The sequence below is a fragment of the Vibrio sp. A2-1 genome, from assembly GCF_021728355.1.
GTDB classification, from domain to species: domain Bacteria; phylum Pseudomonadota; class Gammaproteobacteria; order Enterobacterales; family Vibrionaceae; genus Vibrio; species Vibrio splendidus_K.
This window is the reverse complement of sequence record NZ_JAKKCO010000004.1, coordinates 178,399-236,069: the sequence shown is the minus strand read 5'-3', so window position 1 is coordinate 236,069 and position 57,671 is coordinate 178,399. Positions and strand designations below refer to the sequence as shown.

General features: G+C 45.5%; 37 protein-coding genes, 2 tRNA genes and 1 pseudogene (1 of these 40 running past the window's edge). 23 read left to right on the top strand and 17 right to left on the bottom strand.

The features are described from left to right. Both ugpC and hflX read left to right on the top strand, forming a co-directional pair. On the top strand, positions 1–1,071 hold the 3' portion of the coding sequence (gene ugpC / locus L3V33_RS15515; protein ID WP_237290774.1) for a sn-glycerol-3-phosphate ABC transporter ATP-binding protein UgpC. The gene continues 42 nt to the left of window position 1, outside the view; 1,071 of the gene's 1,113 nt are visible here — the last part of the coding sequence; its start codon lies beyond the left edge, outside the window; its stop codon occupies positions 1,069–1,071. 293 nt (positions 1,072–1,364) lie between these two features. Next, positions 1,365–2,732: a GTPase HflX gene (hflX, locus tag L3V33_RS15510; protein WP_017073597.1), complete on the top strand. Its 1,368-nt coding sequence runs from the start codon at positions 1,365–1,367 to the stop codon at positions 2,730–2,732. Positions 2,733–2,840: 108 nt separating this feature from the next. Here the strand turns inward: hflX and pfaD are convergent, their stop codons facing one another. The 4 genes from pfaD to L3V33_RS15490 are packed head-to-tail and all read right to left on the bottom strand — an operon-like array spanning position 2,841 to position 20,427. Continuing rightward, positions 2,841–4,478 carry an eicosapentaenoate synthase subunit PfaD gene (pfaD, locus tag L3V33_RS15505; protein WP_237290773.1) on the bottom strand — a complete coding sequence of 546 codons (1,638 nt, stop codon included), beginning with the start codon at positions 4,476–4,478 and terminating at the stop codon, positions 2,841–2,843. Positions 4,479–4,508: 30 nt separating this feature from the next. After that, the gene (locus L3V33_RS15500) at positions 4,509–10,508 is read right to left on the bottom strand and encodes a beta-ketoacyl synthase N-terminal-like domain-containing protein (RefSeq protein ID WP_237290772.1); all 6,000 of its coding nucleotides are present in this window, start codon (positions 10,506–10,508) and stop codon (positions 4,509–4,511) included. After that, positions 10,505–12,568, bottom strand: a complete 2,064-nt coding sequence (locus L3V33_RS15495; protein WP_237290771.1) for a PfaB family protein — start codon at positions 12,566–12,568, stop codon at positions 10,505–10,507. The genes L3V33_RS15500 and L3V33_RS15495 overlap by 4 nt, the downstream gene beginning before the upstream one ends. Further along, complete coding sequence (locus L3V33_RS15490; protein ID WP_237290770.1) at positions 12,568–20,427, bottom strand: type I polyketide synthase; 7,860 nt, start codon at positions 20,425–20,427, stop codon at positions 12,568–12,570. Before L3V33_RS15490 ends, L3V33_RS15495 begins: the two co-directional genes overlap by 1 nt. A gap of 720 nt (positions 20,428–21,147) precedes the next feature. On the opposite strand from L3V33_RS15490, the gene L3V33_RS15485 reads away from it, so the two are divergent. Next, complete coding sequence (locus L3V33_RS15485; RefSeq protein WP_237290825.1) at positions 21,148–21,981, top strand: 4'-phosphopantetheinyl transferase superfamily protein; 834 nt, start codon at positions 21,148–21,150, stop codon at positions 21,979–21,981. A 20-nt stretch (positions 21,982–22,001) separates the two neighbouring features. On the opposite strand, the gene L3V33_RS15480 is transcribed toward L3V33_RS15485, so the two are convergent. Continuing rightward, positions 22,002–22,409: a thioesterase family protein gene (locus L3V33_RS15480; RefSeq protein WP_009847292.1), complete on the bottom strand. Its 408-nt coding sequence runs from the start codon at positions 22,407–22,409 to the stop codon at positions 22,002–22,004. A gap of 356 nt (positions 22,410–22,765) precedes the next feature. Between L3V33_RS15480 and L3V33_RS15475 the strand changes: the two genes are divergently transcribed. From L3V33_RS15475 to L3V33_RS15465, 3 genes are all read left to right on the top strand, one after another. After that, positions 22,766–23,761, top strand: a complete 996-nt coding sequence (locus L3V33_RS15475; RefSeq protein ID WP_004736072.1) for a TRAP transporter substrate-binding protein — start codon at positions 22,766–22,768, stop codon at positions 23,759–23,761. A gap of 65 nt (positions 23,762–23,826) precedes the next feature. Next, on the top strand, positions 23,827–24,582 hold the full coding sequence (locus tag L3V33_RS15470; RefSeq protein WP_102487433.1) for a TRAP transporter small permease: 756 nt from the start codon (positions 23,827–23,829) through the stop codon (positions 24,580–24,582). Positions 24,583–24,584: 2 nt separating this feature from the next. Then, positions 24,585–25,946, top strand: coding sequence for a TRAP transporter large permease (locus L3V33_RS15465; RefSeq protein WP_004736074.1), 1,362 nt, complete (start codon positions 24,585–24,587; stop codon positions 25,944–25,946). A 31-nt stretch (positions 25,947–25,977) separates the two neighbouring features. Here L3V33_RS15465 and L3V33_RS15460 read toward each other — a convergent pair whose 3' ends face one another. The 3 genes from L3V33_RS15460 to L3V33_RS15450 all read right to left on the bottom strand — a co-directional run bounded on the left by L3V33_RS15460 (position 25,978) and on the right by L3V33_RS15450 (position 29,533). Then, positions 25,978–26,151 carry a hypothetical protein gene (locus L3V33_RS15460; RefSeq protein WP_181360444.1) on the bottom strand — a complete coding sequence of 58 codons (174 nt, stop codon included), beginning with the start codon at positions 26,149–26,151 and terminating at the stop codon, positions 25,978–25,980. A gap of 78 nt (positions 26,152–26,229) precedes the next feature. Beyond that, positions 26,230–27,579, bottom strand: coding sequence for a sigma-54 dependent transcriptional regulator (locus L3V33_RS15455; protein WP_135457990.1), 1,350 nt, complete (start codon positions 27,577–27,579; stop codon positions 26,230–26,232). A gap of 136 nt (positions 27,580–27,715) precedes the next feature. Beyond that, on the bottom strand, positions 27,716–29,533 hold the full coding sequence (locus L3V33_RS15450) for an ATP-binding protein (protein ID WP_135457992.1): 1,818 nt from the start codon (positions 29,531–29,533) through the stop codon (positions 27,716–27,718). A 163-nt stretch (positions 29,534–29,696) separates the two neighbouring features. On the opposite strand from L3V33_RS15450, the pseudogene L3V33_RS23260 reads away from it, so the two are divergent. The 8 genes and pseudogenes from L3V33_RS23260 to L3V33_RS15415 form a co-directional block, all read left to right on the top strand. Continuing rightward, a pseudogene (locus L3V33_RS23260) lies at positions 29,697–29,879 on the top strand (hypothetical protein); the annotation flags it as partial. Positions 29,880–30,214: 335 nt separating this feature from the next. After that, a complete protein-coding gene (gene tig, locus L3V33_RS15445) occupies positions 30,215–31,513 on the top strand; it encodes a trigger factor (RefSeq protein WP_004736079.1) in 1,299 nt (432 codons plus the stop codon). Positions 31,514–31,618: 105 nt separating this feature from the next. Continuing rightward, the gene (gene clpP, locus L3V33_RS15440; protein WP_004736080.1) at positions 31,619–32,245 is read left to right on the top strand and encodes an ATP-dependent Clp endopeptidase proteolytic subunit ClpP; all 627 of its coding nucleotides are present in this window, start codon (positions 31,619–31,621) and stop codon (positions 32,243–32,245) included. Positions 32,246–32,326: 81 nt separating this feature from the next. Then, positions 32,327–33,607, top strand: coding sequence for an ATP-dependent protease ATP-binding subunit ClpX (gene clpX / locus L3V33_RS15435; RefSeq protein WP_076678055.1), 1,281 nt, complete (start codon positions 32,327–32,329; stop codon positions 33,605–33,607). Between the two features lie 132 nt (positions 33,608–33,739). Continuing rightward, entirely contained in the window at positions 33,740–36,091 is a 2,352-nt protein-coding gene (gene lon, locus L3V33_RS15430) for an endopeptidase La (RefSeq protein WP_017076773.1), read from the top strand. Between the two features lie 170 nt (positions 36,092–36,261). After that, positions 36,262–36,555, top strand: a complete 294-nt coding sequence (locus L3V33_RS15425) for an HU family DNA-binding protein (RefSeq protein WP_012604504.1) — start codon at positions 36,262–36,264, stop codon at positions 36,553–36,555. Positions 36,556–36,775: 220 nt separating this feature from the next. Further along, complete coding sequence (ppiD, locus tag L3V33_RS15420; protein ID WP_054548191.1) at positions 36,776–38,641, top strand: peptidylprolyl isomerase; 1,866 nt, start codon at positions 36,776–36,778, stop codon at positions 38,639–38,641. 261 nt (positions 38,642–38,902) lie between these two features. After that, positions 38,903–39,202 carry a ComEA family DNA-binding protein gene (locus L3V33_RS15415; protein ID WP_054548192.1) on the top strand — a complete coding sequence of 100 codons (300 nt, stop codon included), beginning with the start codon at positions 38,903–38,905 and terminating at the stop codon, positions 39,200–39,202. On the opposite strand, the gene rrtA is transcribed toward L3V33_RS15415, so the two are convergent. Next, the gene (gene rrtA / locus L3V33_RS15410) at positions 39,193–39,741 is read right to left on the bottom strand and encodes a rhombosortase (protein WP_237290769.1); all 549 of its coding nucleotides are present in this window, start codon (positions 39,739–39,741) and stop codon (positions 39,193–39,195) included. The genes L3V33_RS15415 and rrtA overlap by 10 nt on opposite strands. Positions 39,742–39,750: 9 nt before the next feature. On the opposite strand from rrtA, the gene L3V33_RS15405 reads away from it, so the two are divergent. Continuing rightward, positions 39,751–40,350, top strand: coding sequence for a DTW domain-containing protein (locus tag L3V33_RS15405; protein WP_017103212.1), 600 nt, complete (start codon positions 39,751–39,753; stop codon positions 40,348–40,350). Between the two features lie 26 nt (positions 40,351–40,376). Here L3V33_RS15405 and L3V33_RS15400 read toward each other — a convergent pair whose 3' ends face one another. The 3 genes from L3V33_RS15400 to L3V33_RS15390 all read right to left on the bottom strand — a co-directional run bounded on the left by L3V33_RS15400 (position 40,377) and on the right by L3V33_RS15390 (position 43,924). Further along, on the bottom strand, positions 40,377–41,720 hold the full coding sequence (locus L3V33_RS15400; protein WP_146456832.1) for an anti-phage deoxyguanosine triphosphatase: 1,344 nt from the start codon (positions 41,718–41,720) through the stop codon (positions 40,377–40,379). Positions 41,721–41,774: 54 nt separating this feature from the next. Further along, positions 41,775–42,359: a 5'-deoxynucleotidase gene (gene yfbR / locus L3V33_RS15395; protein WP_065113353.1), complete on the bottom strand. Its 585-nt coding sequence runs from the start codon at positions 42,357–42,359 to the stop codon at positions 41,775–41,777. Between the two features lie 332 nt (positions 42,360–42,691). Continuing rightward, positions 42,692–43,924, bottom strand: coding sequence for a pyridoxal phosphate-dependent aminotransferase (locus L3V33_RS15390; protein ID WP_114633134.1), 1,233 nt, complete (start codon positions 43,922–43,924; stop codon positions 42,692–42,694). A 296-nt stretch (positions 43,925–44,220) separates the two neighbouring features. Here L3V33_RS15390 and L3V33_RS15385 point away from each other — a divergent pair, with 296 nt between their 5' ends. From L3V33_RS15385 to L3V33_RS15355, 7 genes are all read left to right on the top strand, one after another. Next, complete coding sequence (locus L3V33_RS15385; protein WP_004736095.1) at positions 44,221–45,528, top strand: isochorismate synthase MenF; 1,308 nt, start codon at positions 44,221–44,223, stop codon at positions 45,526–45,528. Next, complete coding sequence (gene menD / locus L3V33_RS15380) at positions 45,525–47,249, top strand: 2-succinyl-5-enolpyruvyl-6-hydroxy-3-cyclohexene-1-carboxylic-acid synthase (protein WP_237290824.1); 1,725 nt, start codon at positions 45,525–45,527, stop codon at positions 47,247–47,249. Before L3V33_RS15385 ends, menD begins: the two co-directional genes overlap by 4 nt. 9 nt (positions 47,250–47,258) lie before the next feature. Further along, positions 47,259–48,059 (top strand): 2-succinyl-6-hydroxy-2,4-cyclohexadiene-1-carboxylate synthase, encoded by an 801-nt coding sequence (gene menH / locus L3V33_RS15375; RefSeq protein WP_065206784.1) that lies wholly within the window; start codon positions 47,259–47,261, stop codon positions 48,057–48,059. A 102-nt stretch (positions 48,060–48,161) separates the two neighbouring features. After that, positions 48,162–49,028 carry a 1,4-dihydroxy-2-naphthoyl-CoA synthase gene (gene menB, locus L3V33_RS15370; protein ID WP_065206783.1) on the top strand — a complete coding sequence of 289 codons (867 nt, stop codon included), beginning with the start codon at positions 48,162–48,164 and terminating at the stop codon, positions 49,026–49,028. A 75-nt stretch (positions 49,029–49,103) separates the two neighbouring features. Then, a complete protein-coding gene (menC, locus tag L3V33_RS15365; protein ID WP_237290768.1) occupies positions 49,104–50,111 on the top strand; it encodes an o-succinylbenzoate synthase in 1,008 nt (335 codons plus the stop codon). 52 nt (positions 50,112–50,163) lie between these two features. Beyond that, positions 50,164–51,594 (top strand): o-succinylbenzoate--CoA ligase, encoded by a 1,431-nt coding sequence (menE, locus tag L3V33_RS15360; protein ID WP_171311984.1) that lies wholly within the window; start codon positions 50,164–50,166, stop codon positions 51,592–51,594. Between the two features lie 155 nt (positions 51,595–51,749). After that, positions 51,750–51,914 (top strand): hypothetical protein, encoded by a 165-nt coding sequence (locus tag L3V33_RS15355; RefSeq protein ID WP_171311987.1) that lies wholly within the window; start codon positions 51,750–51,752, stop codon positions 51,912–51,914. Between the two features lie 127 nt (positions 51,915–52,041). Here L3V33_RS15355 and L3V33_RS15350 read toward each other — a convergent pair whose 3' ends face one another. The 3 genes from L3V33_RS15350 to L3V33_RS15340 form a co-directional block, all read right to left on the bottom strand. Continuing rightward, complete coding sequence (locus tag L3V33_RS15350; protein ID WP_004736106.1) at positions 52,042–52,962, bottom strand: putative sulfate exporter family transporter; 921 nt, start codon at positions 52,960–52,962, stop codon at positions 52,042–52,044. Positions 52,963–53,108: 146 nt separating this feature from the next. Further along, positions 53,109–54,983: an MFS transporter gene (locus L3V33_RS15345; protein WP_237290767.1), complete on the bottom strand. Its 1,875-nt coding sequence runs from the start codon at positions 54,981–54,983 to the stop codon at positions 53,109–53,111. Between the two features lie 17 nt (positions 54,984–55,000). Next, positions 55,001–55,591, bottom strand: coding sequence for a TetR-like C-terminal domain-containing protein (locus L3V33_RS15340; protein ID WP_004736110.1), 591 nt, complete (start codon positions 55,589–55,591; stop codon positions 55,001–55,003). A 196-nt stretch (positions 55,592–55,787) separates the two neighbouring features. Here L3V33_RS15340 and L3V33_RS15335 point away from each other — a divergent pair, with 196 nt between their 5' ends. After that, positions 55,788–56,696, top strand: a complete 909-nt coding sequence (locus L3V33_RS15335; protein ID WP_054548202.1) for a TIM44-like domain-containing protein — start codon at positions 55,788–55,790, stop codon at positions 56,694–56,696. A gap of 667 nt (positions 56,697–57,363) precedes the next feature. On the opposite strand, the gene L3V33_RS15330 is transcribed toward L3V33_RS15335, so the two are convergent. Further along, a tRNA-Tyr gene (locus L3V33_RS15330) sits at positions 57,364–57,448 on the bottom strand. Positions 57,449–57,550: 102 nt separating this feature from the next. After that, positions 57,551–57,635 (bottom strand) — tRNA-Tyr (locus tag L3V33_RS15325). Positions 57,636–57,671 lie beyond the last annotated feature (36 nt).

Sequence of the window (57,671 nt, the reverse complement as noted above, 5' to 3'; positions counted from 1 at the left end):
AACGCGGACAACGAAACGTTAAAGGGCATCGACATCAGTATCGATTCGGGGGAATTTTTGATACTTGTCGGCCCTTCGGGGTGTGGAAAATCCACCCTAATGAACACCATCGCTGGGCTCGAAAATATTAGCTCGGGTGAAATCGTGATTGATGGTGTAGACGTGGCGCAGGTTGAACCTAAAGATCGCGATATTGCGATGGTATTCCAGTCGTACGCGCTTTACCCAAACATGACGGTACGCGGTAATATCGCTTTCGGTTTGAAGATTCGTAAGATGCCGCAACAAGAGATCGATGCTGAGGTTAATCGAGTGGCTGAAATGCTGCAAATCGAACAGTTGCTGGATCGTAAACCGTCGCAGCTTTCTGGTGGTCAGCGTCAACGTGTCGCGATGGGCCGCGCTCTGGCTCGTCGTCCTAAGCTGTATTTATTTGATGAGCCGCTTTCTAACTTGGATGCCAAGCTGCGTGTTGAGATGCGTCATCAGATTAAACGCCTGCATCAGAAGCTCAACACCACGATTGTTTATGTAACTCATGATCAGATCGAAGCAATGACTCTGGCGGATCGCATCGCAGTAATGAAAGACGGTGAACTGCAGCAGTTAGGTACACCTCAAGAGATCTACACCAAGCCAAACAATATGTTTGTGGCGGGCTTTATGGGTTCACCTTCTATGAATTTCATTAAGACCATGGTGGATCTTGATGATGAGCAAAACCCGATCATCAAAGTGGTGGGTACTGCCGAACAAGAACACCACATCCGATTGCCACAGAGTATGCGTGACCAAGATGGCAAAGAGTTGGTGATAGGGCTACGTCCTGAGCATATTACTGAGCAGCCAAGTGATGATGTTTCTGCTTCAACAAAACTAGACTTACAGCTAGAGGTATTGGAACCGACAGGGCCAGATACTATCGCGATGGTCAAAGTTAACGACCAAGAAGTGGCGTGTCGTTTGTCGCCAGAGTTTGAAGTGTCGGTTGGGCAAATGGCGCCCCTGCATTTTGACCTATCGAAAGCCGTGTTCTTTGATGCTCAGACTGAAGCGAGAATTGATTTCTAACTTCTAACTTCTAACTTTTAGTTGCTGAGTTAGTTTAACAATCAAAGTTCATGTCTAAATTAAAGGCAGTATCACCAGTTAGTAATAAATAACGTGATGCTGCCTTTTTCGTTGTCTATACTTGCTTTTTATTCCTTATAAAAACAGAGGGATAAACGATATATATGCTTCTACTGCAATAATATCGTGATTTAGTATCCCTTAGCTCTATAAAGCTGACGTAGAAACGCGTAGGATCACACTACTTTAGATCAAAAACTAGGTTGCACTTTGGTGCATAAACAGAAGAATACATGAAACTAACAGCAAAACCAGCGGCGAATAACGCTTTACTTATTTCTATTACGACACCGGATTTTAAAGGTGACGAAGCAAAAGAGTCTCTTGCCGAACTTGCTCGCTTAGTGTCAACCCTAGGGTTTAAAGTCGTTGGTACGCAATCGCAACATCATAATTCATCTCAACGACAGAATGTGTTGGGTGCAGGTAAGCTTGCCGAAATTGCACATCTAACTGGTTACCAAGGCTCTATTGAAGAAGCTGAAGATGAAGATTTTATTGATGAGTCGTTTGATTTTAGTTCTGAAATCGATGAGCTAGATTTTGATGATCTTCCAACGGGCAACTTCCAATACGGCGCCGCTGATGTTGTGGTATTTGACTGTGATTTAAGTCCATCTCAAATGCGTACTGTTGAGGCGAGTTTGGGTGTGGAAGTATTTGACCGTACTGGCATCATCATCGAAATCTTCAGCCGTCACGCTCGTACTCGTACTGCTCGTCTGCAAGTTGATATCGCTCGTCTAAACTATTTAGTTCCACGACTGCGTGAAACGGCTGAGGGTGATAAAGAGCGTCAAATGGGTCAGGGCGCAGGTGAAACTTCACTAGAGCTAGACCGTCGTAACGTACGTGACCAAATTGCTGCGCTTAAGCGTGAGCTAGTAAGCGTACAAGATGAAATGAAGACCAGACGCACAAGGCGCGCGGAGCTTTTCACTGTTGCTTTAGTTGGCTACACCAATGCCGGTAAGTCTTCGATGATGCGTGCAATGACCGCAACCGAAGTGGTGGGTGAAGATAAACTGTTCGCAACGCTAGATACTACGGTTCGTGCACTTCAGCCAATTACTCAGCCACGTATCTTGGTTTCAGACACGGTGGGTTTCATCAAGAAACTGCCACATGATCTGGTTGCTTCATTCCACTCAACGCTAGCAGAAGCGCATGATGCTTCACTGCTTTTGTATGTCGTTGATGCTTCTGACGTTTCGTTCCGAGCTCAGCTTGATGTCGTACACGACGTATTAGCACAAGTGGGCGTTGAAGGTAGCGAAAAATTATTAGTGCTGAATAAGTGCGATAGATTGACTGAAGAACAGCAATTAGAGCTGATCGAAGAATTCCCAGATGCGATGCTAACGTCGACTCGTGATCCGTTAGATATCACGAAACTGCACAAGTACATCGTTGGTGTTGCTGAAGAAGGCATGATCGAAGAAGAGATCACTATCCCTTATTCTGGACAAGGCATCATCGGTGAGATTCGCTCAAACATGAGTGTGGTTAAAGAAGAGTACGATTACGAACACATCAAATTAACGGTTCGTTCAAGCGCCATTGATTTAGCGCGACTGAAAAAGCGTATGCAAAACTCTTAATCGTCTATCAAATTTAGATAAGAACACCTAAAGAAAAAGCGACCTAAGTGGTCGCTTTTTTTATTCGTTGAGCCTAGCTAATTTAAGTTTAGCTAAGTCATGAGTCACTTAAGCCATTCTTTGAGTTGGCTTCCAGCGTGCGAGTTCAGGATCAAGCTTAATGCCCTGTGAGGTCAGCAAGTTAACGCGAGCCAAGTAGGCTGCGCCATGCATAAGGTGTTTTGCTAGATCAACGGCATTACGTTGCTGATAATCGTCTAGATAGCTGTCTTTTGCCCATGCGTTGAATGCGCCAAGTGCAGGGCCTGCCCATACTTGGTAATCCATTTCACGACCTTGTTCACCTGTGTTTGACCAACGGCTAGAAAGCCCTAAGTACCAACGGAAGATCAACGCCATTTTACGCTTCGGGTTGCCTTCAGCTCGTTCGATTTGTTTAGGGTCGCGCTCGTTAAAGTGCGCCACAGTTCCTGCCCAAATGTCATCCAGTGTTGAACGGAATACTTGCTTCTCTAACTTCAGGCGTTCTTCTGCTGGAATCGCTTCAATTGAATCGTAACGCGTGTATAGCTCGTATAGTTTGTTTGCACGCATTGGGAACAAGGTGCCGCGTTTAACCACTTGCAGTTTCACACCCATTTCGAACATGTCTGCCGCCGGGGCCATAGTCACGTCAGCCATTTCAGTTGTCGAAAGCAGCTTACGTGTGTGTTCGCTCGCGCCAGCCTCAACACACGCTTGGTTGATTGAACCAGTAACAATGTAAGCCGCGCCCATGTTAAACGTCGCTAGAGCAGCGTCAGGCGTACCTACGCCACCACCACAACCGACACGTAGTGGAGTTTTGAATTGGTACTGTGCTTGGATTTGCTCTTTCAGGGCAAGAATCGTTGGCAGTAGGGTAACCAGTGGACGGTTATCGGTGTGACCACCAGAATCGGCTTCTGCAGTAATGTCATCAGCCATAGGAACCAACTGTGCCAGTTCCATTTGTTCTGCTGTGATTCGACCTTCATCAACCAAAGCTTGCAGCATTTTCACAGGAGCAGGTTGCATGAACTTGCTCGCTACTTCAGTACGGCTTACCTTGGCAATAACCTTGTTGCCAATCTGAATCTCACCTTGTGCATCGCGACTAAGGCCTGCTGCACGATAGTGAACGATTTGCGGTGTTAAACCTAAGAAGGCTGAAGCCTCAACCGTTTTTACTTGGTGTTTCAAAAACAGCTCTACACTGCCGCGCTCTAGTGCAGGTTCACTTGGGCTGTGAATCAGGTTAAACGCGTAAGGGCCGTTTGGTAGTGCTGCTTGAATACGGTTGATCGCTTGTTCAACGCGAGACGGGATTAAGCCCGCTGCGCCAAATGAACAAAGAATGCCAGCCTGACCAAGCGCAATCACCAACTCTTCTGACGAGATACCGTTTGCCATTGCGCCTGCGTAGTAAGCGTATTTCACGCCGTGGCAGCGACGAAAATCTTCGTCGCCTAAACTTTGTGTGCCAAGAGCTGGAGCAAATGCGCTAACAGGCTGGCTGTTTGCAGCGCTTGCTGAATCGCCCGATGCAATCTCAGCTTTTTGGCTTACGCCTAAGCCTTTTTCTGGATGGTTCACGACGTAACAAGCAAGGCTTAAGTCTTTTAATATTGTCGATATTGCCGCGTTATCAAAGCGAGTTGTGCTCTCTTCGATCTGCCAAGGCCACGGAGATAGCTTTTCGTTATTGATTGTAGTTTGAGTTGTCATAATTATTTCTTTCCTAGTCCCGTGTCAGGCTTATGCTTCTTCGATACAAATTGCGATGTCTTTCACTTCGTAAATACGCAGACCATCTTTGCTCAGGTTTGCGTCGCCAACGATGATGCGCTTGCCGTCTTCGTCTTTAATCGCAGTGATGTGTACATCCAAAGACATCTGTTTGTTCAGAGGGTTAATCTGACCACGGTATTTCCATTTCACTTCAGATTGGATTTGACCAAACTTCGGATTGCGGAAGCCAGCGCCAAGGTCTTTGTTTAGTGCATAGGTTTGCATCAGTTCGATGATCGCTTCGACACCTAGAGAACCTGGCATTACCGGATCTTGATGGAAGTGGAACTGGAAGAACCAATCACTTGGGTCAATCGTACGCTCAGCGTATAGGTAACCCAGACCGTCTTTACCACCATCGCTAGTGATCTGCACTGTATCGATGAAGTTCAAACGACCGCCAGCCAGTTGGTAGTGCTCTTGCACTTCACCAGTAGCAGAAACAGGTGCATTAAAGTAACGACTCGTTTTGTCTAGCAAGTTGATGTTTACGTCTGGCGTGCGATTGTTATCAACGTGCCATGCGTGAGTCACTTTACCGTTGTCCAAACCTAATTGGTCTTTCAGTGCCGCGCCTTTGAAATAACCAAATACTGCCGTACCTTGGTAGAAAGGCACACCGTCAGTGCTTAGCTCAAAGCTGAAGCTCTGTACGATGTTGGTACCCATCATTACCGTTGAAAGCAGACGAGAATCGTTGGTGATGGTTTTGCCACGTAAATCGACATTGCGCAGCATTTTGCCGCTGCCGTCTAGGTTACGGAAAAACAGTTCTTCACCTGGGAAGCCAAGCGTGGTGCCCATGTAGCCAGAGATAAAGCCGTTTGGCTGCAGTGAAATCTCCATCAATACCGAGTAAGGCATTAGGGTCTGGTGGCTGTTTTCATCAAAGTACCACGCGTTTTCTGGTACTTCGTACTCTGCGATACATGATGAAGGCTTCTTGAAGTCGCCACGCTTACCGTCGATCTCAACCACACGAGTGGTTAGCTGCAAGTCGCCACACGGAGTACGTGGTGGAATCATTCCACGGTAGATAGAGAAATCAGGGCCGAAACATTTCTCGATATCACCCGTTGCGAACTCGAACATGTGATAAGGCGTGAACGGAACTGTGTCTGGCGTGCGGTTCGGGTAATCAGGCGTTACCGGAGCTTCAACGTGTTGAAGTGGAACGACACCTTTGTTTGGCGCTGTTGCTAGGTCTTCAATTTGAGCCATTAAGGGCGCATTAACTGAAGCCTGTTGGTTAACCGCTGGTGTTTGAGCGATGTGCTGAACTTCATTCTGCAACGCAGGTGTTGTGATAACCGTTTCATTTAGCGTTGGATTGACGGTTTCAGTTGTCTCTAAAGAAGGCAGGTAACGAGTACATTCGTCGTCTTCTTTGATCATCACACCCAAGTTTTGGAAATCAACAATCACTTTGCCGTTCAGCAAAATATCGATGTTAGCTTTCGCGTATGGGCGAGGGCTTAGACCAATCTCAGTTACTTCCATGCGGTAAGTCAGTTCTGCCGATTGTGGTAGAACTTGACCACGACAACGCACTTGTTGAGGGGCATTTTCAAGCGGTTGGAAACGACCATTTTGAACAAGCGTGTGCATGCCAAGATGCATCATGAAGAATTGAAGCAGTTGACCACAACCTTCTGCCATCAAAGAACCAGCCATTACTGAGTCATCTTTGAAGTGACAAGGGAAATACCAGTGCTCAGGCTCTAGCTGCTTATGACCTTCAATCAGACCAAGTCCCCATGTGCCGCCTTGCGGTTCAACACGGCTAACCTTTTCGATCATCATGAACTTCTCTGAGCTGAAGCATAGAGAAGGCTGGTGGCTATTGGATTGATGAGTCGGGCCAAAGCACTCTGCAATGTTGGCAGTCAGTAGATGACGTAATTCTTGGTGGTTAAACTGCGTTTTAGGGCAGTGCAACATAGGGTCGAAGCGTTGCTTAGTTGCAAGCTTACGAGCCTTGATTTCATCTTCAGTGTGAATCACACCTTTGCCATCTGCTAGCTCTTCATCAGTGAAGAAGCCCGCACAACCGTTATCCATTTTCAGGATCATCTTGTCGCCAACGAAACATTCGTACGAGAAGAAGAACAGCAGCGTGTCGCCATTGCGAGCAAAGTTGTTGATTGAGATATCGTAACGCAGCGTATCGCCACCACGAGGCAAGTCGCCAAGGAAAGTCAGCGTACAATCCAGCAGGCGGTAAACGCGCTCACCTTTGTTTTCAAAATCAATGCCTAAGTAGCTGATCAGCATTAAGTCACATTGACCAGACTCTACCGCCACTGCCCAAGGGATCTGACCATCAACAAGATACGGCGCATCAACTGGGATGTCGTACTCTGTGGTCATTGTGCTTGGCTTGTACTCGTTCACTGTCGCGTTGAGCTTAGTAACACGAGATACCAATAGGTAGTCGGTGGTTGGTAAGCGAACGCGGCGCGAGTAGCTATCGATGATCGCGTAATCAGGGCCAAATACGTTGGCGATGTCGCCTTCAGCGTATTCAACCAAATCATCGTAATCCCAGATACATGGTTTACGAACGGGCTTCACTGGTGCAGGCGTCGCAAGTACGTTGACTGGCATTGACTGAACCTGAGCCGGCTGAGCTTGAACAGGCTGAGCTAATGTTTGCTGACCAATCGTTTGTTGACCATTCGTTTGTTGAAAAAGGGCATTGCTATCTAAACCAGATGTCACTGCGTTTAGCTGTGCTTTTAATAGCGCATCAGCCATTTGCATGCCTTGGGCGCGAGTGTGCAGGAATGCTTTGTGTACTTGCTGCGCTGCTTGCTGGTTTTGAGCAAAAGCTTGGTTGTGTGGTGTTACAGACGGCTGTGATGCTGCATCCGTATTAGCGTCGATATTCGATACGCCATTTTTAGCGGATAGGACATGTGTCATATTGCTGTGGTTACCTGTTAGCTGACTGTGGCGAGTTGGCGCCAAAGTAGGGGATACTGATGTAGGAGTTTTGATTACTTGCTCTACCGCGTTCTGCGCTAATGCGTTCTTCTCTAACTCTTTTTGCGCAAGGGCTGCTTTGATGTTTGCTGTCGTTGGAACCGACGCCACTCTTGCTGCTTGTTTACCAGAAGCTTTCTGTTGAATCGTTGCTAAGTTAGTCACTGGGGTTTGGGCAATATGTTGATAGATATCGCGACCACCAAGAGTCACTTGCTTAACCAATTGACGTTTAGCATCACTCGCCAGTTCACTGCTTAAACGAACCGATAGTGATTGAGATTCAATACTCGATTGGCTTAGTAGCAGCTGTGAACATTGTCCTTCGCTGATGTTGGCAACAATCGCGCTCTTAGAGCTGATATTTGGATTTAGAGACTCAAGATTCAGGTTGAGCAGACCGTGTAGCAGGCTTGCCATGCCAGAAGCTGCGGAGCAGTGACCTACACGTTGGCTTGCTTGAGTCGTCTTGGTAACCCCTAAGTTGAGAGGTACAAGCTCGTGTGATGAAGACTCTGGTGCATGGTTAAGCTCAAGCAGAGAAACATCGTTCGAGCTCATACCGACTTGAGTCAGTAACTCATCAACAACGGCGTTGTTACGCTCGCTTGAGCCAAAGGCCAATGCGTTGATACTGCCATAAGCCGTGTCTTGGTCGCTCGCTACTCGGTTTTCTTCAACAAGAACAATTGCACCTGCGCCTTCACCCACATTCCAACTGCCGTCTTGCGGTTGTCCGAATTTTGGAGCAAGTGACACTGGGCTGGCGCTGTTCTTCAGAATCACATGTTCGGCACTGCCGCTTAAGTCAACGGCTGCAATCACGACTGCGTCCATGGATTCTTGCGACATTAGGTTTTGCGCGACATCGATACAACGAGCAACCGACTGTTCAGCTGCTGAAATCGTAAACGCTGGGCCGTTAAAGTCCCACAATGAAGAGATACGCGAAGCCATGATATTGCCGATGAAACTGGTGTATTGGTTCAGCTTGGCTGCGTCCATCACACTGTCCATCGCGATGGTTTCTAGCGCTTGGTATTCGTCTTGAGTTAGTTCGATACCCATGTTGGTAAAGCTGTCAGCCAATTGGCTATGCAGGTTTACGCGTCCACGGAATTGGTGCATCTCAAGCTCAGTTTCCATCGCGACTAAAACCGCAACCTTTTGGCCTGCAACAAGCTTGGCATCTTTGATGGCTTCGTCCGCAACTTTCATCAGTAGCAACTGCTGAGAGATCAAACGATCATCTTCATTAGGCGGCACTTTAAAGCGCAGGAAGTCGAGATCGAATTGATCGATATACGCTCCGTTTGGAATACCGTGTAAACCAAACTGATTCAGTAGTTCCGGATGTTGGTCTAAGCCTTTCCAGCGTTTCTTAGGCAAAGCAATGAAAGCATCGTTGTTGGTCTCAATCGCAGTGCTTAGCTCATTGATGCTTTGCAGAGAACCGAAGTGAGACGCGAGGCCAGTAATGCTTAAATTAGACGGCTGTAGGCTTGGAGACGCTGACTCTAAGGTCTGGTTTACATGACTGGTGTCTGAATACGCTTCAAGCAATAAGTGAGCGTTACAACCACCGAAACCAAATACAGAAACACCCGCACAGCGCTCTGAGTTGCCCGCTTTACTTGGCCAAGGTTGAACCTGCGTTGGCAGAGTTTGTGAGCCAAATAAACCCTCTGGTGACGATAGTGGCTTGTCCAAATTAATACTTGGAGGAAGCACACCTTCTTTCATCGCGAAGATCATCTTCATGATCCCTGGCATACCTGCCGCAGTCAGCAAGTGACCGAGGTTGGACTTCGCAGAGCCAATCAATGGCGGGTTAGAACCATTCAATTTGTCAGCAAAGAAACGCTCCATTGAGGTTAACTCAACCTTGTCACCTAATGGTGTGCCGGTTGCGTGACACTCAATCACCTCAATGCTGTCTGGTGTTAGGTTTGATGCCTCGTAAGCGCGTTCAAAGGCTTGTACTTGTCCTTTGCTATTTGGGCTTAATACGAACTGGCCACGGCCATCGTTCGACAAGCCAATACCGCTGACGACTGCGTAAATGTTGTCGCCATCACGCTCTGCATCAGCTAAGCGTTTTAGGACTAAAACACCGGCACCTTCGCCAGCAAATAGACCTTTACTGTTGCTATCAAACGGAACCGACACACCGTGGTCAGGGTAAGCGTGGAAAATGGAAAAACCCATGTTGATAAAGAATGGGTCAGCACCGGATACCGCGCCTGCCAACATCATGTCGGCTTTGCCTGTATTCAAGTAATCACACGCTAACTTCAATGAATACACTGAACTTGCACATGCTGCATCTAGGCTAAGTTGCACGTTGCCTAGACCCAATGCATCAGCCACTAACTTAGAGGCATTATGTGCTGCAGCACCATTGATAGGGTTGAGGTCTTGCGCGGTTTCATTGGTTGGTAGCAGTGAAAACTGGTCATTAGCCAATTTATCTTTAAGTGCTTTCTCGACCACCGAGTGATACATCGGCAGAAACAGGTCGTTTGAACGTGTGGTTGGGAACGAAAGGGCACCCATGATCACGCCTGTGCGCTCTAAAACATCGGCATTTAAATTAATGCCTGCGTCGACTAACGCCTTACGACTGGTATCCAAAGCCCATAGGAAGCTTTGATCTACGCCGTTAAATGATTCTGCTGTTAAGCGGTAGCCATTGCTATCGAAATTGAAGTTTTCGATGTAGCCGCCTTTGTCACAGTAAAAGCGGTCTGACTCACCTTGAACGCCCTGATAGCTTTCAGGTTTAGCACCTAACTTTTCAGCGCTTAATGTGGTTCGAGAATCTTTTTTATTCAGCAAGTTTTGCCAAAAGTCTTTTGGCGTATCAGCTTCTGGGTATTGGTTAGCAATACCGACAATCGCGATCTTATTGCACTTCACTTGCTGTTTGTTCTGAACTTGAGCCTGAGCTTGATATTGAGATGACTTCGATTGAGAACTCATACTAGCTCTCCTTGATGATTCACTGCGCTGCCTTGAGACACACCGCTTAATTGCTTAGCTGCGGTGATCTGTTGTTCTAGCCCTTGAATAAGAGGCTCGACAGACAGTGGAATTTGATGAGTAATGAGCTGACCAATGCATTTGATGAGCGTGACAACATCGTCGCCACCCTTGGCATTGGAAGCAATTGTGCAGTACTGGTCGGCTACGTTGTCGCTACGATTGATCTTGTCGATCAATGTGCTGGTTTGACGATCGGCACCTACTTCGACAAACAGACGAGCACCTTGTTGACGCGCACTCTGGATCAACGCGGTGAAATCCAGCGTCGAACAGAAAGTGTCGGCAATCGAAAGGGCGATGCTGTCACTGTCGATATTGATTGGCGTGCCAGTCGGTAGGCCTGCAGCGCTGATAAAGCGGATATGCTTTGGCAACTCGTCGAACAGTGGTTGAGTGTAAAACTCCTGCACTTGGCTATGCTGGCTCAACGCTGGCGTGGTGTGCATTGCAGTAACACGATTCGCGGCAATGCCACGTTTACCCAGTTTCTTGAGTAGTGCACGACAAGTGCTTTCACAACCGGCCAGTACGCAAGTGTCACCTTGGATGATAGCGAGATAAGCGCGTGGGAACTCTGGTAACAGAACCTCAATCGCTTGTGCATCACTGCGAACCACAAAGCTATTCCATTGGATGCTTTCGTCGCTGTTCAGCTGCCAATCTTGACGTACTGCGGTGAGTTCGCCAGAAATAGCCGTGGTGAAAATAGGGCTAGTTTGAGTCATCTCAATCAGCGCATGCGGGTTCTTCCAAACATTTAAGCTGGCCCACATGGAGGCTTCACCCTTGGAGTAACCCAAGGCGAAATCTGGCTGCACTTTGAATTCATCACATAGCAGTTGTGTTAACAGATAACTACTGCCGACACCTGCAATTGCCAATTCACTAAGCGACATTTCTTGCGCGTCTTCAGCGTAGGTTTTGTCAGCCTGCAGCATCTCTTTCAAGTTACCTTCACGTTCTAAACGAGCAAATAACTGTGGGAAATGGTGGTGAAATTCACGCAACATACCGGGATAAACCGTGCCAACACCAGGGTAAACAAATGCAACGCCACCTTTGCTCTGAGGCATAGGTGAGAAACAACTGCCCGCAGGCGTTTTGTATTGGCTATTGTCAGCCATTACTTTTGGCAACGCATTTTCTAGCGCAGTGATCTCTTGTAGTGCAGCCTCAATTGAAGCGGCCTGAATCACGATGTTCGCACTAAGGTCAACAGTGTGTTGAGCGCTTTGGAAGTGACTTAAGTTTGAATGCATCAAAGTGGCGATAGCAAGTTCGCTGTCCGATGAATCACTAACGCATTTAAGCTCTGCTCTTAGTGAGGCTAGCTGAGAAACTAATTCAGCTTGGTCATTGCCAGAAACCACAAACATCAAGCGCTCGCTCGATAGCAATGGTTTTGGTTCTTGCAAACCGGTCGCTTGAGTCAATATCAGGCTGGTGGCTTTTTGGCTATCGTCATTGAAAGTTAACGCAGCAACACGTGCTTTGTTCGGCTCAGTAAACCAGTAATTGTTAGGTAATGAATGGCTCGGTAATGAATCGCTCGGCAATGAACGGCTCGATATTGCATTCACCATATTCAACAATTGACCAAACTGCTGCGAAGCAGATAGGGCAGAGTATTGTTGTTGATGGTTTAAGTCTGAAGCGAGGCGGCGTGCAATATCCAGAGCTAGCTGAATGCTATCTCCGGTAGCTGTATCTGCAAAACCCGCTAGATAGGCGTGTGGATGAATCTTGTTTTGAGCAGCGGTCAACGCACTCACCATCACTAAGGAATGTGAGTGAGATCCTAAGCAGAGCTTAACGACACCGCCTTGATTGACGGCCTCAATCGCTTGAGCAAGTGCTTGATTAAAATTGCCATCAACCACAACAGTTATCATGTCTGGGAACGAGGGGAATAAGTCGGCAGAAAGCTCAGCCGCGTTTGCTGGCTGAGCTAAAAGAGCGATGCGCAATGGCATCGCTTTATTAGTAGGAACAGTCACTATGACAATTGCTCCTTTTCTGCGTTTTTAGTCGACTCTTTCTTCGATACGGCTGAGCCAGATTTCGGCAAAAATGCGTCATTTAAGCTCTTGCTGATTGTCACTTTTGCACCTTTCATTACCGCACTTAAACGACCATCTTGGTGGTAAAGCGAGATGTCAGCTTGCAGTGAACGAGCCGTGCTTTTTATCACGCTCAATTCTAGCCAACCTTGGTCACCATTGTGCATCGGTGCGTAACAAACAAACTCACCGATTGCAGACGGTAGGCTTGCCGCGCCGTATTTCAATCGAGCCCATACCAGCATGGCTTGTAACAGATAATCTTCAGCAAATGGTTGGCTATCGCCAAAGCCTTGCTTAGGAATAAATGATCCGCAGTCGCTGTTTTCAATCTGAGGCAACTGGCATTGAGCCAATAAGCCTAAGTCGTCAAAGCGTTCAACTGAGGTAATACCTTGCAATCTTGGTCCATGAAACAGAGTGCCGTCACTGTATAGAGCTTGTGCCGTTGTCAGTGGTGCTGAAATGTTGGTTTCAAAGCGCTTTTCTGACGCTTGTTGAACATCTTCAGATACTTGCACAGAGGCAACTTGCAACTGAGCTTGATACTGTGGTCGCCCTTGGCAACTGATTACTGCTTTTAGCTGATCTTTTGATTTAGCATCAGAAGAAAGAACCAGTTTCAGCTCTTGCACTTCATCAGTATCAAAAATCACACCCTTAAGCAGTTTGTAGTTGTGAACGCTAACGTTCACCCCTAACAGTTGCTCTGCTACTTCACGCATCCATTGGATGGCACACACTGTCGGTAACACTGGGTTACCGGCAATGCAGTGATCTTGAATGAAAGGCAATGCCTTTGGATCAAGATGACGTGTCACAGTGATGCTTGTATTCAGCGGACTCTTTGCAAGATGCACAGACTCCGCATTAAGCTTTTTTACAGCAGCTTCCTTGTTGTCAGAACCTTGCATGCTCGTACCAACCAGCAATTGAATGCCAGTTTCGTTCAGTAGTTGAGAACTAAATAGCTCTGCACCCGCCTGAAGAGGAATCACGTACACACCACGCTCTGTAAACATGCGTTTCAGTGCTGCGTTGACCATGCCACCGTCCCACGGTCCCCAATTGAAGCTCATCACTTTAGCTTGAGGGTTGCGAGCAGACAGCTGTAGAGCCGCTTTGTTCAGGATCTCGTTAGACATTGAGTAGTCACTTTGGCCTGTGTTTCCGTAGAAACCCGCCGCCGAAGAGAACATCGCAATCAGTTTTAGCTTGCTGCTATCAAGACCACTAAGAACCGCTTCTAGTCCGCCCACTTTCGTGCCGTAAACCATGTTCAGTTCATCAAGCGTTTTATCTTGAATGTGCTTGTCAGCCAGTACGCCTGCACCGTGGATAAGACCCGTGATGCCTTCGAAGTTTGCCAGCGTTTTCGCTACTGACTCATGGTTCGACACATCTAGGCTTAGGTATTCAGCGCTCGCGCCAATCTCGTTGAAAGCGGCAAGTGCTGCGTTGATTTCAAGGCTGCTCAATACCGGTTTTAGCAAGGTATCTACTTTCTTCGGCGTTGGTTTGTCACCTGTTGCTTGTAGGTGAGCGATAGCCGCTGGTTTTAGCTCTTTCTCTTGCTTGCCTTGTGCCCACTGAGGTAGCTCAGCTGAAGTAATATGCTTACTACGACCTGCAAGAATGAAGTGAGACTTACATTGCTTAGCAAGCGTCAGTGCACATTCAAACGTCACGCCTTTAGCACCGCCAGTTACGAGAACTTTGTCGCTCTTGGTTAGTTGAGCGCCTGCGTTTTTGGTTTGTGCAGCACCTGGTGTTGCCGCAATCAATGTTGCACGACCAGATTCGCCGTTTTCCGCATGGCTAAGGCCGATTTCAACCGTGTTGGTATCGATATCGAACAGTTCACCTGTGATAGCTTCAGCTAGGTGACGAGCATCAATAGAAGCGTCAGCATCCAATGCACGGCAGAATACGTTTGACCATTCATGGCTCAGTGTCTTAGTTAGACCAGACAGCGCCGCTTGGTTAAGTTCTGCGTTCTCTAATTGCTTAGTATCTAGGTAACCAAAGCCACCATCGATACGGCTTAGTGTGAAAAACACGCTGCGACCAGAAACGGTATTCAGCTGACCATTTAGGTGCTTGGCGAATAAGAACGCTGTCGTCAGTGAAGCTCTTGAGTCTGCATTCAAGTTAACCGCTTGCTCGTTGCTTTGTTTAGCATCAACGATAGCTTGTAGGTGAATGAAGCCAGCAATCACTTTGTTCGACGTTTTAAGGTCTGCTTCGATGTCGTTAATAACTGCAGTCACACCAGCATCATCGACGCTGTTGAGTGTGTAGCTTGCGATTTCACTGTTTAAAGGTGACGCGGCAGAAAGAGCACTACGCACTACAGCAACTTGAATGCCGTTAGCGGTCAACTTTTCTGCTAGAACACCGGCGTTGTGACCATCATCTGTGATCACGACACAAGCGTCTTTTGAGAAACAATCGACGAGTTTATCTGCCGCTGGTAGCTTTTTTAGCGCTACCTCATTGTGTGGAGGAAGTTCCGCTGTCGCTGTTTCTGCGATAGGCGTTACTGATTCAGCTTTAGGAGTCGCTACGGGTGCTGCTGCGGATAGCTTGCTTTGCATGTAAGTAACGATTTCACCAAGCGTACGACACTCAGCTAAGTCTTCAGGGTTTAGCTCTGGCAGTGTTGGTAGCTGGTCTTGAACCGTACCCAGGATCTCAACACGTTTGATTGAGTCGATGCCAAGGTCTGCTTCCATGTCCATCGCTAGGTCGAGCATTTCTGCTGGGTAGCCTGTTTTGTCGGCAACCACTTCCATCATTGTTGATTGAACGTGAGCAGGGTTTAGGTCGTTGCTCGCGCTTTCTACAGTTGCTGCAGCGACTTCTGTACTCGTAGTAGCAGTAGCGCCTAGCTTACTATTCATGTAGTCAACGATTTCACCCAGAGTACGACACTCAGCCAAATCTTCAGGGTTCAGCTCTGGCAATGTTGGTAGCTGGTCTTGAACTGTTCCAAGGATCTCAACACGTTTGATTGAGTCGATGCCAAGGTCTGCTTCCATGTCCATTGCTAGGTCGAGCATTTCTGTTGGGTAGCCTGTTTTATCAGCCACTACGCTCAGCATTGTGCTTTGAACTTGTTCTGCGTTTAAACCGTTTGATACTGCTTGCGCTGGTGCAGATGCTTGAGCTGCTACTGGAGCAGAAGCTGGAAGCTTACTGTTCATGTAGTCAACAATTTCGCCTAGAGTGCGACATTCAGCTAAGTCTTCAGGGTTTAGCTCTGGAAGAGTCGGTAGCTCGTCTTGAACCGTACCTAGAATTTCAACACGCTTGATTGAATCGATACCAAGGTCAGCTTCCATGTCCATTGCTAGGTCTAGCATTTCAGTCGGGTAGCCCGTTTTCTCTGCTACTACTTCTAACATGGTTTTTTGAACGACAGCCGCATCTAGACCATTGCTAGCTGTTGCCGGAGCAACTACTGGTGCTTGTGAAGACACGGGAGCAGAAGCCGGAAGCTTGCTGTTCATGTAAGCAACGATTTCGCCAAGAGTACGACACTCAGCTAAATCTTCAGGGTTTAGCTCTGGAAGAGTAGGCAGTTCATCTTGAACCGTACCAAGGATCTCAACACGCTTGATTGAATCGATACCAAGGTCTGCTTCCATATCCATTTCTAGATCAAGCATTTCCGTTGGGTAACCTGTCTTCTCAGCAACCACTTCTAGCATGGTTTGTTGAACGACTTTTGCATCAAGGCCATTAGCTACAGCAGCTGCTTGAACTGGTGCAGCTTCATTAATTGAAACTCCAGAAGGCATCTTGCTGTTCATGTAGGTAACGATTTCACCAAGAGTACGACACTCAGCTAAATCTTCAGGGTTCAGCTCAGGTAGGTTCGGCATTTCGTCTTGAACGGTACCAAGGATCTCTACGCGTTTGATTGAGTCGATACCAAGGTCTGCTTCCATGTCCATTTCTAGATCAAGCATTTCCGTTGGGTAACCCGTTTTCTCAGCGACCACTTCTAGCATCACTTTTTCAGCATCTGCTGATTGTACTGCTACTGGTGCAGCTACAGGAGCTGGTTGCGCTTTAACTGGTACAGGTTGGGCTGCAACAGGCGCTGCCGCTTGAGCCGCTACTTGCGGTGCAGGAGCTGCTTTATGTACTGGAGCTTTCTGAGCTGTTGTATTTTGAACCGGTGCTGCTTGAACAGACTGAGCTTGTACAGGAGCAGACTGTACTTGAGCTACAGGCTGTTGAACGATAGCTGCTGGAGTAGTAGTTGGAGTAGCTGGAGCTTGAATCGCTGGCTGAGCATTTACAGAAGCAACGAAGGTTGGTTGTGCCGTTTGTACTGAACCTTGCGTCAGCATATTAAGTGCTGAGTTGTTGCTGTGCGCTTGCATTTCTAGGTAATGAGCGTGAGCTTTTAGCGTTTCAGCTTGGTGCTGGTGGAACATCTCCATAGAACGCTGTAGGTTCTCAGGAATTGCTACGCCTGCTGTTGCCATTTTCGCTTGCTCAGACATTAGGGTGTTGAACGTGTCACCGTATTGCTGAGGAATCGCAAGGAACTGCTGATGTACTTCTGCTGCTTGTTGTTGAGCATTGAAGAATGATTGCAGTGAAGACTCATCAACCGTTACTGAAGCTGTTGGTTGAATAGTCGCTGGTGCAGGTTGCGCCACTTGAGGCTGCTGAGTTGCTGTTGCTGTTGCTGTTGCTACTTGTACACTTGGTGCTGCAACTGATTGTTGTACATTTGAAGCTTGAGGAGCAGGCACATGTACTTCAACGATTTCTGTTTTGATCACTTCTTTTTCCACGATTTTCTCGACTTCAACTTTCACTTCAACAATCTCAGTTTTTTCGGTGACGTTGCCCGAAGCCAGTGATTGATCCATTTTCTTACGAGTAGCAGGGCTGATGTAGTTGGTTGCATTCAGCTTGATGTTCATTGGTGATGCCTTTGCAGGTTCAGCAATGTCAGCTTGGTAAGGGTCAATGTTGTCTAATGAAACACCTGCCACGCACAGTTGAACCGCAGCTAAACGAAGCTGTTGGTCACTGTCGCCTTTAGGGCTTGGGTTGATGCTGATTGCGTAAAGCTCTTCGTTCTTATCAGCCAATGTTTTCTCAACCAGCTTTTGAAGAATGTTCTTCGGACCGAACTCAACGAATACACGCGCACCGGCTTCATACATCGCTTCAATTTGCTCGCTGAAACGAACCGATTGCAGCATGTGTTGCTTGAATGCTTTCTTGATCGCTTTAGCATCTTTGCTGTGCAGTTTGCCCGTTGCGTTTGAGTAAAGCGGCAGCGTTGGAGCGCTGAATGAAGCTTTATCAATTGCAGCAGCAAATGGTTTCTGAGCGTGAGCAACAAGTGGTGTGTGGAAAGCGCCAGATACTGGCAGAGCAATTGCTTTGAAGCCCTGTTCTGTCAGCGCTTGTGCTGCTTGTTGAACCGTCGCAGTTGGACCTGCAATAACCAGTTGAGTCGGAGCGTTGTAGTTGGCAATGCTCACGCCTTCGAATTGGCTGATGCAGCTTTCAACGGCTGGAAGCTTGTCTGCGTCTAGGATGACCGCAAACATAGTACCGCTGTCGCCTTGTTCTGGTGTCGCCGCCATCGCATCGCCACGAGCGAAAGCTAGCTGGTAGTAATCGTCTTGCGAGATAACACCTGATGCACATAGTGCACTTAACTCACCAAAGCTGTGGCCTGCGACCATGTCGGCTTTGAACCCAGCTTGAGTCATGATGTCGAACTGACCCATAGACACAGTACCAATCGCACTTTGCGCATTGGCGGTGTTGGTTAACACAGCTTCTTGAGCTTTGGTTGCTTCTGGTGTGAAAGTTGGAATTGGGAATAGAATTTGCGACAAAGCCGTTTTCTTGTGCTGACCAAATACTTGATCCGCTTGAGCAAGCTGTTGGCGCATTTCAGGGTAATGACAAGCAAGCTCGCGACCCATGTTGAGATATTGCGAACCTTGACCTGCAAATAGCGCTGCCACTTTACCTGCGCCGTTGCCAGCAATCAGTGCCGACTCACGGTAGCTAGTACCGTTTGGCATCTGCCAATGCGCTTTGGTTTGGCTCTCAAGCATAGAAACCGCTTGAGTCAGTTGCGCTTGAAGGTCTGCTTGGTCAGTCACGACTAAACCAATACGAGCATGGTTCGCGTTAACTTCACGTAGAGCGTGTTGCTCAGCAAGCGTTTCCAGTTTGAACGCAGCGTCTGCAGCTTGAGTTGAAACCTGCTTGAGCTCATTGATCAGTGCTTGACGAGATTCCGCGCTGAATAACAGAGTTTGCGGTACTTGGCGTTGACGGTATTTGTCACCGCGAGCGTGTTCTGGTGTGTACTCTTCCAATACCACATGGAAGTTCGTGCCACCAAATCCAAACGAGCTGATGCCTGCACGGCGCGGTGTGCCGTCGACACGTTTCATCCAAGGACGTGTTTGTGTGTTTAGGTAGAACGGTGAGTTCTCGATATCCAACTTAGGATTCGGAGCTGATACGTTGATCGTTGGCGGCAGTACTTTGTGGTGCAGTGCTAAAGCAGCTTTGATTAAACCTGCAGTACCCGCGGTTGATTTAGTGTGACCAATTTGAGATTTCACAGAGCCTAACGCAATGTGTTGCTTCTCTTCGTTGTTCTCACTAAATACCGAATTTAGACCACCGAATTCGGCCACATCACCCGCTGCTGTACCTGTACCGTGCGCTTCTAATAGGCCAAGCGTGTGCGGTGCAAAACCAGCATCATCGTAAGCACGTTTTAGTGCTTTTGCTTGTCCTTCAGGGCGAGGTGCGTAAATACTCTTGAACTTACCGTCCGAAGAAGAACCCACACCTTTAATTACTGAGTAGATTCTGTCGCCGTCGCGTTCAGCATCTTCAAGACGCTTAAGAGCAACCATGCCAATACCTTCACCAATCATCATGCCTTTTGAGTCGATGTCGAAAGGTTGAATGGTTTCATTGGTGGTAAATGCAGGTGTTTTAGAGAAGCTCATGTACATGGTTGGCGAGTTATCAGTACACACACCACCTGTGATCATCATTTCACTGCGGCCTTCAACCAGCTCACTAAGAGCCATGCGCATTGCGGCTAGAGAACCTGCACATGCCGCGTCTACCACACAGTTGATGCCACCTAGGTCAAAGCGGTTAGCTATACGACCTGAAATTACGTTACCCAACGAACCAGGGAAGGAGTTCTCTTCCCAGTGGATGTATTGGTCTTGGAATTTTTTGATCAGCATTTCGCTGTCTTCGTCGTTGATGCCACTGCTCTTGAAGACTTTTTTCAAAACAGGGTATTGCAGACGAGCATTTAGGCTTTGAGCGATCTTTTGACCACCACCAACACCGAGCGTAATACCGATCTTATCGCGATCGTAGCCTTCAGGCAGCTTGGCATCTTCAAGCACTTCTTTTGCAACGATCAGAGAAAGCAGCTGTGATGTATCAGTCAGTTCTAGGATATTTGGCGGAAGGCCGAACTCCATTGGGTTGAAGTCCACTTCAGGGATGAAACCACCGCGCTTACAATAAGACTTGTCTGGCGTAGTACGATCTGCATCGTAGTAATCTTCTGGACGCCAGTGCGTATCTGGTACTTCGGTAATTGCATCGATCTTTTCACTGATCAAATCCCAGAACTTATTTAAGTAACGGGAGTTCGCAAACATGCTTGCCATACCAACGATAGCAACTGGCATATCTTTAAGGCGTTTATTGAGTCGAGTGTCGTCGACTGATTCCGGTGTATTTTTTTCGGGTTGGCTCATTATGAGTCTCCACTTGAAATCACTGAGGGCGATGTCGTGTTTTGAGGCTGCGTTTCTAAATGGATCGAAAATAAATCTGAAACAGACTTGGGCAAACGCAGCTGAAGAGTAAGGTTGCCAAAAGTAGGCCACCTAACTGAAATAGGGTGTGCGAAGTACATTGACTTGCTGGAGTTGAGAACGTGTTTCATGCGCGAAGAGGGCATTCGAATGTGAGGGTCATGTCCATTAAAATCCTGTCCAAAGTACTGCTTTTGTGCAAAGCAGGTATCCGCAAAAAAAACGTGTGAATTTGTTTAATGGTTGAGCAGGCTACCCGAGGTGAGTAGTTGATACAATGCTCCCAGCGGCCACTATGATCTGTTCAGACCAGATGAATCGAGTGTGTTTTTAATTTTTGTATTTTTATTGTATTTAACTTATTGATATTTAATGGGTATGAATTGTTTTTTAGTGTTTATACTCTATTTTTTGGCTTGATGAGATCTATGTCAGGTTTTTGTAAGTAAGGTTTAATAGATGACTGTTTAACAAGGCTGAGTGTGATCTATGTTTTAATTTGTTATTATTTTGAAATCAAATTCCAAGCCCTCATATGAAGGATGTTTCCTTCCCGATTTCTCTATGTTTATAGCAAATCATAGGTGAGTTAAATTTGTTCGTTTTGATGTTTTTTTGATAGCTTGATGAGAGTGGTTTTAATAAATGAGTGCTAGAGATATGGGAATACCGATTGTGGGTTTGTGGCTTTGCTCTCTGAGTGATTTACATGATGATATCGATAGCGTGTCGTACTTAAAACAGAGACTCACGATGGATGAGATAGCCAAAGTTGATCGCTATCGAATGCCCTCATCTCAGGTTCAAGCTTTGTACGTTCGTAACTATCTAAGAAAGGTGTTGTCTTGCTATTCTGATTTGAGGCCAGAAGAGTGGCGGTTTGAATATGGCGAGAAAGGTAAGCCAAGCCTAATTACAGAACAACAAATTAAAACGGGATTGAATTTCAATATAAGCCATAGCCAAGACCATTTGTTGATCGCTATTTGCCAAATCCAAGGGCAACCACTTCAACTAGGTGTAGATATCGAACATGCAAGAAGCTCGACCAATATCGACTCGATCATGAAGCACTATTTTTCAGATGCAGAACTTACGGATTTACTTGAACTCAACAAAGAAGAACAGAGAGAGCGTTTTTTCGATCTGTGGGCATTGAAAGAGTCGTACATCAAAGCTACGGGTAAGGGGCTAGCGACATCGTTGCGAAGCTTTTCGTTTGATTTCTCTAATTTGACGGAGCAAACATTGCCAATTCACTCTTCGGATTTTCAACCAAACTTGCAGGATGAAATTAGATTGTATAGCGAAATCAGGCTACATAGCGGGATTGGGTTGGATTTGGATTCTGCTCAAGAAGACGATATTTCTACAGATTGGCAATGTTGCTTGGGTCGATTAGATGACCAGTACCGTTTTGCCGTGACCCTTGGTGGAAATTTGCTACCCATGCAGATAGAGATGAGAACTTTTTCGTTGTCTCATCTCTTTTAAGCTAGTTTGGTGAGGTGAAGTTAGCTCGTTTCGCCAAGCATCGCTTTTAATACTTCGGCAGGCACTGGCTGCAGTTGCTTGTCTTTATCTAGGCAAACCATTTCGATATCACCAATCACCGCAGGCTTAGTTGCATCTTTGCGCCACACTTCTTGTCGCCATAGCGTTTTGTATTTTCCATCGAGTTCAAAAGAGGTTCGGATGTCGCAGATCTCAGCGAACTCAACTCCATCTTGAAAAGTCATGTTGGCTTTATACACCGCAAACCCCAGTCCATGCTCGTTCCACAAGGTTGCCAGTTTATCGCTGCCCAATACATGCTCGCGTGCACGCTCAAAGTACTTTAGAAAGTTAGGGTGATAAACCACACCTGAGTGATCGGTATCTTCATAGTAAATTTGTACTGGGTGATGGTAGATCTGACTCATTGGTATCAACTCTTGTTAAGTAGTGAAGTGGTAAATCTGGCTAAGTTGTGCAGCACTTTACAGGATAGGTTGAAATTACTTCAAGGCATCATAGCCAAACTCGCTTTTGGTCAGACCTCATTTGGCCTCATTCATTACTAATGCGTTGGTCAGCTTCCACCCATTTACAAATATTCTATGTGTCACTTCCCACCCATTAATTTTTGCAGCGAGTTGGCGACTACTACAGGCAGATCTCATGAAGCCTTATGGTTAAAGGGTTGTTAATGCCTTGTTTCAATGTGGCGCGCTAATTGCCTTAATGAAAGCACGCAGTTCCCATTGATGGGCTGCTTTGTTTACTAAGGAGAATAATAATGTTTAAGCCTCTTACCCTGCTGTCTGTATCTGCTCTGGCGCTCACAAGCTTTAATGCTGCTGCAAACTGTGACCCTGGTGAAATTGTGATTAAGTTCAGTCACGTAACCAATACTGATAAGCACCCGAAAGGCATTGCTGCTTCTTTACTAGAAGAGCGAGTAAACACGGAAATGAACGGCAAAGCTTGTATGCAAGTTTTCCCTAACTCAACACTTTACGATGATAATAAGGTACTGGAAGCCCTGTTAAATGGTGATGTTCAAATGGCGGCGCCATCGTTGTCTAAATTTGAGAAGTTCACTAAGAAATACCGTATTTTTGACCTTCCTTTCCTATTTGAAGATGTAGAAGCTGTTGACCGTTTCCAAAACTCGGAGTCAGGCGAAAAACTGAAGAATGCAATGAAGCGTCGTGGCTTACAAGGTCTAGCGTTTTGGCACAATGGCATGAAACAGATGTCGGCGAATAAACCTCTTATCAACCCTGAAGATGCGGAAGGTTTGAAATTCCGTGTTCAAGCATCAGACGTATTGGTGGCTCAGTTTGAGCAACTAGGTGCTAACCCACAGAAGATGTCTTTTAAAGAAGTATACGGCGGCCTGCAAACTAAGGTTATCGATGGCCAAGAGAACACATGGTCAAACATCTACGGTAAGAAGTTCTTTGAAGTACAAGACGGCGTAACTGAAACCAATCACGGCATCTTGGATTACCTAGTTGTAACGTCAAACGACTTCTGGAAAGACCTACCTGAAGATGTACGTACACAGCTTGGTACTATCGTTCAAGAAGTATCTGAAACACGTAATGCAGAATCTTCAAAAGTTAACCTAGCGAACAAAAATAACATCATCGAAGCCGGTGGTGAGGTTCGTACACTTACGCCTGAACAGCGTGAAGCATGGGTAGCTGCACTTCAACCAGTATGGAAGAAGTTTGAAAAAGACATCGGTTCAGACCTTATCGATGCAGCGTTAGCTTCAAACCAATAACACCGCTAAGGGAGTGGCGTGCATTTCGCCACTCCTTATTAAAATAACTATAAGCGGAGTCAATTATGGATAATCCTCAAATGGAACAACCAAATTCTAGCGAATCAGCACTGGAAACCTCTCTTTTTTCCAAAGTCGGAAGAGTTACGGATGTGATTGAAGAGTCATTAATCGCATTTTTCCTTGGCGCAATGACGCTACTTACTTTTGCCAATGTGGTATTTCGATACGCATTCAATGGCAATATCTTGTGGGCACTAGAACTGACGGTGTTCATGTTCGCTTGGATGGTGTTAGTAGGCGCATCTTATGGCGTTAAAAAACACTTCCACATTGGCGTTGATGTGATCATTAACCTTGCCCCAGAAAAGCTACGTAAAATGTATGCGTTAATCGCCGTTACAAGCTGCCTGGCCTTTTCAATCCTACTTCTTATTGGTTCTTGGAATTACTGGTACCCGTTCGCGACCGAGCGAGCTTGGTATGAAACCGATGATATTCCAATGCCAGAGATGCTTCAGTTTCTTGCCGACTGGCTGAATGAAGGCGAGCGATACGAGAAACTGCCACGTTTTATTCCTTATATGGCGCTGCCGATTGGTATGGCAATGCTGACGTTCCGATTCATCCAAATCGCTTATCAAGTGGCGACGGGCAAGCTTGACCGCATGATTGCAGGCCATGAAGCCGAAGAAGAGCTGGATGCATTGAAAGCTGATGTGTTAGCGGGTTCTGATGAAGACGCGACAGCGGTATTGGATTCGACTAAGCAAAACAAGGCGAACGAGTCGGGTACAAAATCTAACGGTAAGGAAGACTAATCATGGCAATGTTATTTCTATTTTTAATGGTAATTGCTTTCATGTTGGTCGGTGTGCCAATTGCGATTTCCCTTGGTTTATCGAGCGTCATATTCTTGTTGATGCACTCTGATGCGTCACTAGCTTCAGTCGCACAAACGCTGTTTAATGCATTTGCAGGCCACTACACACTCTTAGCGATCCCTTTCTTTATCTTGGCCTCTAGCTTCATGTCAACCGGTGGTGTGGCGAAACGTATTATCCGTTTTGCTATCGCAATGGTCGGCTGGTTCCGCGGCGGTTTAGCGATGGCGTCGGTTGTGGCATGTATGATGTTCGCAGCGTTATCTGGATCGTCTCCAGCAACAGTAGTGGCAATCGGTAGTATTGTTATCGCAGGCATGATCAAAAACGGCTACACAAAAGAATTCGCGGCAGGGGTTATCTGTAATGCGGGTACTTTGGGTATATTGATCCCACCGTCAATTGTGATGGTTGTTTACGCTGCGGCGACGGATGTATCTGTAGGTCGTATGTTCCTTGGCGGCGTTATTCCTGGCCTGTTGGCGGGTGTGATGTTGATGATTGCTATCTACATTGCAGCACGTATTAAGAAGATTCCTGCGCAGCCGTTTGTGGGCTGGGGTGAGATGTTCGCAGCAGCAAAAGACGCAAGTTGGGGTCTGCTACTGATTGTCATTATTTTGGGTGGTATCTACGGCGGTATCTTTACACCGACGGAAGCGGCGGCAGTGGCAGCAGTTTACGCGTTCTTCATTGCCAACTTTATCTATAAAGATATGGGGCCTTTCGCTGACAAGAAGAATACAAAGCCTGCTTTGGTTAAGGTGTTCCAAACCTTCTTCCATAAAGATACCAAAGACACGCTCTATGATGCAGGTAAGCTGACGATCATGCTGCTGTTTATCATTGCCAATGCTCTGATTCTTAAGCATGTACTGACAGAGGAACGCATTCCTCAGATGATCACTGAGTCTATGCTTTCTGCGGGCTTAGGTCCGATCACCTTCTTAATTGTGGTGAACGTTCTACTGTTGATTGGTGGACAATTCATGGAACCTTCAGGCTTGCTGATCATCGTGGCACCTTTGGTATTCCCAATTGCAATTGCACTTGGCATCGACCCAATTCACTTGGGTATCATGATGGTTGTGAACATGGAGATAGGGATGATAACGCCGCCTGTGGGGCTCAATCTGTTTGTGACAGCAGGTGTCGCCAAGATGTCGATGATGAACGTGGTAAAAGCAGCATTGCCGTGGGTTGGCGTGATGTTCTTATTCTTGATTATCGTAACTTACGTACCTTGGGTATCAACATGGTTACCAACCACATTGATGGGTCCCGAAATTATCACTAAATAGAGTTAATTAATCGCAAATAGGTGAGGAGGTATCATACCTCCTCATCAATATTCCTGCCGAAGTTCAAATGAGAGTCGCTCTGTTGATAGAGGGCTCTTTTTGCTTCTAATTCAGGAGTGTTTAGGTCGACATGTTGATCGATATAATAAACACCATCTATCTCCAACGTATCAGTAATTGATGGAACTTTTGTTTTCTCACCCATAACCACTTCCTTATTAACTTTATTGCATAACATCCTGTTAGCAAATTAAGTATAGGTGATCTTGCTCGCATATCTAATTTAGTTTTCGCTCTGTCGGTATGACTCTTTCGCAAGTTGATGTTTTTGCATCTTGTCATAGAGAGTTTTACGCGGAAGTTGAAGCCTTTCCATGGTCTCTTTTATGCTGCCATTACACTCAATAAGCGCTTGCTTTAACGTGTTTTTCTCAAAGTCAGAGACGAGTTCCGTTAGAGACAAATGCTGAGTTGATCCTGCGGTGTTGTCTGATAAATGAGACAGCTTGCCTAAAAGCACAAAACGCTCAGCTGTATTACGTAATTCTCGTACGTTTCCGGGCCAATTGTGGGCTAAAAGTTCGTGTAGCTCTTGTTGTGGAATCGCGGGAGCGGTCTTGCCATAACGAGCGGCTGCGACCAATAAGAAGTGGTGAAAAAGCGCAGGGATGTCTTCTTGGCGACCTCTTAACGGCGGCAAGTCTAGAGTAACAACATTGAGTCTGTAATAGAGGTCTTGGCGAAAAGTGCCTTCCTCAGAAGCTTTTTTTAGATCGACTTTAGTTGCGGCAATCACGCGAATATCCAGCGGTACTAATCCGTTCGAGCCCACTCTTTCAATAACTCGCTCCTGTAATACGCGTAATAGTCGTATTTGAGCTTGCATCGGCATGGATTCTATTTCATCTAAAAACAGTGTGCCGCCTTGCGCAAACTCGAACTTACCAACACGTTTACTTTCTGCTCCAGTGAATGCACCTTTTTCATGGCCATAGAGTTCACTTTCAATCAGGTTTTCAGGAACGGCACCACAGTTGACCGCGACAAAGTTTTGCTCTCGGCGACTGCTTTGTTCATGTAGAGAACGTGCAACTAGCTCTTTACCCGTCCCCGTTTCGCCAAACAATAAAATATCGGCATTGGTGTCTGCAACATGAGTGATGATAGAACGCAGCTCTGTCATAGATTGTGTGTCGCCAATGATTCTCGGCCCTAGTGCTTTACTCGCCTTCAACGAGCGCTTCAACTCTTGGTTTTCGAGCGTCAACTGGCGCTTTTCGATGGCACGTTTGGTGGTTTCGATTAAGCGGTCATTCGCAAAGGGCTTCTCAATGAAATCGTAAGCACCGTTATGGATAGCTTGCACGGCCATTGAAATATCACCATGCCCTGTGATCATGATGACCGGGATCTCTTTGTCTTTATGCATGACCGTATTGAGTAAGTCATGCCCTGAAATACCCGGCAAACAGATGTCGGTGATGATCACATGGGGAAGGCCATTTTCCTGGATAGCGAGCAGCGCCGATTCCGCATCGGGAAAGAATTCAGCGTCAACATCAGCAAGCTCAAAGCTTTGCTCAATGGCCATTCTTAAATCGGATTCATCATCAATGAAATAGACGTGACACATAGTGGTTCCTTTACTCTTTTATTCTAATTATCGCTGAGTCATTTTGTGTAGCTGTGTAGCTGTGTAGCTGTGTAGTTGTTTACGTGTGTGCTTGCATGTTTTCGAGTTGGTCCGCTAGTTAGTTAACGGGTTGGTCTCAGTCTGTTGATGGACGTTTTTCATCGGGCACTATTGGGAGTTCGATACTAAAACGAGCACCGCCTTGTGGGCTTGTGCCTGTGATTAGCTTTCCGTTGATCCCACCGATTATTTGTTGAGAAATCGATAGCCCGAGTCCAAGACCATTTTTTTTAGTGGTATGGAAGGGCTCAAAAAAGTCTCCAGTCGAGGAGGACTTAAAACCGGGGCCGCTGTCATCGACGTGAATAAGCAAAATACTAGTTTGCTCATTGTCGGATTCCTTTCTCTCTAACAGGATAGCCAATTGCTTTTCGTCCTGGTGCTCCATAGCCTGAATCGCATTGGTTAGAAGGTTAATGATCACTTGCTCGAGTTGGATTGCATTGGCGAACACGCAAGCATCAAATTTTTCTGGGAGCTCATTCACCTTAACTCGCTCACTCTTTAATTGTGGTTTCATGAGTTCTTTTGAGGAGTGAAGAACAGGCAATATTTGTAGAGTGTGGAGCTCTTCCGCTGTGGATTTCTTTGCGAAGGAACGAAGCTGGTGGCTAATTTTCGCCATACGATCGGTCAGTGCTGAAATCCGAGATAGGTTATCATCAACACGGTCGGGCTTCTCTTTTGCGAGAAACAATCGGCCGTTGTCTGCATAACTGCGAATCGCGGCGAGTGGGTTATTCAATTCATGACTGATACTGGCTGACATTTGACCCAATACGGCTAACTTAGCCGCCTGTATAAGCTCATCTTGTGTCTGTCTGAGCACTCGTTCTGTCTCGATGCGCTGTTTGATCTCTATATGGAGCTCAGAGGTTCTTTCGAGCACTTGAAATTCGAGTTTTTGTTTGGCTTCAGACTGCAGCCTATCGATTTGCGCACGCCTTTGCTGGCGGTGGTGGTTGAGTTGCATCGTGAGATAGATAATGGCAAACACTAAACTCAGCACCACAAGGTAAGCGATGAGATCCCACCAAACTAAGTGTGTCGGAGAAAATACTCGGACAGTTAGCTTCGGGTCATCGAGGAAGCGTGATGAAGTGAAAAAACGTTCTTTTACGAGTTGATGTGGTGACTGAATACTGCTGGTGGAGCTTTCTAAATCTCCTGAAAAATGCAGGCTCTCTATTTTGGTATCAAGGTATTGTCTGCTCTCTTGAATTCGAGTTTGTTGTGCCTTATCGAGCGGTTGAAGACTTTTGAATAGCCATTCTGGGTTGCTCGACATGAAAACAATCTGATCTTTATCGTCGGCAACAAAAAAACTTTGCTTGCCTTTCCAGCTTGCCTCAATCAGTGATAAATCCATTTTTACGACAATGACACCAATGATTTCAGCAGCATAGGAGACAGGGTAAGAATAATAATAGCCTCGTTTCCCTGAAGTAGAACCTAAAGCAAAGTACTGGTTTTCATTGCCGAGAATCGCTTGTTGATAATAGGGACGAAATGCAAAGTTCCGCCCGACAAAAGAGTGTTTCAGACTCCAGTTACTGGCTGCGATGGTGGTGCCGATACTGTCGAGCAGATAAGTGTCGGATGCTTGAATGACCGTGTTTACATGCTCTAGATAACGATTGGTGAGTTCGATTTGCGCGGAATTGCTTGGTGAGTGTAGGGCGTCGACCAACTCTTTGTCTTTTGAGAGTAGCTCTGGGATATGTGCAAACTTGTCGAGTTGGCTAGAAATATGAACGGAAAATCGGTCAAGCTTAGATTGGTGATCATTTAACAAACTTTGATGGCTTGTGCTCCATACCCAATACCCACCCACGATCATAAGTAAGCAGTAGACGACTAGCAGTAGTAAAGGGATTCTCAAAGCTCGAAACATGGAGGCTCTCCGCTAAATTCTAGGTAAAACAAACACGTCTGTATTTTCTCGTTTCTGACAACAATTAGCGGTAGTTTTTGATGAAAATGGAGAGTAAACAGACGGGAGTAGGTTAAGGCTTTGTAACGGAGATTGTTGAAAAAGTTATCGACTCTGAGGGGTAAAACAAGAGCAAGATCTCTTTTTAAGCTTTTTAGCAAAAAAAGGCCTCGATTCCCTTGAAAAAGTCGCTATTGTCCCCATTTCTGTTGTGCTAAGTGATGATTTGATCGTTTTTGTATCATTTAGTTGGACGAATTTAGAGCATTCATCATCATGCAGAGGTGAACGGCTCGACAGAGATTAAACAGATCGCTAGAATGTCGCATCTAAAATTTCTGTCCTGAGGCTAATCGGAGATACCTTTCTTGTTTCCGAAAACAAGCTTCACTGCTTTTTGTAAGTACGTGAAAACGTTTTATTACTGCGTGAGAACGTTCAATAAGCATGTGAAGAACGAAGATATCGCTGATTAGTCTGGTGTTTGGTTGAATAATCAATTCAGACATCAATGCTCGATTTTAAATTAGGTGTTCGGATAGAGCACTACACAAGAATGCAGCCAACAACGTCGGCTTTTGAATTAAAGCTAAGTTACGGCTCATATGCTCAGATTACTGAGCCAGTTTTGAGGTTTATATAATGCAAGTTACTGTTGAAACGCTAGAAGGCCTAGAGCGCCGTCTTAATATTACTGTTCCTGCTGCTAACATCGAAGATGCAGTTACAGCTGAACTACGCAACATCGCGAAAAACCGTCGTTTCGATGGTTTCCGTAAAGGCAAAGTGCCTATGAAGATGGTTGCTAAAATGTACGGCAAAGCAGTACGTCAAGACGTGATGGGCGAAGTAATGCAACGTCACTTCATCGAAGCGATCGTTAAAGAGAAAATCAACCCAGCTGGCGCACCTACTTTCGCACCAGTTGAAAACAACGAAGGCGCTGACCTAGTATTCAACGCAACTTTTGAAGTTTACCCAGAAGTTGAGCTGAAAGGTCTAGAAAACATCACTGTTGAGAAACCAGCAGTAGAAGTTAAAGAAGCTGACGTTGAAGAGATGATCGAAACTCTACGTAAGCAACAAGCAACTTGGACTGAAGTTGAAGCTGCTGCTGACGCTGGTTCTCGTGCAACTATCGACTTCGTTGGTTCTATCGACGGTGAAGAGTTCGAAGGCGGTAAAGCTGAGAACTTCCCACTAGAGATGGGTGCTGGTCGCATGATCCCTGGTTTTGAAGACGGTATCGTTGGTAAAACAGCAGGTATGGAATTCGAAATCGAAGTAAACTTCCCAGAAGATTACCACGCTGAAAACCTAAAAGGTAAAGCTGCTAAGTTCTCTATCAAGCTGAACAAAGTTGAAGCTCGTGAGCTTCCAGAACTAAACGAAGAATTCGTTTCTAAGTTCGGCGCGGCTGAAGGCGTTGAAGGCCTTAAAGCTGAAGTTCGTAAGAACATGGAGCGTGAGCTTAAGCAAGCTGTTAAGAACCGCATCAAAGAGCAAGCAATCGACGGTCTAGTTAACGAAAACAACATCGACGTACCTTCTGCTCTAATCGATCAAGAGATCGGTGTTCTACGTCAACAAGCTGCTCAACGTTTCGGTGGCAACACTGAAGCTGCTGACCAACTTCCACGTGAGCTGTTCGAAGAGCAAGCTAAACGTCGCGTAGTTGTAGGTCTTCTTCTTGGTGAAGTAATCAAGACTGAAGAGCTAAAAGCTGACGACGAGAAAGTTAAAGCTATCATCGAAGAGATGGCTACAGCATACGAAGATCCAACTGAAGTTATTGCTTACTACGAGCAAAACGAGCAAATGATGAACAACATGCGCAATGTTGCTCTAGAAGAGCAAGCTATTGATGCAATCATCGCTAAAGCTCAAGTTTCTGATAAAGAAGTTAGCTTCAACGAGCTAATGAATCAGCAACCTGCTTAATATAGTAATATCTGACGTAGAAGGTTGACGTACGGTCAACAATTCTGCTAACAATGGTCCGTATGATTTAATCATTCGGGCCATTTATTTTAGGGACATAAGAATATGAGCTACCAAGAAAAAAATACAATGCCATCGATTATGGACGCACTAGTTCCTATGGTGGTTGAACAGACTTCCCGTGGTGAACGTTCTTACGATATTTATTCTCGTCTATTAAAAGAACGTATCATTTTCTTAACAGGTCAAGTGGAAGACCACATGGCAAATCTTGTCGTGGCTCAACTGCTTTTCTTGGAATCAGAAAACCCAGACAAAGATATCTATCTTTACATCAACTCACCTGGCGGTAGCGTAACAGCGGGCATGTCTATCTATGACACAATGCAGTTCATCAAGCCAAACGTGAGCACAGTCTGTATGGGTCAAGCTTGCTCTATGGGTGCATTCTTACTAGCGGGTGGTACTCCTGGTAAGCGTCACGTGCTTCCAAACTCACGTGTAATGATTCACCAGCCACTTGGCGGCTTCCAAGGCCAAGCGTCTGATATTCAAATTCACGCGCAAGAGATCCTAACGATCAAACAAAAGCTAAACAAACTATTGGCAGAGCACACTGGTCAGCCTTTAGAAGTTGTTGAGCGTGATACAGATCGTGATAATTTTATGTCTGCTGATCAAGCAGTAGAATACGGCTTGGTAGATTCAGTTCTTAATCACCGCGGTCAATAATTGCACGGCAATTGTTTAACGCAAAGTGATTCAAATTGATATACACTCAAGCATAGAGAGTAAAGGCTAAGAGGTTAGCGAATGACAGATAAAAGCAAAGAGGGTGGTAGCGGTAAACTGCTTTACTGCTCTTTCTGTGGCAAAAGCCAACACGAAGTTCGCAAGTTAATCGCAGGTCCTTCTGTTTACATTTGTGATGAATGTGTCGATCTTTGTAACGACATTATTCGTGAAGAAATTAAAGATGTTCTTCCTAAGAAAGAATCGGAATCGCTGCCAACGCCGCGTGAGATTCGTGAGCATCTTGACGACTATGTAATCGGTCAAGAATACGCGAAGAAAGTGCTAGCAGTTGCGGTATACAACCACTACAAGCGTTTGCGTAATGGTGACACGACAGCTGAAGGCGTAGAGCTAGGTAAGAGTAACATTCTTCTTATCGGTCCTACTGGTAGTGGTAAAACACTACTGGCTGAAACACTGGCTCGTTTCCTGGACGTTCCTTTCACAATGGCAGATGCAACAACACTAACCGAAGCCGGTTATGTGGGCGAAGATGTTGAAAACATCATCCAGAAGTTGCTTCAGAAGTGTGATTATGACGTAGCAAAAGCAGAACGCGGCATTGTTTACATCGATGAAATCGACAAGATTTCTCGTAAAGCTGAAAACCCATCAATCACGCGTGACGTGTCTGGTGAAGGTGTACAGCAAGCTCTACTAAAACTTGTTGAAGGTACAGTTGCTTCAGTTCCACCTCAAGGTGGTCGTAAGCATCCACAGCAAGAGTTCTTGCAAGTGGACACGTCTAAGATCCTATTTATTTGTGGCGGAGCATTCTCTGGCCTAGATAAAGTGATTGAACAACGTGTAGAAAAAGGTTCGAGCATTGGTTTTGGCGCAGAAGTGCGTTCAAAAGACGAAGCAAAAACTGTGGGTGAATTGTTCACTCAAGTTGAACCTGAAGATCTGGTGAAGTACGGTCTAATTCCGGAGTTCATTGGTCGTCTACCCGTGACAACGACATTGACAGAACTTGACGAAGAAGCTCTAGTTCAAATTCTTTGTGAACCGAAGAATGCGCTTACTAAGCAGTACGCAGCATTGTTTGAAATCGAAGAGACTGAATTAGAATTCCGCGAAGATGCTCTACGTGCTATTGCTAAGAAAGCAATGGAACGTAAAACGGGTGCTCGTGGTCTGCGTTCTATCTTGGAGGGTGTTCTACTAGAAACTATGTACGAACTGCCATCTTCGACAGATGTAAGCAAGGTTGTGATTGATGAGTCGGTAATTAATGGTGAGTCAGAACCACTGTTGATTTACAGCAACTCAGATAACCAAGCAGCGGTTGCAGAGTAGGTCTTTTTTAGACAAGTCACTCAAATTGAAAAAGGAGGTAAGCAATTACCTCCTTTTTTTTATTCTTCCATTGAATCCAGTCGTTTAAGCCCCATATACTGCTTTATAAGTTAAAGCGGAAGAGAGAAATATATGAACTTGGAACGTTCCGAGCGTATCGAAATCCCCGTGCTACCTCTACGTGATGTAGTGGTTTACCCACACATGGTTATTCCATTGTTTGTCGGTCGTGAAAAATCGATTACTTGCCTTGAATCGGCAATGGAAGCTAACAAACAAGTACTACTTGTAGCGCAGAAAGAAGCGGACACTGATGAGCCTTCAATCGACGACCTATTTAACGTAGGTACAGTCGCTACTATTCTTCAGTTGCTAAAGCTGCCTGATGGTACTGTGAAAGTACTTGTCGAAGGTCAGCAGCGTGCAAAAATTCACCAGTTCAAAGAGAGTGAGTTTTTCTTAGCGGATGCCGAATACGTTGTAACCTCAGAACTTGACGAAAAAGAACAAGAAGTGGTTGTTCGCAGCGCGATCAATCAATTCGAAGGCTTTATTAAGCTAAACAAAAAAATCCCACCAGAAGTTCTAACGTCTCTGAACGGTATTGATGAGGCTGCACGCCTAGCCGATACGATTGCAGCGCACATGCCACTTAAATTGGTTGATAAGCAGCACGTTCTAGAAATTGCAGATGTGACTGAACGTCTGGAATTCTTAATGGGCCAAATGGAGTCAGAAATTGACATCCTGCAAGTTGAAAAACGCATTCGTGGCCGCGTTAAGAAGCAGATGGAGAAATCTCAGCGCGAGTACTACCTGAATGAGCAAATGAAAGCGATTCAGAAAGAACTGGGCGAGATGGATGACGCACCTGATGAATTCGAGACTCTGAAGAAGAAGATCGAAGATTCAAAAATGCCTCAAGAAGCTCGTGAAAAAACCGAGCAAGAACTGCAAAAACTGAAAATGATGTCGCCAATGTCTGCTGAAGCAACAGTAGTACGTAGCTACATTGATTGGATGGTTGGTGTTCCTTGGGCTAAGCGTTCAAAAGTTAAAAAGAATTTAGCGAAAGCGGAAGAGGTCTTGAATGAAGACCACTACGGCTTAGAGCGTGTAAAAGAACGAATCCTTGAATACTTGGCAGTACAAAACCGAATTAACAAGCTAAAAGGTCCAATCCTTTGTCTTGTTGGTCCTCCTGGTGTGGGTAAAACCTCTCTAGGTCGCTCGATTGCCGCTGCAACGGGCCGTAAGTACACTCGTATGGCGCTAGGTGGCGTACGTGACGAAGCGGAAATCCGCGGTCACCGTCGTACATACATCGGTTCTCTTCCGGGTAAGCTTATTCAAAAGATGTCTAAAGTTGGCGTTAAGAACCCACTGTTCCTATTAGATGAAATCGATAAGATGTCGTCTGATATGCGTGGCGACCCATCTTCAGCGCTTCTAGAGGTGCTAGACCCAGAGCAAAACGTTGCGTTTAACGATCACTACTTAGAAGTAGATTACGATCTGTCAGATGTCATGTTTGTTGCAACGTCTAACTCAATGGACATTCCAGGCCCGTTATTGGACCGTATGGAAGTGATTCGTCTGTCGGGTTACACAGAAGATGAAAAGCTGAACATCGCTAAGAGTCACTTACTGGACAAACAAGTTCAACGTAATGGTCTTAAGCCTCATGAGATTAATATCGAAGATTCAGCAATCGTTGGCATTATTCGTTATTACACGCGTGAAGCAGGTGTGCGTAACTTAGAGCGTGAAATCTCTAAGATCTGTCGTAAAGCAGTTAAGAACATTCTGCTAGATAGCAGCCTTAAGTCTGTAACGGTTAACATAGATAACCTGAAAGAGTACTTGGGTGTTCAACGTCATGACTTCGGTAAAGCGGATGAGAGCAATCGTATAGGTCAGGTAACTGGTCTAGCGTGGACTCAAGTTGGCGGTGATCTACTGACCATCGAAACTGAATCAATGCCAGGAAAAGGCAAGCTAACGCAAACCGGCTCACTTGGCGATGTGATGAAAGAATCGATTCAAGCGGCAATGACCGTGGTTCGTTCTCGTGCGGAAAATCTGGGTATTAACACAGATTTCTACGAGAAACGTGATATTCACGTTCACGTACCGGAAGGTGCAACACCAAAAGATGGCCCAAGTGCGGGTATCGCAATGTGTACTGCATTGGTATCCAGTCTAACGGGTAATCCTGTGAAAGCTGAGGTCGGTATGACAGGTGAAATTACCCTTCGTGGTGAAGTTTTACCTATCGGTGGCTTGAAAGAAAAACTGCTTGCAGCACACCGTGGCGGCATCAAAACTGTCTTGATTCCTAAAGACAATGAGCGTGATTTGGAAGAGATTCCAGACAATGTAATTGCTGACTTAAAGGTGATTCCGGTCCAATGGATTGATGAAGTACTTAAAGTCGCGCTAGAACGAGATCCGTCAGGGGTCGAGTTTGACGTGAAAAAATAGTGATGCATAGCAAAAATAAGTAAAGAATTACGCTGATAGACCCGAAAAGGCTTGTCAGCGTTTTTTTTGGACGCTAAGTTATTTGACTAAAGCGGCAGCCCTTTTGCAATAAGGCTTGCGGCTAAATTAAAACCAAAATGGAACGTACAGTCATCGAGAAGTAGTCACAGATGACACATAGGGGAAAAACAGTGAATAAAACACAACTAGTAGAATCAATCGCAGAAAACGCAGACATCTCTAAAGCTTCAGCTGGTCGCGCTCTAGACGCTTTCATCGAAGCAGTTGGCACAACGCTACAATCAGGTGACCAAGTTGCACTTGTTGGCTTTGGTACTTTCAGTGTTCGTACTCGTGCTGCTCGTACAGGTCGTAACCCAAAAACTGGTGAAGAGATCCAAATCGCAGAAGCTAAAGTACCTGGCTTCAAAGCAGGTAAAGCACTTAAAGACGCATGTAACTAATTTTCACTGCTGAAACCTCGCTTTTAGAGAGGGGAAGGCAGTAAAATGCGTTTACTGTTTGAAAAATGATGTTTCATTCTTAGACAGTATGTGTGCAAAGCACATTGAACTTATTTAAATTATGCGCATCCTACTGATGCGCATTTCTTTTTCTGATAATATCGCGTGAATAGATTTTTATTTTGAAGCCAATGCTTCATATCCGGAGAGCACTTAAATTATGATGGATCGATTACGCGAAGGCGTGAATAGCATCGCGGTAAAAATTATCCTTGGGTTGATTATCCTGTCATTCGTATTCGCAGGTGTAGGCAGCTACATCACCGGTGGCGGTAACAACGCAGCAGCTAAAGTTGGCAACACAGAAATTGCTCGTGGTGAGTTCGAACAAGCTTACCAAAACGAACGTAATCGTATGCAGTCTCAACTTGGCGATTACTTCGCTCAAATGCTTGCAGACCCTGCATACGTAGAGTCTTTCCGTAAATCAGTACTTGATCGCATGATCAACGATGTTCTACTTGAGCAGCAAGCTGAGTCACTAGGCCTACGAATCAGTGATTCTCAAATCCGTACAATGATTCTAGAAATGCCTCAGTTCCAAACTGCTGGTCAATTTGATCAAGAAGTTTATCAATCAGCACTGCGCCGTGCAGGTTTCAGCGCAGAAAGCTTCGCTGAATACATGCGTCGTGACCTAATGCGTAACCAGCTTGTGACTGCGCTTCAAGGCAGTGAATTTGTTCTTCAAGGCGAAATCGATACGCAAAGCAAACTTATTGCTCAAACTCGTGACATTCGTACAGTGACCTTGTCTGTTGCTGATTTAGCGAAAGACATCGAGCTAACTGACGAGCAAATCGAACAGTACTATTCTGAGAACCCTCAAGCTTACACTCGTCCAGAGCAAGCTAAGGTGTCTTACATCGAGCTTTCAGCTGAAGCACTTAAGTCTCAGCTTGAAGTAAGCGATGAAGAAGCACTGAAATACTATCAAGAGCACCTAGACAAGTACTCAACTGAAGAGCAACGTAAAGTTAGTCACATCTTAGTTCAAGGCGATGACGAAGCGAAAGCTCAGTCTATCCTAGACGAGCTAAATGCAGGCGCTGATTTTGCTACGCTAGCGGAAGAGAAATCTGACGACTTCGGCAGTGCAGATGTTGGCGGTGACTTAGGTTGGATTGAACGCGATGTTATGGACCCTGCATTCGAAGACGCGGCTTTCGCTCTTGAGAATATTGGTGATACTACTGGACTAGTTAAATCTGATTTTGGCTACCACATCATCAAGCTAGACGAAGTAAAAGCGTCTCAAGCTCAGCCTTATACAGAAGTAGCGGCTGAGATTAAGCAAGAACTACTAGATCAGCATGCTGTAGACCAGTTCTACGAACAGCAAACTGAGCTAGAAAAAGTAGCGTTTGAATTCCCAGATTCTTTGGATGATTCTGCTGAAGCTATCAATGCGAAGATCACGACAACTGATTTCATCTCTCAAGTTGACGCTCCAGAAGTTCTGATGACGCCTGCAGTTATGCAAGCTATCCTGAGCCCTGAAGTGAAAGAAGACGGTCTGAACTCTGAAGTTATCGAAGTTGCACCTGAGCACGTGATTGTTGTTCGTGTAGAAGAGACTCGCGACGAAACAGTTCTTCCTCTAGCTGAAGTGAAAGATCAAGTTGTCGCTGCATTGTCTGCTGTACAAGCTGAGCAACAAGCAGTTGAGCTAGGTGTTTCTCTAGTGAACGAGCTTAAGCAAGGTAACGAAGCAGTACTTGCAGATAACAACCTTGAGTTCACTGAACTTGAAACGATTGACCGTAACTCGCCACTAGCGGCGTCTGTATTCGCTCTAGCGAAACCAGAAGCAGGTCAAGCTGTGTTCGGTCAATCTAAAGACCAAGACGGTAACATCGTTGTTGTTGAGCTTTCTAAAGTAACGGCTGAAATCAACCCAGCTTACAGCACTCAAATTGGTGCACAGTTGGAGCGAGTTGGTAATCAGCAAGACCTTACTAATGTATTAAACGTACTGCGTAAAAATGCAGACGTTGAATACTACGTAGTGGGTCAAGGTCAGTAAGCTCAGGTTGGCTTGAGTTAGCTTAGCTCGGTAGTTAGGCCTGTTTGGTGGCTGACTACCGAGAATCAACATGCGATGGTTGTTGTTTTGTAAATTAGGTTTATTCGATAAATAAGAATTGCGAGCCAACAAACAAGCTGATGAAAACAAGATGTATAACGAAGCGGGCCACTTAGGTGGCCCGCTTTATTTTTGTCTGGTGATTGTGTTATCTAGTGCGGTAAATGCATAAGTTACGTTTTTTGTTCAAAGGAACGGTTTATGCGCACGATATATTCAACACTACTTCTTTCATTTCTGATGGCCCTGAGCTCCCCAGCGTTTTCTGATAGCCCATCTAAAGCTGAGCTTTACGATGGCATCGAGATTACGGTAAACATCAATACTGCGACGGCAGAAGAACTCTCAGCGCTATTAGTTGGTGTTGGGGACAAGAAAGCCCAAGAGATCGTCGATTACAGAGATCAAAACGGTGCGTTTACGACTGCTGATGATTTGGTGAGTGTGAAAGGGATAGGTGAAGCGACGGTTGAAAAGAACCGAGAAAGAATTCAACTTTGACCCGTTTTTCTACTTGTTAGAAATGAAGTGATAGATATGAAGCCTCCGGCCAATGCACCTGCTAGGTGGGCTTCAATCGCGACACGAGCATTAATCAGTTCACCAGTCGTGCTAGAAGGGCCAATAAGCTGCTCCCAAGCGATTTTAGCGATTAATCCCAATACTAACAGCCAACTTGATCTCCTACCGTTTAAAGCCTCACTGAGCGCGAATAAGCCAAACAACCCATGCAAAGTGCCAGATAGGCCAACATAGATCTGAATACTCGAAAACAACAGGGCGATCCCAGTCACTAAACTAATCACAAGCAGAGCAAGAACAAGCTGTTTTTTACTCGGTTGAAACAGATAGCTGATGATCCATAAGCCTGCTAGATTCATCAGAAGGTGCGAGTAGTTGGTATGTGAAAAATTTCCTGTTAGGATCCGCCACCATTGCCCCTCGGCAATCGCATTGCTATCCCATACGACCCAAGCTTGTATTGGCTCAAATTGGAATAAGACGCATAAAAGTGAAGTGAAAATTAAAACAGGGTACACATTAAATCCATGTCTCGTTATTGCCCCCAATGCAGCAAGGCTTTGAAAGCTTGTATTTGTCAGTGGGTTACACCACTCGAATCGAATGTTGAGCTTATCATTCTTCAGCACCCATCAGAAGAGCATCGCCCGATGGGAACTGCGCGTATCCTCTCGTTATCCCTAAATAACAGCGTGACGCTTGTCGGTGAAGATTTTTCAGACAACGAACAATTGAACGCATTGCTGGCCAATGAACATTACCAACATGTGATTTTATACCCAAGCGAAAATTCTGTTTCAGTTGAATCTGCGACATGCCCAAGCAAGAAGCTGCGTGTGATTTTATTGGATGGGACGTGGAAGAAGGCGTTCAAGATGTGGCAGGTGTCGAGTAACTTGCATGCGCTGAGCACAGTTCACTTACCGAAAGATCTCAAGGGTAATTATCGAATCCGTAAAGCGCCAAGTGAAAACAGCCTTTCTACCGTCGAAGCTGGCTATCATTTGCTTAGCTTGCTAGAGAGTGATGGCGACTTTAGCCCTTTGCTAACGGCATTTGACCAAATGATTCAGTTTCAAATCAATCAAATGCCGCCGGGTGTGTTTGAGAAAAACTACTTAGATTAAGCCGATTCACTGGTACGAGTCAGGAATTAAAACTCGGTATGAGCTGAGAACAATTGCTGATGCATTTTCTGCGCAAGGTCATCAGTCATTGATGAGATGTAATCGGCTATCACGCGCATCTTTCTAGATTCATCTTGATGCTGTAGCCATTGCTTCTTGATGGGCAGTGGCAGCAAGCGTTCAGGATCTGCGCTGAATGCTTCAAACATGTCCATGATGATCTGTTGGCCCTTGTATTCGATGACCTGAACCTGAGGGACTTGAATCACGAACTCGCTGACAAAGTGTTTCAGTTTATCGAGTGTGCCATCCATGCTCGGTTCAAGCACGGCATTGTAAGCCAACAGCACATTCTCAAAGCTAGCATTCACTCGTTCAATCGAAATACTGGTCAACAGAGCGTTAACTATCCCACCAATCGCATCTTTTCGACGATACTGCTCACCAGAGAAAAGCATCTCTGTAATTGAATCTAGGTGTTCACAAATCCAAGGATCGGCCATCTCTTCAAGTTGAGGGTAAGCTGAATCTACCCATTGAGCTTTGGTCACAGAGCCAAGCACAATCGCATCTTCTAAATCATGCACGCCATACGCGATGTCATCAGCCAACTCCATGATTGAACAATCAAGTGACTTATATTTGGTCTTATTGTGCTCAAGTGGCTCGGTATGCGTTTTTCTTTTCTGTTTTAGAAGCTGTTGGTCGCTACTTGAAAGCGGCTCCAGTACCCAGTTAAAAAGTTCTTCATCATGATCGTAGATGCCTTTTGCAGGCATCCAGTCTTTGGCTCGGAGTTGTCGTTGGTGCTTAACAGGCTCAGACTGTAATTTAGCTTGAACTTCGCTAAGAAGTGAAGGGTATTTAATCAGCCCCAACAGAGTGCGTCGAGATAGATTCATCCCGTGATGTTCGGTGTAAGGTTCTAGCTGAGTGACAATGCGAAACGTTTGGGCGTTGCCTTCAAAGCCACCGTGGTCGCGCATCATGTAGTTGAGTGCGACTTCACCACCATGCCCATAAGGCGGGTGGCCAATGTCGTGAGCTAAACACAGTGAATCAATCAAGCTATCTGAGGGGAGAAGATCTCGAAACTCGGGCTGCTTTTTCTTGAGTTGAGCGACAATGCCAGTACCAAGTTGTGCGGCTTCTAGCGAATGGGTAAGGCGAGTTCGGTGGAAATCGTTTACCGTGGTGCCATGAACTTGAGTTTTTGCTTGGAGGCGACGAAAAGCCGCAGAGTGAAGCACACGCGCACGATCGCGTTGATACGGGCTACGATGGTCATCACGCCTTATTTTATGTTCATCGTCATTTCGATGTTGCCATTCTTGTTCGAGTTCAAATGGTGGTTCGAGTGGAGAAGTCAAAATAGCACCTATCAATCTGATTTATTTAGCTAATTACACTCAAGTTATACCCAGCTAGCTTATCTCGTCTAGTGATAATTCAAAGCTTGGCGCAAATGTGGTGAGAAAGTAGTCCATCTCCGGGCTTTTGCGTTGTGATAGCGTCTCTTCAAGCCTGCGTTTGGCTTGTTCGTATTCGTGGTTTCCCGCGCTGAGTTCTTCCAAGCATTTGAGGTAAGCACAGATAGTGTCGGCTTGCTTGACGATGCTTTGTTCTTCTTTGTTTGCTGTTCCGGATATTAAGAAGGGCGCGAAATCGTCTTGGAATTCTTCCGGTAGCATTGAAAGCAGTCTTTGTTCTGCTGCGGCTTCTATCTTCTTGTACTCTTGGGCGATGTCTGGGTTGTAGTATTTAACCGGGGTTGGTAAATCCCCAGTCAGTACCTCGCTGGTATCGTGGTACATGCCAAGCAGAGCAATGTGCTCGGGGTTGAGCTGACCATCAAACTTCTTATTTTTAATTAATGCCAAGGCATGTGCGACGAAAGCAACTTGCAGGCTGTGTTCTGAAATGTTCTCACTTGAGACTGATCGCATGAGGGGCCAGCGTTGGATAAGCTTCATACGGGCAAGATGGGCAAAGAAATGGCTTTGTTTCATAAGAGTCCTTTTAGTACCAATCGTAGTAAATAACTGGTCATCCTAGCTTGTTAAAAAACTCGATAACTTTGTTAGAATTTTTGATTGTAGAATAACTACTTACCAAAAAATCCTGCCTTGTTCTCAAGTTTTTTTCCTGCGCTATTTCTGAACACTTACTTACTGTGATTGGTATAAGCAATGCTCCACTCGTATCTTGTGTTAACTCAAATAGTACGAGACAGCGGATACAAAAAAGGCTCCCAAACAGGAGCCCTTTAAGCATAGAAGTGATTGATTACAAGTTAAAGTCTTTTAAAACAGCAAATTGTAGTCATCTTTCTTTGTGCTAATTAACCTTCGATGAGGTCGTCTTGGCTGTAGGTCTGTAAGAAGCGCTCTAGACGACCAATCGCGATTTCTAGGTCTTCGATATGTGGCAGAGTCACGATGCGGAAGTGATCCGGTTTTGGCCAGTTGAAGCCAGTACCTTGAACCAATAGCACCTTCTCTTGCTTAAGGAAATCGAGCACGAATTTCTGATCGTCTTTGATGTTGTACATATTGGTGTCGATCTTAGGGAACAGGTACATCGCGCCTTTTGGTTTCACACAAGAAACGCCAGGGATTTTGTTGATCAGTTCCCATGCACGGTCACGTTGCTCAAGCAGTCGACCACCAGGAAGAATCAGTTCGTTGATACTCTGATAACCACCCAGTGCTGTTTGGATGGCGTGCTGCATTGGTACGTTGGCACACAAACGCATCGAGGCCAGCATTTCTAGCCCTTCAACGTAGCCTTTCGCTATGTGCTTCGGACCCGTTAAGAACATCCAGCCACCACGGAAACCACACACGCGGTAAGCCTTAGATAGACCATTGAATGTGACCATTAGTACGTCTTCAGCAAGCGTTGCGACTGAAGTATGTACGGCACCGTCGTAAAGCACTTTGTCGTAGATTTCATCAGCGAAGATGATCAAACCGTGTTCACGAGCAATCTCAACAACTTGTAATAGGAAATCACGGCTGTATACCGCGCCCGTTGGGTTGTTCGGGTTGATAAGAACGATGCCGCGAGTCTTTGGTGAGATCTTCGCACGCATGTCGTCTAGATCTGGATACCAATCAGCATCTTCATCACACAGGTAGTGAACCGGTGTACCACCAGAAAGCGCAACAGACGCTGTCCATAGTGGGTAGTCCGGAGCGGGAACTAATATTTCATCACCATTATCCAGTAGCGCCTGCATAGACATAACGATAAGCTCTGATGCGCCATTACCAATGTAAACGTCTTCTACATCAAGGTTACGTAGGCCTTTTTTCTGGTAGTGCTGAACAACCGCTTTGCGGGCTGAATAGATGCCTTTTGAGTCACAGTAACCTTGAGATGTCGGTAGGTTACGGATTACATCAACAAGGATTTCATCAGGGGCGTCAAAACCAAATGGGGCGGGGTTACCAATATTAAGCTTCAGTATTTTATGCCCTTCTTCTTCCATGCGCTTAGCATGTTTGAGTACAGGTCCCCTGATTTCGTAGCATACGCTGTTGAGTTTTGACGACATCCCGATATTTTGCATTGCCGATTTCCTGAAATTAATTTAAATACTTTATTAAAGTACCGCAAAATGGGGTTTGATAGAATAAAAATCTGATGAATGTCGCATTTCAGTGTCACGTTTGGTCTTTTTGTTGTCACTCTTTTCTAAATTTTAATTAATCGCTTTCTTTGTTGTTGTCTAAGATGAATAAAGAGGCTGGATCGCTTAAAATCACAGGAATGTTCAAAAGATATAGTAGATTCTTGATCTAAGTGGGTGCTGCCCATAAAGTATCAAACTAATATAATAATAATTTAGATGTGAACGAGGTCGATTTGTCACATTTCCAGCAAACTATCTCCGCTTTGATTGAGCGAGTACAAAATGCCCAAGCAAGTGAAGTTCGTTGTGTTGAAGTTCTAACGCAAAAACCATCGTTTGCATTTATAGAATGGCTTCATGCTCAACCGCTCTTTCCAAAGTTCTACTGGCAGTCACGTGACACTCGTGAAGAGGTCGTCGCGCTCGGTCAACTGCACACTTTTTCTGATCCTGCTCCCGCATACGCAATTCTTGGTGAAGACCAACGAATCTGGGGTGGACGTTCATTTGATGGACATACCGCAAAGAACCGTCGTTGCATGGAATCGTTTTTCTTCCTTCCTCAGGTTGAATTAATCCGCTTTGACGACACTTGGTCGCTAGCGGTTAACTTGTCTCCTGATCGCGTTGCCTCCATTAATGCTTTGAATAAGCTTTCTGTAGAAGCGGCGATATTGGCACCTTTGTCGGCTCACATTGAACAGATTAACCACGTTCCAGAACGAGAACAGTGGGGTAATTTGGTCGATAAAGTGCTTCAGGGCATTAGCGACGAAGAGTACAAGAAAGTTGTTTTAGCGCGTAAAACCACACTGCAGCTCGATGCGCCAATCTGCGCGGCTCAATTACTCAAGGCCAGCTACCTGCAAAACCATCACAGCTTTCACTTTATGTTGGTATTGGATTCTAAACACAGCTTTATTGGCTCAACGCCAGAGCGTTTGTATAGCCGGTATGGGACAGAGCTGGATACTGAAGCGCTAGCGGGAACCATTGGTCGCGGAGAAAACGCGACAGAAGATATGGAGTTAGCGAACTGGCTTTCTCAAGACAGTAAAAACCTCAATGAGAACCAGTATGTGGTTGACGACATCATTGAGCGCCTCACTCCTCATTCTCAAACGGTCCATGTTGAAAAGGATACGCGTCTTGTGCGCTTGCGTAAGGTGCAGCATCTTAAGCGTAATATCCACGCTCAGCTTAATAATGGCGTTAACGGTGTGCAGTTGCTTGCTGCATTACAGCCGACTGCTGCGGTGGCGGGTTTACCGCGTAAAGAGGCGATGGACTTCATTCTTGAACACGAACCGTTTGCGCGAGGCTGGTATGCAGGCTCTGTTGGCTATATTAGTCATCAGAGAGCAGAGTTTTGCGTCGCGATTCGAAGTGCGTTAGTTGTAAACGATCAAGTACAGCTGTTTGCTGGTGCGGGGATCGTGCCGGGGTCGGTTGCCGAGCATGAATGGCAAGAATTGAACAAGAAGATGTCGACCTTACTCAGCTTAATTTCGGATCACCCGCCGTTGGGTGTGGCGTCATGAATCACGACCAAGCCGTATTAAATAGAGTTTGGAGTCGCACATTACTTGAAGAGCTAGCACGCAACGGTGTTGAACATGTTTGTGTTGCACCGGGCTCTCGCTCAACGCCGTTTACTCTCGAAGCTGAAGCCAACCCCAAGTTAACCTTACACACGCACTTTGATGAGCGTGGTCTTGGATTCTTAGCTTTAGGTTTAGCTAAAGCCAGTGATAAGCCTGTTGCCGTGATTGTGACCTCTGGTACTGCTGTCGCTAACCTTCTTCCTGCGACGGCTGAATCTGGGCTGACACGGGAGAAGCTGATCTTGCTGACCTCTGATAGACCCATCGACTTGGTCGACTGTGGTGCCAATCAAGCGATTCAGCAACAGGGTATCTTTTCTTCCCATGTTGAAAGTGCTTTAAACTTACCAAGCCCTAGTGCACAAGTTTCTCTGAATTGGTTACTGACATCGGTTGATCACGCCCTAGTGAAACAACGCAATGTTGGTGGTGCGATTCATATCAACTGTCCGTTCCCAGAACCTCTATATTCTGCGAATAGCGCGGAAATGTATGCGGAATACACATCCAGTGTCGCTGGGTGGAAATCGGGAGCAGGTTGTTACAGCCAAACGTTTTTACCTAATCAAGTGAGCACACAACCTATTGCTCCAGGTGAGTACCTTGGGCGCAAGGGTGTGGTTATTCTCGGTTCGCTAGATATTGAACAGGCGACAAAAGCTCAGCAGTTTGCCACTGCATTAGGCTGGCCGGTTTTTTGTGACCCTCAATCAGGTGTCACAAGTGATTGGAAACATTATGATCTTTGGATGCAGAGTGACGTAGCGAAAGAACAACTTAACCAATGTGATTTCATCCTTCAGTTCGGTGAGCGCATTGTTTCTAAGCGCCTTAATCATTGGATAAAGTCGCAAGCATCATCATTCTGCTCATCACAATATATTGTTGTGTCACCAGATACGCACCGAATCAACCAAGATCATCTGCCTCAAACTCATATCGTTGCTGCTATCGAGTCATGGGTGTCAGAGCAGCATTTACCCACCTTATTAGGCCAGCATGCAGGTTGGGCGGCTCCTTTAATCGAGGTCGCAAATACTGTTCAGCAACTCGCCCTCGCGCAAATATCCAACAATGATCAATTGACGGAACTCAGTGTTGCCGTTGACTTGTCGTCTAGACTTAAAGGCAGAGAGCTATTTGTGGGAAATAGCTTGATGGTAAGGCTGGTGGATATGCTGTCATCAATATCTGCGAATCAAGTTTACAGTAACCGTGGTGCATCGGGCATTGATGGCTTGGTGGCGACGGCTGCGGGCGTGGTGAAAGCCAACCAGAATCCTTTGTTGATGTTGATTGGTGATACCTCTTTGTTGTACGACCTCAATTCACTGGCTCTGCTGACTCATAATTTAACGCCGATGGTTATTGTTGTGACCAACAATGACGGTGGTGCAATCTTTGACTTGTTGCCGGTACCAGAGCAGCAAAAACAGTCACTTTATCAAATGCCTCATGGTTTCAGTTTTGAACACGCTGCTGCGCAGTTCCAACTTGGTTACGCTGCACCAGAAACCTTGAATTGCTATCAAAACATTATCGAACAACATTTCGAACAGGGTCAGGGTACCTTGCTCGTTGAAGTTAAGACGCCTCCCGAACAAGCGTCTACTTTGCTGAAACAATTCAGTTCAATGCTCACCGAGGCATTAGCCTAAGGACTTTACATGCTTTACTCCAATTATTACCCAGCTGTACAAGAACCTTCCGACAAACCTTTGCTTGTTTTTTTACATGGTTTACTCGGAAGCGGGGATGATTGGAGTGCATGTCATCCATATCTAGAGGATTTTCCTCGTCTTTGCATAGATTTGCCTGGGCACGGACAAAGCCGCTTTATCGATCCGGTAGGCTTTGATCATTGCTGCAAGAAAATCGTTCAGTGCATTACTTCTCAACTTGCCCTCAACGATCTTCCTGCGGATTACCCTATCGTGGTAATTGGCTACTCTATGGGAGGAAGGCTCGCCATGTATGGGGTGACAAGCCCTTGCTTCGAAACACTCAATCTAGAGAAAGTCATTATTGAAGGTGGCAACTTTGGTCTGGAGCGTGATGAAGAACGAGCACAAAGGTTAGTACATGATACGCAGTGGGCTGTCCGCTTTGCGCAGCAGTCGATTGAAGATGTTTTAGACGATTGGTATCAACAAAGCGTCTTTTCTTCACTAAATCATGAGCAAAGACAAACTTTGGTCATAAAGCGTAGTGGTAACCTTGGAGTATCCGTAGCAAATATGTTGTTATCTACTTCGTTAGCTAAGCAACCGGATTTACGTGCCACATTGAAATCTCATGAGCATTTATTGCATTATGTGTGTGGAGAAAAAGATCGTAAATTCATGGAGCTAGCTGAGAATAGTGGCTTTGAATATAGTCAGGTTGATTACGCGGGTCATAATGTTCATTTTGAGCAACCAGAGTTGTTTTCAAACTTGATAATCCAATGTATCGCCAGTCGTCGCTAATCTGACTGAGCGGATCTCTAGTCTCAAGCACTATCAAAAGCAGAGCAACACCGTCACGACTACTTGTTAGTCGTGGTCTCTAATAGAACAATGGGAATCACCATGGCTAAAACAGTAGGCATCACAGAAGAAGAACTTTACGCGGCAGTTAACTGGAGCGATGAAAGCAGTCAATTCGAAGATATTCAGTACCACAAGTCTGACGACGGTATTGCGAAAATCACGATTGCGCGTCCTCAAGTCCACAATGCGTTCCGTCCACAAACCGTAAAAGAGATGATCAATGCGCTGGCTGATGCTCGTTATGACGAGAAGGTTGGCGTAATCATTTTGACGGGTCTTGGTGAGAAGGCGTTCTGTTCTGGTGGTGACCAAAGTATTCGTGGTGACTACGGCGGCTATCAAGATGATTCAGGTACACATCACCTGAACGTACTTGATTTCCAACGTCAAATTCGTACTTGTCCAAAACCAGTAATCGCAGCGGTATCGGGTTGGGCGGTCGGTGGTGGTCATGTTCTTCACATGATGGCAGACCTTACCATCGCAGCTGAAAACGCTCAGTTCGGTCAGACAGGTCCTAAAGTCGGTTCATTCGATGGCGGTTGGGGTGCTTCTTACATGGCTCGTATCGTTGGCCAAAAGAAAGCGCGTGAAATCTGGTTCTTGTGTCGTTTCTACGATGCTCAAGAAGCATTGGACATGGGCCTAGTAAACACAGTGGTACCTGTTGCTGATCTAGAAAAAGAAGCCGTTCGTTGGTGTCGTGAAGTTCTTCAACACAGCCCAATGGCGCTGCGTTGCTTGAAAGCCGCACTAAACGCAGACTGTGATGGTCAAGCCGGTCTACAAGAGTTGGCGGGTAACGCAACCATGATGTTCTACATGACAGAAGAAGGCCAAGAAGGCCGAAACGCATTTAACGAGAAGCGTCGACCTGATTTCGACAAGTTCCCGCGTAACCCATAGTCTTTCTCTTCTTTAAAATGAGTCGCTAATAGCGGCTCGTTTTGTTTTGATGTTCCCCGTTTTTTAGGAAACTTTATGAACTCAGTGAATTCTCAGCGTCACGCTAAACTCTACCGTTATCAACTACCTATGGATAGTGGTGTGATTCTTCGTGACAATAAGTTGAACGAACGTGTTGGCTATGTCATCCAACTTGAGTGTGACGGTAAAACTGGCTTTGGCGAAGTTGCGCCTTTGCCAGGTTTTAGCCTAGAAGATGCCGAGCAAGTCGGTATTCAACTGCAACACGAACTAGAGCTTTGGAGCCACAACAACCCTCAAACGCCTTTTGATGAGCTATATCCTTCTGTTGCCTTCGGCTTTTCGATGGCGATGATGGAATTACGAGGCGAGCTCAACGCAGAAGGTAACTACCAAGCGGCGCCGTTGTGTACAGGAGATCCAGATGAACTTATTCCTGTGCTTAATGAGATGAAAGGCGAGAAGGTCGCTAAGGTAAAAGTTGGCCTTTATGAAGCAATCCGTGATGGCATGTTGGTTAGCTTATTTCTTGAATCGATTCCTGATTTAACGCTAAGACTAGATGCTAACCGCGCGTGGAAACCTGAAAAAGCGAAGCAGTTCATTAAGTACATTTCGCCGTCACTGCGTCAGCGCATTAGCTTTATAGAAGAGCCTTGCCAAAAGCCAGAAGACAGCTTGGCATTTGCCATCGACCATGGCGTTGCGATTGCATGGGATGAAACCCTGCAAGAAGCGGTAAGAAGCCCTGAGTTTGATCTTAGTGATTTAACGGGTGTTAAGGCGGTTGTGATTAAACCAACCTTGATTGGCTCAGTAGAGCGTTGTGTTGCTATCATTGAACGCGCGCAACAACTTGGTATTAAACCTGTACTAAGCTCAAGCATAGAGTCTAGCCTTGGCTTAACTCAGATTGCTCGATTGGCGCAGCAGTACTTGCCTAATGAAGTTCCAGGGCTTGATACGATTGGCTTGTATCAGCAACAGCTAGAAGTCTTTTGGCCGGGTTGTCAGCTTCCAGTTTCAACGCTTGAACAGCAACAATTGATTTGGTCTTCTTAGGCTGATCGTTCGATTGGCTTAGACCGTTCTCAATCTATAACTTGGTTATCTTATGATGCGCCCACAATCTAATCATCACCCGCTCTGGGTACAGTGGGCGCAGCAGAACCCACATCAAACAGCGTTAGTGACTCCTAACCGCGCTTACACTTGGCAGCAAGTGTCTGTGCTGGTGAGTGAGTACCAACAACAGTTGTCTCATCAAGGCCTATCTGCAGGTGATGTACTGACGATTGTCGGTAAGAACCAAACTGAAGTGATTCCTGTGTATCTTGCGGCCTTAAATTTAGGTGTGGTTTGTGCGTTTACAATGCCTCAGCCAGCAGCTCGTTTAACGCAGAAGCTTGAATCCCTCTATGGTCAGTTAGACAGACGTTACCTTTGGCTATTAGATAGCTGTGGGTTAGATCATTCTGATGTTGTTGACCTCAAGACTGTATTGGTGACGCTACCTTGCTTGAACGAAGTTAAGGTCGATGGTGATGACAAACCAACAACACCGCAAAATCCTAACTTTAATCCTCAATCTTTAGCGAGCATCGTATTCACTTCTGGCTCTACCGGAAACCCGAAAGCGGTGGCTCACACGCTGCAGCAACACTTATGTTCAGCTCAGGGTTTACTCGACGTTTTCAACTTTGAACAAGCTGACACTTGGTTGCTTAGCCTACCTATGTACCATGTGTCAGGATTGGCGATTGTCCATCGTTGGTTGGCGGCTGGTGGCTGCATCAAAATAGGGTCAGGTAAGCTTGAGTCAGACATCGAAGGTTGCAGTCATGCCTCTTTAGTGGCTACTCAACTACATAGGTTATTGCAGAGTAAGCAAGCACTTACTCTAACTCATGTGCTTTTAGGCGGTAGCCATATCCCAGAAGCGCTAGGGCTTGAAGCTCAACAAATGGGCATTGAAACTTGGCTTGGATACGGCATGACAGAAGCGGCTTCAACAGTGACCGCGAAGCAAGTCGATTCTAGTAATACTGCAGGTTTTGTTCTCGACCAACGCCAGTTGAAAATTGAAGATCAACGTATCTATATTGGCGGTAATACACTTGCTTCTGGTTATTACTATCAAGGTGACTTTACGCCACTGGTGGATGACCAAGGTTGGTTTGACAGTAAAGACCTCGGTGAATGGGATGGCGAACAAGTATCGATTATTGGCCGAGCGGATAACCAGTTTATTTCCGGTGGTGAAAACATCCACTGTGAAGAAATTGAGCGAGCACTCAACCAATTACCTGAAGTTAAACAAGCCTTTGTGGTCCCTGTTGAAGACAGTGAATTTGGCTTTAGACCGATTGCGATTGTCGACTGCGATGAACTACCTACCAAAGAGTGGTTTGCAGAACAGTTACAAGGAAGCCTAGAGCGATTTAAGTTTCCTATCGAGTATTATCAGATGCCTGAGCAAGAACAGCAGGGGATCAAAGTCTCGAGAGCAGGCTTGGCATCTTGGTTGTTGAAGCATAGAAACTAAAAGCCGAAGAACACTGGAAGATGTGTGTCGTTTGCTAGATTGAGAGGCGGTTAGTTAATTTAGCAATTAGATAGTTCAAAACAGAATTTATTATCTTTATAACCATCCATCATAATAAGCCCTATAAATAACGGATTATAGAATAAGGTCTTATTATGAAAATTGCCCTCATCATTGCGGTTTTACTGCAGATAGGCCAAGCAGTGACGTCGTCTGGGCTAACTCGATCGTTGGCTGAACTCACCGCATTTGTATTGGTTGTGGTACTTGTTTTGATGAAAAGGGAGAGCCAAAAGAGTGAAAAGCCCCTGTTTGACTAGTGACTGTTGTAACAATGAATATATACGATAAAGGCAAAGCCCATTTGAGCTTTGCCTTTTTGTTTTGTTGCTCGCTAATCTGAGTGTCTAGGTAACCGAACAACCAGTTAAAGCGTTTCTTTGCGAACTAAGCAAGAGTTAACCACGCCAAAGAACCTGTCGAAATCATCGTCCACATCGTAATACCAAACATCAATGGCTTCGGCCCTGCTGCTTTTAACTTCTCTACAGAAATACCACAGCCAATTAAGAACAGACACACAACCAACGCGCGTTTGGACACATCAAAGATCCCTTGGTAGACCATCTCAAATTGTGGCAGCAAGTCACTAATAGCAATGGCAGCGCAGTAGAAGAAAATGAAGTAAGGAATCGTAATCTTCTTTTGATCGTTCTTGAAGATCATCGCGCTGACTAAAGCGATTGGGATGATCCAAAGTGCACGAGCGAGCTTCAATGTTGTCGCTGTCGTCAGTGCTTCTTCACCGTAAGCCGAAGCTGCACCTACCACAGAAGATGTATCGTGAATCGCAATGGCGGCCCAAGTCCCAAATGTTTGTTGGCTTAACTCAAGCGCGTGGCCAATCATCGGGAATAAGAATAGAGCTACCGAGTTCAACACAAATACCGTAGCTAACGCCAAGCCAATCTGTTCATCGTCCGCTTTAATCGCAGGTGCTACAGCTGCTATCGCGCTACCACCACAAATAGCGGTACCTGAAGAGATAAGGTAGCCCGTGGTGCGATCCAATCCCATTCGTTTGGCTAAGAACCAACCAATGACTAACGTACCAATGATGGTCGTGACAATTAAACCAATACCGTCGCCTGTTACCGCCAATGCTTTTTCAAACTGAATGCCAAAGCCTAAGCCGACAATCGAGTAGGCCAGTAACTTCTTTGTGAGTTTGCCTACTTCTAGATGCTCAGGGACTAAACCTAAACTAGCAAGCAGGAAGCCAATAACGAGGGCCGTCGGTGAGCTTACCCAAGGTGTTAAGCAAAACAGTGCAGCAAGATAAAATGGAGCAGACTTTTTTAGGTTCATTGTATTTAGAGTCTTGTTGTGTTGTCACGTTATTGTAATGAGACCACTATACGTTCAATAAAATGATAAGTAAGTCTAAATGAATTGAACAAACGTTAAGGAAAACTTAACGCTTGTTCAGCTGATATGAATAAAGGGCTGGTTAGCTAGCGTAGTGTTCCGCGAAGGTCTGAAACTGACTGCCGAAGAGTTTTGCATGAGGCATCTTTAGCGAGAATTGGCTTGCCAGCTTCTATCTCTAACTTGGTCCAGAAGCGGGTTGGTAGTCCTTTGCAGGCACTGCCTTTGTAACGACTGAAGTAGCTGCCCCATAGCCCTTTGAGAGCCATTGGAATGACTGACACGGGAGATCGTTTGATAATCAGCTCCATTCCACGCATGAACTCTGCGACTTCACCATCAGAGGTTAGCTTTCCTTCTGGAAAAATACACACGATGTGGCCTTCATGCAGGGCGCGTTCTACCTCTTTAAAAGCATTTCGAATAGAGCTACGGTTGGTTGCGGAGATTGGAATAACCCCAGCTCTTTTCAAGAAACGTCGAATAGGCGGCAACTTGGTGTAATCTTCTTCCATCACAAAGCGGATCAAGCGAGGGCAAACGGCGCTCAGCAATAATGCATCCATATAACTCACATGGTTGCAGATAATCAATGCGCCGCCTTTTTCTGGCAGGTGATGTAAATTTTTATGTTTAACTCGGTACATGGTGTGAGTGACCACCCACGTAAAGAAACGGAAAGCGTAAATAGGCACCTGATAAAACAGATACAACATAACCAAAGTATTTCCTATCGCGAGCAGTACAAACAGTTGTGGAATTGAAAACTCCAAAATACTAAGGCAAACAATACCTAAAACAGCGCTCCCGACCATGAATAGCGAGTTGTAGATATTGAGCCCGGCGATTACTTGAGCTCGCTCATTTGGCTTTGCCCGTAGCTGCATTAGAGAGTAAAGCGGAACAATAAAGATACCGCCAGAGATCCCCAGTAGTAGAAGATAAGCAAACAGCGGCCAAAGTTCGGAATACGTCACAAACTGATGGAAAGAGTTAAAGTCAGGCAAAGACTCCGGAATTGATGTCGCCATCAACAGGCCGAAGATCGAAATACCTAGGCTACCCATTGGCACGATGCCGATTTCAATACGGTGATTAGATAGTTTATCGCAAGCCAAAGAGCCAATCGCAATGCCTACCGAGAACAGTGCCAATAAAAACGCGACAGCGCTTTCAGTACCGTTTAGGTAAACCTTGGTGAAGTTGGGAAACTGAGTGAGGTAAGCTGCACCGAGGAACCAGAACCAGCTGATCGACATCAGTGCTTGAAAGGTTGGGCGGTCTTTTTTGGCAATAGCGAGTGTTGCGCGGGTTAGCTTTACTGGCTGCCACTTTACTTTCAGATCTGGTGCGTTACTTGGCGCTTCTGGGATAAAGTAACTTGATACATACCCGAGTACGGCGAAAGAAACAATACACACAGCAGCAATGAGTTTTGCGCTTTCTTCTGACGCAATAATACCAGCACCTAGAGTACCGATTAGGATGGCTAAGAATGTGCCTGTTTCAACCAGAGCATTTCCGGACACAAGCTCTTTGGTTTCTAACTGTTGCGGAAGTAGGGCGTACTTAACGGGGCCAAAGAAGGCACTTTGTGTCCCCATCAAAAACAGAAGCAGTAGTAATATTTCGTAGCTTTCGTAGATAAACCCGACCGCACCCAGTGACATTATCACCACTTCAAGAAGCTTAATTTTACGGATAAACCACGATTTTTCATATTTGTCTGCCAGCACACCAGCCAAAGCAGAAAATAGGAAGAAGGGCAGAATAAAAAGGCCAGCGGCCAAATTAATGAATAAATTGCTGGAAATAGGTAGCGTGTCTACGCTTGCGAAAGCAACAAACAGTAACAGAACATTTTTGAATATGTTGTCATTAAAGGCTCCCAGAAATTGGGTAATAAAGTAGGGTAGGAACCTTTTTTGCGTTAACAGCGAAGATTGGCTGCTGTTGTTCATTGTCTTTCCTTGGATGATTACCAGTTGGTTAAGTAGTTTGAGACTAGGTTATTGATCAACTCTTTACCATCGATAGGCTCAGAGGCGAAAAATTTATCATCAACGCTAAGTAGAGTAATTCCATGTACTCCAGACCATAATACACGGCTGGCTTTAACGACTTCGCTTTCAGTATGTTCAGGAGCAATCGCGATTAATAGTTGCTCTAGCATACCTGTCATTCTATCGATACGGTTCGATTGCCATTCAGGAAGGTTTTCACCGTTCATATTGTGCTCAAAGATAAGCTGCCAACGGTGAGGGTGTTTTTGTGCAAAATCGTGGTAGCAGTAGGCTAGGTTGAATAGAGCTTGCTGAGGGTTGCTCGATTGTTCAACTGCTACAGCAGATTCTGACGCCAGTTCATCTAATGTTTGAGCAACAACATGCAATAGCAATAGGTTGTAGTTGCCGAATACATTCACCAAGGTACTTGGAACATAACCAATCATATTGGCGATTTTGCGTAGACTTAACTCGTGATAAGAGTGCTCTTCTAAGAAGTCGGTCACCGTTTTTAAGGTTAATTGCACTAATTGTTCGCGAGTGTGATCGTTTCGTCTTGCCATGGGTACTTTCTATTAAATGAACATCGTTCAATATTTTAATGCTGCCCCAGAGTGTCGTCAATCCCTTCGCTAGTTTAGTAATCAATTAATAGCCGCAATATTATGATACATGTGTAAACGTCGTGAATATTTCATTGTTCTTTGTTAACGAGTATGATTAAGGTGTCGAAAGATAAAAAACCTATAAAGGATAATAATGAAACGATTTTTCTCACTAGTCGCGATCCTGTTGGTAACAGTCGCGGTGACGCCAATCGCGGAAGCGAAAAAGTTTGGTGGTGGTAAGTCATTTGGCAAAAGCTTTAAAACGGCTCCAGCACCAAAACAACAAAACACGAATTCGATTCGTCAAGATCAAACAGGTAAGAACACAGCAGCTAACTCTAGCAAGAAAGGCCTTATGGGCGGTCTGCTAGGTGGTTTACTTGCTGGTGGTCTTTTAGCTGCATTCTTTGGTGGCGCATTTGAAGGTATCCAGTTCATGGATATTCTGATTATGGGTCTGATTGCTTTCCTAGCGTTTAAATTCCTACGCGGAATGTTGGGTGCGAAGCAGGGCTCAATGAATCAGCAGAATGCACGTGGCCAACAGCCAGCATTCGGCGGCATGGGTCAGAACAAGTTTGAACAACCTAAGCAACAACCAAATGTTCATAACTTCGAGCAAGCACAACCTCAATCACAAGGCACTGCTGGTGGCTTCGGTTTTGGTGCACAAAGCGATGTTCCACATAACTACCCACCGGGCTTTGATCAAGCCGCATTCATCAATGGTTCTCGTGAGCACTACCGTACACTGCAAGGTGCATGGAACCACAACGAGCTAAACACGATTGAAGAATACGTATCTCCAAGCCTATTTGAAGACCTAAAAGCTGAGCGTAATAAGCTAGACGGTGATCAGCACACAGACGTAATGTACGTTGATGCTGAAATCGTTCGTGCAGACCACGATGGTAGCAAAGCACAGCTAAGCCTTCAGTTTAGTGGTCGTTACCGTGACACTGCGGATGGCGTTGAAGAAGATATCACAGATATCTGGCACCTAGAGCGTGACCTAACAACTGACAATGCACCTTGGTTAATTGTTGGTATTCAAGGCTAATTCCAAGATTTAACTCAACATCAATATGATGTAGTTATTCGGAATGACACCAAATAATTGAAAGCCCCTGCTGAGAAATCAGCAGGGGCTTTTTTGTGTCTAATGATATGTATCTGTAAGTTGCTGTTGGGAAATTGGCTTTGAGCTTTTTTTGGGGAGGAGAGGGAGCTTTAGATTCACGGAGCAATGCCAATATGACGAAACATGCGGAACAGACAAATAACATGAGTGAAGGAAGAGTGTCATCACGACAAATATTGAGAGATGTATCTTATTCAAAGATTGGATTAACCTGAGACTAACTAACTAACTAACTAACTAACTGATTTTATTTGGATGTAATGAGTAATGACAAAGTTTTTTGAACCCGTATTGGAGCCTGAGATTAGTTTGCAGCAGAAACAGATAATTGCGAATGAATGCGAAGAACATATATCGACCAATTGCTTAGGCTGCGCTGCTTATCTGGTTTGTGAACGTCATGCTGAAATATGGGATCACTGATGTTTGAATGAGTCAGATCGATTAAGTTTTTTGTAGTAGCGGGTAAGTGTTTAGGAAGTTGAGGGCAGTGTTTAGCAAGCAACGTTTAGAAAGATATAAAGCTCGGAAACGAAAAAAGCCAACTCAATGAGTTGGCTTTTCGATTTTCCAATTAAGGAGAATATGGTGGAGGGAGACGGATTCGAACCATCGAAGGCAGTGCCGGCAGATTTACAGTCTGCTCCCTTTGGCCACTCGGGAACCCCTCCAGGGTGTGTCTTACTCTTCACAAAGTAAGCCTAAATTGATGTTTTCCCATAAGCCCATCAACTAGGTTGTTCTCTTAACTCTTAAAAGAGGTAAGAAGAATATGGTGGAGGGAGACGGATTCGAACCATCGAAGGCAGTGCCGGCAGATTTACAGTCTGCTCCCTTTGGCCACTCGGGAACCCCTCCAGGGTGTGTCTTACTCTTCACAAAGTAAGCCTAAAT

What these genes read in the sequence shown, in the direction of transcription:
- L3V33_RS15490 (WP_237290770.1), bottom strand. Translation starts at nt 20,427, where the DNA reads ATGAGCCAACCCGAAAAAAATACACCGGAATCAGTCGACGACACTCGA.
- menE (WP_171311984.1), top strand. Translation starts at nt 50,164, where the DNA reads ATGATGCGCCCACAATCTAATCATCACCCGCTCTGGGTACAGTGGGCG.
- L3V33_RS15465 (WP_004736074.1), top strand. Translation starts at nt 24,585, where the DNA reads ATGGCAATGTTATTTCTATTTTTAATGGTAATTGCTTTCATGTTGGTC.
- menD (WP_237290824.1), top strand. Translation starts at nt 45,525, where the DNA reads ATGAATCACGACCAAGCCGTATTAAATAGAGTTTGGAGTCGCACATTA.
- L3V33_RS15470 (WP_102487433.1), top strand. Translation starts at nt 23,827, where the DNA reads ATGGATAATCCTCAAATGGAACAACCAAATTCTAGCGAATCAGCACTG.
- L3V33_RS15335 (WP_054548202.1), top strand. Translation starts at nt 55,788, where the DNA reads ATGAAACGATTTTTCTCACTAGTCGCGATCCTGTTGGTAACAGTCGCG.
- L3V33_RS15460 (WP_181360444.1), bottom strand. Translation starts at nt 26,151, where the DNA reads ATGGGTGAGAAAACAAAAGTTCCATCAATTACTGATACGTTGGAGATA.
- clpX (WP_076678055.1), top strand. Translation starts at nt 32,327, where the DNA reads ATGACAGATAAAAGCAAAGAGGGTGGTAGCGGTAAACTGCTTTACTGC.
- L3V33_RS15485 (WP_237290825.1), top strand. Translation starts at nt 21,148, where the DNA reads ATGGGAATACCGATTGTGGGTTTGTGGCTTTGCTCTCTGAGTGATTTA.
- L3V33_RS15350 (WP_004736106.1), bottom strand. Translation starts at nt 52,962, where the DNA reads ATGAACCTAAAAAAGTCTGCTCCATTTTATCTTGCTGCACTGTTTTGC.
- L3V33_RS15450 (WP_135457992.1), bottom strand. Translation starts at nt 29,533, where the DNA reads ATGTTTCGAGCTTTGAGAATCCCTTTACTACTGCTAGTCGTCTACTGC.
- menC (WP_237290768.1), top strand. Translation starts at nt 49,104, where the DNA reads ATGAACTCAGTGAATTCTCAGCGTCACGCTAAACTCTACCGTTATCAA.
- L3V33_RS15480 (WP_009847292.1), bottom strand. Translation starts at nt 22,409, where the DNA reads ATGAGTCAGATCTACCATCACCCAGTACAAATTTACTATGAAGATACC.
- hflX (WP_017073597.1), top strand. Translation starts at nt 1,365, where the DNA reads ATGAAACTAACAGCAAAACCAGCGGCGAATAACGCTTTACTTATTTCT.
- menH (WP_065206784.1), top strand. Translation starts at nt 47,259, where the DNA reads ATGCTTTACTCCAATTATTACCCAGCTGTACAAGAACCTTCCGACAAA.
- L3V33_RS15355 (WP_171311987.1), top strand. Translation starts at nt 51,750, where the DNA reads ATGAAAATTGCCCTCATCATTGCGGTTTTACTGCAGATAGGCCAAGCA.
- L3V33_RS15455 (WP_135457990.1), bottom strand. Translation starts at nt 27,579, where the DNA reads ATGTGTCACGTCTATTTCATTGATGATGAATCCGATTTAAGAATGGCC.
- L3V33_RS15415 (WP_054548192.1), top strand. Translation starts at nt 38,903, where the DNA reads ATGCGCACGATATATTCAACACTACTTCTTTCATTTCTGATGGCCCTG.
- lon (WP_017076773.1), top strand. Translation starts at nt 33,740, where the DNA reads ATGAACTTGGAACGTTCCGAGCGTATCGAAATCCCCGTGCTACCTCTA.
- L3V33_RS15475 (WP_004736072.1), top strand. Translation starts at nt 22,766, where the DNA reads ATGTTTAAGCCTCTTACCCTGCTGTCTGTATCTGCTCTGGCGCTCACA.
- L3V33_RS15405 (WP_017103212.1), top strand. Translation starts at nt 39,751, where the DNA reads ATGTCTCGTTATTGCCCCCAATGCAGCAAGGCTTTGAAAGCTTGTATT.
- menB (WP_065206783.1), top strand. Translation starts at nt 48,162, where the DNA reads ATGGCTAAAACAGTAGGCATCACAGAAGAAGAACTTTACGCGGCAGTT.
- L3V33_RS15390 (WP_114633134.1), bottom strand. Translation starts at nt 43,924, where the DNA reads ATGCAAAATATCGGGATGTCGTCAAAACTCAACAGCGTATGCTACGAA.
- clpP (WP_004736080.1), top strand. Translation starts at nt 31,619, where the DNA reads ATGAGCTACCAAGAAAAAAATACAATGCCATCGATTATGGACGCACTA.
- ppiD (WP_054548191.1), top strand. Translation starts at nt 36,776, where the DNA reads ATGATGGATCGATTACGCGAAGGCGTGAATAGCATCGCGGTAAAAATT.
- tig (WP_004736079.1), top strand. Translation starts at nt 30,215, where the DNA reads ATGCAAGTTACTGTTGAAACGCTAGAAGGCCTAGAGCGCCGTCTTAAT.
- L3V33_RS15500 (WP_237290772.1), bottom strand. Translation starts at nt 10,508, where the DNA reads ATGAGTTCTCAATCGAAGTCATCTCAATATCAAGCTCAGGCTCAAGTT.
- L3V33_RS15345 (WP_237290767.1), bottom strand. Translation starts at nt 54,983, where the DNA reads ATGAACAACAGCAGCCAATCTTCGCTGTTAACGCAAAAAAGGTTCCTA.
- pfaD (WP_237290773.1), bottom strand. Translation starts at nt 4,478, where the DNA reads ATGACAACTCAAACTACAATCAATAACGAAAAGCTATCTCCGTGGCCT.
- L3V33_RS15425 (WP_012604504.1), top strand. Translation starts at nt 36,262, where the DNA reads ATGACACATAGGGGAAAAACAGTGAATAAAACACAACTAGTAGAATCA.
- yfbR (WP_065113353.1), bottom strand. Translation starts at nt 42,359, where the DNA reads ATGAAACAAAGCCATTTCTTTGCCCATCTTGCCCGTATGAAGCTTATC.
- L3V33_RS15340 (WP_004736110.1), bottom strand. Translation starts at nt 55,591, where the DNA reads ATGGCAAGACGAAACGATCACACTCGCGAACAATTAGTGCAATTAACC.